Consider the following 52,818-nt stretch of genomic DNA (forward strand, 5'->3'; position numbering starts at 1 on the left):
GAAAAAATCGCCGGCGGCATCCATTGCCCGACCGACGAGACCGGCGACCCGGCGAAGTTCACCCGCGCGCTTGCCGCCAAGGTGGTCGAGCGCGGCGGCGAGATCCGCACCGGCACGACCATCACCGGCATCGAGACATCCGGCGACGGCGTAGTCCAGGTGACGACCGACAAGGGCGCGGTCAAGGGCGACGCCTATGTGCTGGCACTCGGCTCCTACAGCCCGCTGATCGCCAAGACCGTCGGCATCAGCCTGCCGATCTATCCGATCAAGGGCTATTCGCTGACCATTCCGGTCGGCAACCGGCCGGCGCCGCCGACCATCGCCGCGATCGACGAGCACAACCTGGTCGCCGTGTCGCGGTTCGACGACCGGCTGCGCGTCACCGCCACCGCCGAGTTCGCCGGCTACGACACCAGCCACAAGCCTGCCGATTTCGCCTTCATGAAAGGTGTGACCGAGGAGCTTTATCCGGAAGGCGCCGATTACGACCGCGCCGAGATGTGGGCAGGCCTGCGGCCCATGACGCCCAACAATTTGCCCGAATTCGGCCAGCGGCGCCTGCGCAACCTCTATCTCAACACCGGGCACGGCCATATCGGCTGGACCATGTCGCATGGCTCGGCCCGCATCACCGCCGACCTGATCGCCGGCCGCAAGCCGGCCATTTCGATGGATGGACTTTTGAACTGAGAGCGGGATCGATCCCGCTCCGACAAGAAAGGGAACGCCATGTCCGCCGATCTCGCCGCCGCGCCGCTTGCCGCTTCAGGGCCTGTCGGTCCCATGCCAGTCGATCTGGGTGTGCTGCCATCGGAGATCGACGGCGGCCTCGCCTCGCGCGCGGCGATCGGGCTGGCGATCCTCGCCACCGATCAGACGCTGGAGCATGAGTTCCGCGCGCTGGTGCGCATTCCGGGCGTCGCCTTCTACGAGGCGCGTCTGTTCAACGACAACGACATCACGCCGGAAACGCTGCGCGCCATGGGCCCGCGCATCGCGCCCACCGTCGACCTCATCCTGCCCAGCATCCCGCTCGACGTCGTCGGCTTCGGCTGCACCTCGGCCACCATGACGCTCGGCGAGGAAGCCGTCTTCGCCGAGATCAGGAAGGCGCGGTCGGGCGTCGCCTGCACCACGCCGGTCACCGGCGCCTTGGCCGCCTTCAAGGCATTGGGTGCCAAGGGCATCGGCCTGCTGACCCCTTACGCGCCCGAGATCAACCAGGGCCTCGTCCGCTATTTCACCGGACGCGGCCTCGACATCGCGGCCGTCGCCACCTTCGACCGCCGCGACGACCGCGAGGCGGCCCGCATCTCGCTCGCCTCGATCGAGGCGGCGGCCGAACGCATGGCGCAAGTGCCGAGCGTCGAAGCGATCTTCATCTCCTGCACCAGCCTGCGCGTCGCCGAGGCGGTCGCCGATCTGGAGCGCCGCATCGGCATTCCCGTCACCTCCTCCAATCACGCCATGGCCTGGCATTGCCTACGGCTTGCCGGCATCGACGACGTCGTGCCGGCCGGCGGCCGGTTGTTTGCGCTGAAAGCCGTTTGAGTGTTGGTTTTCTCGACAGAGGAATTGGTGCAAACGCTGGGCATTAGCTGAAGCCCTCAGCCTCGTCATTCCAGGGCGGAGCAGCCGCGAAGCGGCGTCGCGCAGACCCTGGAATCCATTCCGTGACCTTGATCGAAGAACGCAGCGGAGCAGAAGTCTGCACCGCTGCGGCGCTCGGAAGTCACGGAATGGATCCTCGGGTCTGCGCGTCCGCTTCGCTCCCGCTTCGCCCGTGGATGACGATCGCGATGGGCGTTTCGGCCAATCTCCAACGCATGCCGAAGCCGCGACCCTTCGCAAGCTAGGGTTCCTCGCCCCCGCCAAAGGCGGGGGAGAGGTGGCTCGGCGCGTAGCGCCGAGACGGAGCGGGGGCCAGCGCTACCCTTCGCGATTCCAGCAGATCGTCCCGCATTAACCGAATCGGAAGGAGATGTTTAACGCTTCGTCTCTATGTCCCCTCGCCGGGAGGCACCACAGAGCGAGCATGATGAACGACGAAAAGCGAAATGAATGGCGCGCCATCTTTTACGTGCAGGCGCGCGTCGCCATCCTGTTTGTGCCGGTCGTGCTCAGCCTGCTCCTCATCGGCATCTTCGCCGGCAACGATCGCAAATCCGTGCCCGACGCCATCGATCAGACCGTGACGGGTTCGGTGCGTTAAAAGCGTACCCTCAAACAAACTTCGGGATCGGCCCATTCTGCGGCGTCGTATCGCCCTCGAGGTCGACAAAAACCTCGTCGACGAAGCACCAGCCCCAGCCTTCCGGCGGGTCGTAGCCTTCGATGATCGGATGCTGCGTGGCATGGAAATGCTTTGTCGCGTGGCGGTTGGGCGAGTCGTCGCAGCAGCCGACATGACCGCAGGTCCGGCAGAGTCTCAGATGCACCCACCACGAGCCGCTCTTCAGGCATTCATCGCAGCCCAGCGCGCTCGGCGTGACCTTTTCGATGTCCTTCGTATGCCGGCATTCATCCATCACGCTCTCCTCGCCAATTCGCCGTTCCGCGCCAGATAGGCATGCAATGCCGCCACCACCTGCGCGCCTTCGCCGACGGCGGCGGCGACCCGCTTGGTCGAGCCGCAGCGCACGTCGCCGATGGCGAACACGCCGCTTCGGCTGGTCTCCATCAGCCCGTGCCCGGGTGTCGTCTCCGGTCCGGTGCGCACGAAACCCTTGGCATCCAGCGCCACATTGCAATTCGCCAGCCAGTCGGTGTTCGGATCGGCGCCGATGAACAGGAAGAGGTGGTGGATGGCGCGCGTCGTCTCTTCGCCGCTCGCCCGGTTGCGCCAGCGCAGCGCTTCGAGATTGCCGTCACGGCCCTCCAGCGCCGTAGTCTCGGTCTCGGGCAGCACCTCGATGTTGGGCTGCGCCGCGATGCGCTCGACGAGATAGCGCGACATGGTGGCGTCGAGGCTGTCGCGGCGCGCCAAGAGCGTCACCTTGCGCACCTGGCTCGCCAGATAGACAGCCGCCTGTCCTGCCGAATTGCCGGCGCCGACCAGCGCCACTTCCTGGTCGCGGCAAAGCCTGGCCTCGATCGGCGAGGCCCAGTAATGCACCGAGGCCCCCTCGAACTGCGCCAGATTGGCGATATCGAGGCGGCGGTAGCGCGCGCCGCTGGCGATCACCACGGCGCGCGTGCGCACGCTCTCGCCATCGCCGATGGCAAGCCTGTAGCGGGCGCCGTCGCCGGCGTCGTCGAGCAGCTTCGCCTCGTCGGGGATCACCATCTCGACGCCGAATTTCTGCGCCTGGTTATAGGCGCGCGCCATCAGCGCCATGCCGGTGATCCCGGTCGGGAAGCCGAGATAGTTTTCGATCCGCGCCGAAGCGCCCGCCTGTCCGCCGAAGGCGCGGCAATCGAGCACGATGGTCGACAGCCCTTCCGAGGCGGCATAGACCGCCGCCGCCAGCCCCGCCGGCCCGGCGCCGACGATCGCCACGTCATAGACCTTGCCGGCATCGATCGGCCGCAGCAGGCCGACGCAGCGGGCGAGCTCGGTCTCGCCCGGATTGTGCATGAGCTTGCCGTTGGGGCAGAGCACGATCGGCAGATGGTGCGGGTCGACATGGAACCGCTCGATCAGCGTTTTCGCGCAAGGGTCGGTGTCGGAATCGAGAGCGCGATGGGGAAGTCCGCTGCGGCGCAGGAAACCTTGTAGCCGCAGCACGTCGCCATTACCGGGCGGGCCGATCACGACCGGTCCGCTGGCGCCGCTTTCGAGCAGGCCGACGCGGCGCAGGATCAGCGCCCGCATGACGCGCTCGCCGAGATTGGCCTCCTGCACCATCAGGTCGCGCAGCCGCTGCGAGGGGATGACGAGCGCCTCGACCGGTCCGTTCGCCTCTGCGTTGACCAGCGACGGCCGGTTCGACAGCTGCGCCAGCTCGCCGACGAAGCTGCCGGGGCCGTAGGTGATGATCGGCTCGCGCGGCCCGATCCCGCCGGCCTGGGTGATGTCGACCTTGCCCGACAGGATGAGGATCAACCCGGGCGAGACCGTGCCGGCCGTCACGATGTGCTCGCCGGCGGCATAGGCCGTGGCCTCGCCGAAGCGGCGCATGCGCTCGATATCCGCATCGGTGAGCACGGGAAACATCTGGTCGCGGCGCGCGGCGATGGTCGGGCTGACGGAAGGGGCCATGGGCGGACCGTAGCGCCCGAGGCGGCGGGTTTGAAGCGGTTTGTTGGGGGACTGGCCGGAAGGGGCGGTTGGCTCTAGGAGTTCGTTACGCCCGGGCTTGACCCGCGGAACTAGCCTCGACTGATCGCCCGGTGCTATAGATTTCGCGTTTCACCCCGGCAGGCGGCCCATGGCGAATTTTTTATGGCATAACCTGTTTCTCATCCTCGCCTTTGGTTTCGGACTTGCGGGTTCGGCGTATTACACATTGGGGCCATTGAGCGACATGAAGGTTCTATCTCCCATTGAGGAACGACATCGCGCGCCCTATGGCCTTGCTGTGGTTTTTGTCCTTCTGGCGATCGGCTTCATGGCTCTTCACATGTATAGCGTCAGCAAGTCAGCTTAAAAACCAAACCGGTCGCCGGGTTTGGAGCGGCTTGTTCGGAGACGGACCGGAAGGGGAGATTGGGCCAACGGCCACATGTCGTCATTCTCGGGCTTGACCCGAGAATCCATGCCGTGACGCGGGTCATATAGTGCAACGGAGCGGAATTCTGTAACCACTGCAACGCCTCGACGTCACGGCATGGATTCCAGGGTCTGCGCGCCTCGCTTCGCTCCTTGCTCCGCCCTGGAATGACGAAGTTTGGAAGCTTACGGCTGATCGCGAACGTTGAGACTTGCATCCCGTTGGCAGTCGGGATGAATGGCGCCCCCTTCGCTCTTGGAACTCCGGGATGGCCTGCCATCCGAAGCTCGAAGAGCGAAGGATGGTGCCCAGAAGAGGACTCGAACCTCCACTCCTTGCGGAACACGGACCTGAACCGTGCGCGTCTACCAATTCCGCCATCTGGGCTGGTGGGCGCTCTAGTAAGCGGGCAAACGGTGTGTGTCAACGCGGTTTTTTTTCGTCAGCGCCGGCCCTCTTTCTTCCCAGCGTAGGCGCTGCCCCTCATTGCCCTGCCGGGCATTTCTCCCCGTATAGTGACGGGGAGAAAGGGCTGGCGTCGGCGCCAGCGCCCTTCTTGCAACGCCTCACCCCTCCAGCACGTCCTTCGACGCCACGGTGGAATCGGCGTTGAGCTTGTAGATGATCGGCACGCCGGTGCCGAGCTCGAGCTTGACGATCTCCTCGCCTGACTTGCCGTCCAGCGCCATGATCAGCGCGCGCAGCGAGTTGCCATGCGCGGCGACCAGCACTGTCTCGCCGCGCAGCACATGCGGCTGCACGTCGTGCAGATAATAGGGCCAGACGCGCGCGCCGGTGTCCTTCAGGCTTTCGCCGCCGGGCGGCGCGATGTCGTAGGAGCGACGCCAGATATGCACCTGCTCCTCCCCCCACTTCTTGCGCGCATCGTCCTTGTTGAGGCCGGAGAGGTCGCCATAGTCGCGCTCGTTGAGCGCCTGGTCGCGGATCGTCTTCAGGTCGCTCTGGCCGACGATGTCGAGGATGTGCTGGCAGGTCACCTGCGCCCGCTTCAAGGCAGAGGTGTAGGCGATGTCGAATTTCAGGCCGCGCGCCTTGAGCTTCTCGCCGGCGGCAAGCGCCTCGGCTGTGCCCTGCTCGGTCAGCCCGACGTCGCGCCAGCCGGTGAACAGGTTCTTCAGGTTCCATTCGCTCTGGCCGTGGCGCACGAGCACGAGAGTTCCCGACATGTCAGCTCCTATAGAATGTTTGGATAGGGATCAGCTCAGGCCGAGCACGTCCCGCATGGAATAAAGTCCGGGCTTCTTCGCGCGGGCCCACAGCGCTGCCTTGACGGCGCCGCGGGCGAAGATCGCCCGGTCCTCGGCATGGTGGGAAAGCGTGATGCGCTCGCCGGTGCCGGCAAGGATCACGCTGTGGTCGCCGACGACGGAGCCGCCGCGCAGCGTGGCAAAGCCGATCGAGCCCGTCTTGCGCACCCCGGTATGGCCGTCGCGCACCCGCACGCTGTTGTCGGCAAGATCGATGCCGCGCCCCTTCGCCGCCGCTTCGCCGAGCAGCAGCGCCGTGCCGGACGGCGCGTCGACCTTGTGCCGGTGGTGCATTTCCAGGATCTCGATGTCGAAATCGTCAGGGTCGAGCGCCTTCGCCGCCTGCTCGACCAGCGCCGCCAGAAGATTGACGCCGAGGCTCATATTGCCGGATTTGACGATCGTGGCATGGCGCGCGGCGGCGGCGATCCTGGCATTGTCGTCGGCCGAGCAGCCGGTGGTGCCGATGACATGGACGATGCGCGCCTGCGCGGCATAGCCGGCGAATTCGACGCTCGCGCTTGGAGCCGTGAAATCGAGCACGCCATCGGCCTTGGCGAAGGCCGGCAGCGGATCGTCGGCGATCGGCACGTTGATGATGCCGATGCCGGCGAGCTCGCCGGCATCCTTGCCGAGATGCGCCGAGTCCGGCCGCTCGATCGCGGCGGCGACGCGCGCGCCGGGCATGGTGTGGATGGCGCGGATCAGCGTCTGGCCCATGCGGCCGGCGGCGCCCACCACAACCAGGCTCATATCGCCGGCTTCGCTCATGCGCTTCTCCTGACGGTCTTCTTGGCGCGGCTGCGCGGCGCCGGAGTTTGGCCCGAAGTCTGGCTTGCCTTGACGTCGTCGACAAGCCCCAGCCCCTTCTTGCCCTGGATCCGGTGGAAACGGGCATAGATGCTGTGCGGGTCGGCCATCAGCGTCGCATGCGTGCCTTCCTCGACCAGCCGCCCCTCTTCCAGCACGATGATGTGGTCGGCATTGACCACGGTCGACAGCCGGTGCGCGATCACGATCGTCGTGCGCCCTTCCATGACATGGGTCAGCGCTTCCTGCACGCGCGCCTCCGCCTCGTTGTCGAGCGCCGAGGTCGCCTCGTCGAGCAAGAGGATCGGCGCCTGGCGAACGATGGCGCGCGCGATCGACACGCGCTGGCGCTGGCCGCCGGAAAGGGTCGAGCCGCCTTCGCCGACCGGCGTGTCGTAGCCTTCCGGCTGCTGGCGGATGAACTCGTCGGCCGCCGCTTGTTTCGCCGCCTGCTCGATCTCGGCGTCGGTGGCCGAGAGCCGGCCGTAGCGGATGTTGTCGCGGATCGTGCCTTCGAAGAGATAAGGCGCCTGCGCCACATAGGCGATCGATTGGCGCAGCGAATGCTTGGTCACCTTGGCAATATCCTGGCCGTCGACCTCGATCGAGCCCTCGTCGACGTCGTAGAAGCGCTGCAGCAGCGCCACCATCGTCGACTTGCCGGCGCCCGATGCGCCGACGACGGCCGTCACCTTGCCGGCCGCGGCGGTAAAGCTCAAATCCCTGAGCACCGGCATGTCGGCGTTGTAGCCGAATGTCACATGGTTGAAGCGCACCTCGCCGGTAGTGACCTTCGCCTCGACCGCGTCGGGCGCGTCACCCTGCTTCGGCTCGAGGTCGAGCAGTTCGTAGATCATGCGCGCGTTGACCAGGGCACGTTCCATGCCGACCTGTGTCCGGGCCAGGCGTCTTGCCGGGTCATAGGCCAGGATCAGCGCGGTGATGAAGGAAAACACGGCGCCCGGCGGCTGTCCGAGCACCAGCGCCCGATAGCCGGAATAGGCAAGCACGGCGGTAATGGCGAGGCCGCCCAGGATTTCGGAAATCGGCGACAGCCGCTCCGCGACGCGGGCGATCTTGTTGTTACGCTGCTCGGCCGTGTCGGCCATCATGCCGATGCGGCGCGCCAGCTCGTCCTCCAGGGTGAAGGCCTTGACGATGGCGATGCCTTGGGTGGCCTCCTGCACCGATCCGTTCAGCCGCGAGTTGATCAGCACGGATTCCCGGTTGATCTTGCGCAGGCGGCGGGTGATGTAGACGACGGCCCAGATCAACGGCGGCCCGATCAGCAGCGAGCTGAGCGACAGCACCGGATCCTGGTAGATCATCACGCCGAGGAGGGCGACGAGCGAGACCGCGTCGCGGCTGATGGAAGTTAGCGTCAGCGACAGCAGGTCTCGGATGCCGCCGACATTCTCGTTGACCTGTGCCGCCAGCCGGCCGGAACGGGTCTCGTTGAAGAAGTTGACGCCGAGCTTCATCAGATGGTCGAAGCTGCGCTTCTGGTAGCGGGCGACCAGATTGTTGCCGATCGTCGCCAGCGCCACTGCCTGGCCATAGCCGGCGAAGCCGCGCAGCAGGGAGGCGCCCATGAAACCGGCGCAGATCCAGACGATCATGTCGCTGCGCCGTTCGTAGAAGATCTGGTTGATCATCGGGGCCATGATCCACGCCGTGAAGGCGGTGGTGCCGGAAACGATCAGCAGGCAGGCGACGGCGACGACATAAGTCCAGCGATATTCCTTGCCGTTTTCGGCCAGGATGCGGCGCAGCACCGCGCTGACCTCGGTGGGCTGGACTTTCAGTTTGAGGGAAGTTTGAACAGTCAAATCAGGGCGCTTCGTGGTTTTCCGCGTGTCGGATGGGCCGCATTTCGGCATCCTCTTAGCGCCCCGGCTACGGCTTGCCTATGGCGAAACTTCGTCGCGCCGGCCGATCGCCAGCCCTAACGCTGGCGCGATCAAGCCCGCCAGTGCCGGCCCGCCGTCTGCACGCCGAACAGCGAAGGCGTCCTGGCATAGGCGGCGAGCCCGAGCAGCGCCGCCAGCGGATGGGTGATCACATAGACCGGCATTTCGCGCATCAGCGCGCTGTGCGGCGCCTTGTCCTCGAACGCGGCGCGGAAATTGCCGGCTTTCAGCGCCGGCACGATCTTCTGCGCGATGCCGCCGGTCAGGAACACGCCGCCGCGGCCCATGAACACCAGCGCGAGATCCCCCGCGGTGCGGCCGAGGCAGGTGACGAACAGCGCCAGCGCCTCCTCTGCCACCGGATCGGATTTGGCAAGCGCGGCCGCCGTGACCTCGGCCGGCGTCGTGAAAGGCGTCGGCTTGCCGTCCGTCCTGGCGACGGCGCGATAGACGTTGACCAGCCCGCGTCCGCACAGGATCTGCTCGCCGGAGATGCGGCCTTCGAGCTTGTCGATATGCGGGAACACCTCGAAGTCGCGCGGCGTGCGCGGGCCGATATCCATATGCCCGCCCTCGCCCGGTACCGGGATCCAGTGGTTGAGCGCATGGATCAGCCCGGCGACGCCAAGGCCGGTGCCGGGGCCAAGCACGACCCGGCTCGCATTGGGTTCCGGCGTGCCGCCGCCGATCTTTTCCATATGCTCTTCGCCGAGCGCCACCACGGCCAGCGCCTGCGCCTCGAAATCGTTGAGCACGACGACCTCGCTCAGGCCCAGATGGGCGAACATCTGCCGGGGCTTCACCACCCAGGGGCAGTTGGTGAGCGGGATCTCGTCGCCGTCGACCGGCCCGGCGATCGCCAGCACCGCCGAGTTCGGCTGGATGGACGAGCGGTCGAGCACCGCCGCCTGGATCGCCTCGTCGATGGTCTTGAAATTAGCCGTCTGGACGATCTGCGGCTCGGTCGCTTCCGAATTGGCGTCGAGCACGATCGAGAAGCGCGCATTGGTGCCGCCAATATCGCCGATCAGGACCGGAAACCGCAGCCCTGTCTCGTTCTCGCCTGCCATGCTCTTGATCGTCCTCGTTGCGGCGCCGCTGTGCCGTTTCCATCGCCCATTTCAATCGATTGACTAGCGCATGAGCCCGCAAAGGGGAAGCCCGCTTGCGCCTTGGAGCAATTCCAGGAAAAGTGTGAGCGGTTAAGCTCGGCGCCTTCGCCGTAACCTTCCGTCCGGAATTGCGTCAAAGCAAAGAAATAGGGCGTTTCGCCGCTTCCGTGAACGGTGAGACCGCGCTAGTTCCCCGACACAGGGATTTTGAAAGGTTGCCGTTTGTCTTGGTGCAGGACTTTCCATTCATTTCCGTGAATCAGCGCAAACGCCGGGGATTGGTTGAAGCCGCCCCAACCTCGTCATTCTATGGCGGAGCAAGGAGCGAAGCGACGCGCGCAGACCATAGAATCAATTCCGTGACTTGGAAGCGTTGCCACGGTGAAGAATTTTGCTCCGTCGCACTCCTTGGCGAAGGTAACGGCATGGATTCCAGGGTCTTCGCGACGGAGCTTCGCTCCTGCTCTGCCCTAGAATGACGATCGCGATGGGCGTTTCGGCCAATCTCCAACGCATGCCACCTGCCAACGCAAACAGAGCCGACCGGTCAAAATCCCTGTGCTGGGAAACTAGTTCCCCGGCCGTGGGCGCGGCAACGGGATGCCGATCTTGGGCGTCGGCGCGAAGGCGCTTGCCGCCGACGGAACCGAGGTGTTGCCGCTGGAGATCATCTCCGCCGGCTCGGTCGGCTGCGGCTCGGCCACGGCGACCGCTGCGCCGACGCCATGATAGGTCACCGCCTCCAGCGAAGGCGCGTCCGGCGCATTGACCACGTCCTGGCATTGCTTCGGCAGATTGGCCATCGTCATCACGTCGCGCGCCTTGGGTGCGTCCGGGTTTTTGTTCGGCCGCCACGGCTCCTCGGTGAACCACCATGCCAGCGGCTTGCCGCAGCCATCGTCCTCCAGCGTCGTCTCCTGCGCCTTGCAGAAAGGCGAGCCCGGCTGGCAGCCGATGCGCATGTGGAAATGATAGTCATGGCCCCAGAATGGCCGAATCTTGCGCAGCCAGGAGCGATCGCCGGTGACGGTGTCGCAGAGCTTCTTCTTGATACCGGCATTGACCAGGATGCGCTCGACCTCCGGATAGCTCGCCGCGCGCTTCAAAAGCCGCGTATGCGCCGGCGTCCACAGCGCGTCCTTCACCAGATGAGTCTTGTCGTCGACCATCAGCGTCGCGCTCATCGATTCGCGCTGCGCCATGGTCAGCGGCCGCGTTGGCATCGGCGTCAGCCATATGTCGGCGTCGAGACCGATCTGGTGCGAGGCATGGCCAGTCATCATCGGTCCGCCGCGCGGTTGCGAGACGTCGCCGACCAGAAGCCCCGGCCAGCCATCGGCTACCGCGTCGCGCGAAAGCTTCTCGATCAGCGCGATCATCGCCGGATGGCCCCAGCGGCGGTTGCGCGACGGGCGCATCACTTCCCAGGTCGGCCCGTCCATCGGCAGCGCCACGCCGCCGGTGAAGCAGCCCTTGGAGTAGAAGCCGAAGGATTGCGCGGGTGCCACGGCCGGCAGTTTCCGGGCGCCGAACAGGTCCTTCGCGCGGGGTTCGGCTGAAATGGCGGCAGCCGCCAGCGCCGCCAGCGTCACCAGCGCCAGCGCCGCGGTCAGGAACGGTTTGCGGTCAGGCAGCGATCGCAAATTCATCCGGCTGGGTCCCTCTCCAGTCTATCGATTTGCCGCCCGGTCAGGCGAACCCGATCAGGAACGAATCGTACCACGTCGCGCGTCCCGCATCGATCATGCGGCTCTGAATCAAAGAAGGATGAATGTCGTGCGAAAACCCGTTTCACACTTTCGGCATCCTCACAATCAGGATGACGTTCGTTGAATCGTCATCCTGATCTAACTCTTTGTTGGAGCATGATCTTTTCCGAAAACCGCTTCCCACTTTTCGGGATCATGCTCTGATCGGGCTGCGCGGCGCTCCGTTCCGCCAGTTGCCCTCGGCCCACATCCGCTCCAGCGCCATCCGATAGTTCGGAAACCGGAAGCGATAGCCGGCCGCCTTGATCGCCTGATTCGCGACGCGCTTGTTCTCGCCATAGAAAGACCGCGCCATGGGCGAAAGTTGGGCGGTCTCGAAGGGAATTTCCGGCGGCGGCGTGACGCCCATCAGCCTGGCGGCATAGGCGACGACATCCTGCGGCGGCGCCGGCTCGTCATCAGTGACGTTGAAGATGCCGCCGAGATTGTTTTCAGCCAGAAGCCAAAGCGCGCCGGCGATGTCGTCGCAATGGATGCGGTTGAACACCTGGTCCGGCTTGACCAGCCGCCGCGCCGTGCCGTCCTCGAGATTGGCCAGCGCGTTGCGGCCCGGTCCGTAGATGCCGGAAAGCCGCAGGATCGCCACCGGTTTGCCGATCTCCCGGCCAAGCGTCAGCCATTCCTGTTCGGCCGCCACCCGCATCACCGAGCGCCTCGACACCGGGCGGCAAGCGCTGGTCTCGTCGACCCAGGCGCCGCCATGGTCACCATAGACGCCGACGGTCGAGAGATAGCCGATCCATTCGAGCGCCGGCATCTTTGCCCGGATCGTCTCGCCGGTGGCGTTGAGCACCGGGTCGCCGGCGTCGTCGGGGGCGACCGAGACGATGAGATGCGTGGTCTGTGCAAGCGCATCGCTGAGCTCGGGCGACAGCGCGCCGTCGAACCGCAGCGGCTCGATGCCGGCCGACCGCAGCGCCTCGAACTTTTCCGGCGCCCGGGTCGTACCAAAGACCGGCGCGCGGTGCGCGTTGGCCAGCGCGAAAGCCTTGGCCGAATAGCCGGCGCCGAAGATGAAGAAGCGTCTTTCGCCCATCGATGAACCCCCTTCAATCGGCCTTCGCCGGATTCGCCGGCGCCGCCAGCCATTCCTCGCGGACCGTCGCCTCCGTTTCGGTCTTCGATGCCGTGGCGGCGAGGTCGCCAAATTCGCGATCCGACAGCAATCGCGACAGGGCCCAGATTGCCGCACCCCGCACCAGCGGCGAGGCATCGTCGAGCAGGCGGCGCACAATGGGCGTTAGCGATGCATCGCCCGAATTGCCGGCGGCGATCAGCACGTTGCGGATGAAACGGTCGCGGCCGATGCGCTTGACCGGCGAGCCCGAGAAGAATGACCGGAAGCCCGCGTCGTCGAGAAGCAACATTTCCGACAGCTTCGGCTCGCGCAGATCGGCGCGCGCCGCAAGCTTCGCCTCCGAAGCCATGCTGGCGAATTTGTTCCACGGACAGGCGGCCAGGCAGTCGTCGCAGCCATAGATGCGGTTGCCGATCTTGTCGCGGAACTCGCGCGGGATCGGCCCCTTGTTCTCGATGGTCAGGTAGGAGATGCAGCGCCGCGCGTCGAGACGATAAGGCGCCGGGAACGCGTCGGTCGGGCAGGCGTCGAGGCAGGCGCGGCAGGAGCCGCAATGGTCTATCTCGGCCTGGTCCGGTTCAAGCTCTGCGGTGGTGAAGATGGTGCCGAGGAACAGCCACGAGCCATGCGCGCGGCTGACCAGATTGGTGTGCTTGCCCTGCCAGCCGAGCCCGGCGGCTTCCGCCAGCGGTTTTTCCATGACAGGCGCGGTATCGACGAACACTTTTACGTCGCCGCCGGCGCGCGCGACGATCTTGCCGGCGATCTCCTTCAGCCGGCCCTTCATCACATCGTGGTAGTCCCGGTTTTGCGCATAGACCGAGATCGCGCCGCGGTCGGACTTCGCGAGGATATCGCGCGGATCGCGGTCCGGGCCGTAATTCATCGCCAGCACGATGATCGAACGCACCTCCGGCCACAGCGTCGAGGGCTCGGCCCGCCGCTGAACCGTCTCGGCGATCCACTCCATCGAGCCGTGGAAACCGTCGGATACGAATTCGGCGAGTCTCGCCGGCGCCAGCGGGATCGCGTCCGGCCGGGTCACGGCGACTGCCTCGAAGCCGGCGCGGCGCGCCTCGGCGTCGATCAGCGCGCGCAGGTTCTCAGAAATCGAGGTCCGCATAATGCGACACCGGCGACAGGCCGCGCACCCGGTCGGAAAGCAGCGGCCGGAACGACGGCCGCGATTTCACCCGCGTGTACCATTCGCGCGCGGCGGCATGCTCGCGCCAGTCGATCTCGCCGAGATAATCGAGCACCGAAAGCGTCGCCGCCGCCGCGAGGTCGGCATAGGTCACCTTGTTGCCGGCCAGCCAATGGCGCGTGCCGGCCAGCCAGTTGGTGTATTTCATGTGCTGGCGGATGTTGGCGCGCGCGGCGCGGATCGCCGCCGAGTCCGGCGAGCCGCCGCCGGCGGTCTCCGGCATGACCGGCTTCAGCACCCGCTCGCGCACCAGATGCCGCGTCACTTCGCTTTCGGCCTTGCTCAGATACCAATCGGTCAGCCGGCGGATCTCGGCGCGCTGCATCGGGTCCTCGGCGAACAGCCGCTTGTCGCGCTTCAAGACCCCTCGCGTCTCGTCGAGATATTCGGCGATCACCATGGCGCCGACGATCGGCACGTCGCCTTCGGCAAGCAGGATCGGCAGCGTGCCGGCCGGGTTCAGCGCCAAAAACTCCTTGCGCCGCGTCCACGGCTTTTCCTCGATCAGCGCCAGTTCCTCGCCATACTCGCCGAAGGCGAGGCGCGCGAAGCGGCAGGTGGCGAACATGGGATGATGGAAAAGCGTCAGCATGGTTCCGCGATGAAAAGGCGCACTGGCAATTGGCCGACCGCGCCGGTAAGTCTTGGCCGCCCGATTCCTGGGGCTGTCATGGGTGTTGCGACCTATAGGGACACTTCCGCCCCATGACAAGCAAGCCCTTCCCTTGGAGCATGATGTCGTCCGAAAACCGCTTCACACTTTTAGGCGTCGTGCTCTAGCCGTCATCCGAGATCAGAGGTTGCCATGGAAAGCCAGACCATCGTCGAAGCGCTGCTGCTTGGGCTTTTGGAGGGCCTGACCGAGTTCATTCCGGTGTCGTCGACCGGCCACATCCTGCTTGCCGGCCATTTCCTCGGCTTCCATTCCACCGGCAAGGCCTTCGAGATCCTGATCCAGCTCGGCGCGATCCTGGCGATCCTCAGCGTCTATTTCAGCAAGCTCTGGCAGATGCTGATCAAACTGCCCAGCGATCCGCAGACCCGGCATTTCGTCATCGGCATCCTGATCGCCTTCCTGCCGGCGGCGGTCATCGGCGCGCTGGCGCATGATTTCATCAAGACCATATTGTTCGAATCGCCGCAGCTGATCTGCATCATGCTGATCATCGGCGGCGTCGTGCTGCTCGTCGTCGACCGCATCAACTTCAAGCCGGTCCATCACGACGTCGAGCTCTTTCCGACCAGCCTTTATCTGAAGATCGGCCTGTTCCAGTGCCTGTCGCTGATCCCCGGCACCTCGCGCTCCGGCTCGACCATCGTCGGCGCGCTGCTGATGGGCGTCGACAAGCGAGCGGCGGCCGAATTCTCCTTCTTCCTCGCCATGCCCACCATGGTCGGCGCCTTCGCCTTCGACCTTTTCAAGAACCGCAATGTGCTGACCTCGTCCGACCTGCCGATCATCGCCGTCGGCTTCATCGCCGCCTTCGTCACCGCGCTGATCGTGGTGCGCTTCCTGCTCGATTACGTCTCGCGCAACGGCTATTCGCTGTTCGGCTGGTGGCGGCTGGTGGTGGGCGGGCTCGGCCTGGTGGCCCTGATGGTCTGGGGATGATTACACTAAGGCGGCGCACCAAACGCCTTCGTCATCCACGGGCGGAGCAAGGAGCGAAGCGACGCGCGCAGACCCGAGGATCCATGCCGTGACGCGGACCGTAGAACGCGGCGGTCGCGAATAGCTTTCGTTAGACGCGACGCTCTTTGATCCAGATTCTGCACGGTGGCAGCGCGTCTAGGTCACGGCATGGATCCTAGGGTTTCCGCGACGTCGCTTCGCGACTGCTCCACCCTAGGATGACGAACGAAGGGGATCAATTCCTCCCATAAAACGCGTTCTCGACATGTACCGGCCAGCGCCAGGGCAGCACCGCAACCATGTCGAAACGCATCGAAAGCCTGCCATAATCCGGCTGGCGCGACAGCCACAAATCCGCGGCGCCCTCGATCCGGCGCTCCGATTCGCGGCCGATCGCTTCCATCGCCTCGATCAGCGTGCGGCGCGCCTTGACCTCGACGAACAGCACGAGGTCGCCGCGCCTGGCGATCAGGTCGATCTCGCCGAGCCTGGTGCGGTGGCGGCGGGCAAGGATGCGGTAGCCTTTCAGCATCAGCGCCAGCGCCGCCAGCCATTCGCCGCGATGCCCGCGCCGATAGGCTTTTCGGCGGTGGCCGGCCGTGCGCTCAGGCATCTCTTTGTTTGACCATGATCTTTTCCAAAAACCGGGTTCCACTTTTTGGGATCATGGTCTGTCCCTCAGCTCCAGCAGCCGCCGGTAAAGCGCCTGCTTCTGCCCGCCGGTCATTTTCGCCGCTTCGGCCGCGGCCTTCGAGGCCGGCATTTCGGCGGCAAGCGAGAGCAGGAGCCGGTCGATGTCGGCCGGCTGATCCACCGCCGCCTCCGGCGGGCCGACGCAGATGACGATCTCGCCCTTCGGCGTGTCGGCCGCGGCATAATGGTCGGCCAGCTCGGCAAGCGTGCCGGTGCGCATCTCCTCGAACGTCTTGGTCAGCTCGCGGCCGATGGCGGCTTTGCGGTCGCCGCCGAGCGCCTCCACCATGGCGCCAAGCGTCTCCGCCAGCCGTCGCGGCGATTCGAAGAAGATCAGCGTCGCCGGCACCGCCTTGAACGTTTCGAGCTTGGTCAGCCGCTGCCCGGTCTTCACCGGCAGGAACCCGGCGAACAGGAAGGCGTCGGACGGCAGGCCGGAAGCGGTCAGGGCCGCGAGCGCCGCCGAAGGCCCGGGGATCGGCACCACACGAATACCTTGTTCCAGCGCTTCGCCGACCAGCCGGTAGCCCGGATCGGAGACCAGCGGCGTGCCGGCGTCCGAGATCAGCGCCACGCTCTGCCCGGCCGCCAGCGCCTCGATCAGCTTCGGCCCCGCCTCGCTCGCATTGTGCTCGTGATAGGCGGTGGTGCGGCGACGGATGCCGTAGCGCTCCAGCAGCACGCGCGAGACGCGCGTGTCCTCGCAGGCGACGATATCGGCGGCGGCCAGCGTCTCCAGCGCGCGCAGCGTGATGTCGGCCAGGTTGCCGATCGGCGTCGCCACCAGATAGAGCGCCGGCTGAAGCGCCCGCGCCGCGATCTCGCTCTGTCCGATCAGATAGCTGCGTTTGTCGCCGATCACCGCATGCCCCTCATTCCGAGCAATTCCAGGAAAAGTGCGTCGCGGTTTTCCGTCCGGAATTGCGAAAGAACCAAGTCTGTTTGGCATGGCTGGCGCCCCGTTGCAAAACGTGAGGTCGGCGTGAGGAAATCGCCATGCCTTTGCCACAGTGCGGAACGAAACCCACATCGGCGAATTTAACCCCTGATTCCCCGGGAGGAGGCAGGACCGAACGATGCCCAATCGCTTCGATATTTTTATCAGCCGACTTGAAAGCAAGACCGCCCGCGAGGGCATCCCTCCACACCCCATCGCCGCCGAGTCCGGCGCGCGCCGCGACAAGGCCGACCAGAAGCCTGTCCGCCACGGCGAGGCGCATGGCGAGAAGCACCGTGGCAAGCACCGCCAGAAGCACGACGCTTGAACTAACGGCAACCTTTGCGACCTCGCGCCTCGTCATTCCAGGGCGGAGCAAGGAGCGAAGCGACGCGTGCAGACCCTGGACTCCATGCCGTTACATCGACGTTCTGCCAGCGGTGCAGAATTCTGCACCGCCGTGCCCTTCGCACCGGTCACGGCATGGATTCTCGGGTCAAGCCCGAGAATGACGAACGCGCGGGAAGCGCCACATCTTCAGAGGTACCTGCTGACCCTCTCTTCCAGCAACCGCACCAGCTCCGGGTCCATGAAGTCGTAATCGTCCGGAATGTCGAGGCAGATCACCCTGGCGCCCTTCAGACTCGACCGGAATTTCTTCTGCAGCTTGGCGCGGTGCGCCTTCTCCATCACGAAGATGATGTCGGCCCAGGCGACCATCTCATGCGTCAGCGGGTTGTCGGCGTCGTGATTGGTGCCGGCCGATTCGACCTCGATGTCGCGGCGTTTGGAAAACACCTGCTCGGCGGTGGGGCTACGCAGGCGGTTCTGGGTGCAGACGAAGAGGACGTTCTTCAAGACCTGCCACTCTTGATTCGCCGCAGTTATTCATCCCACATATCTCGGATCGTCTTGGTCAGAGGTATGTACTGATCGAGAGTGAGTCCGTTTAGGTCGAATTCTATCGAATCGTCTTTTGCGACCGCCCTCAAATTTATCCCAACATAGGTCATGAAGTTGCGCACAACATCAAACTCGCTCAAGCCCGATGTTTTATGCTTTTTCGATTTTTGGTTCCTTGCGAACACGATCACTGCTTCATAGAGATCTGGATACTCACGGGACTTCGAAATCTCGGTCAATCCAAACTCAAAAACGTCATCCGTGTTTAAAGTTCGCAGCGTCTCATGGATCAGGAACTTCATTGCACGTCCCATTGGATGCGTGGCATTCGGCTAGGCAATCCGAATATCTAGCATCATCGTACAGACTGACAAATCCGTTGGCCGCTGCTCTACCGCGCCAGATCCGCCACCACCGCATCGAGCACGATCATGCCGGCGGTCGTGGCACGCAGCCGGGCGTTGCCGACCGGCGCCACCAGTCCCTCCTCCTGCAGCACCGAGAGCCGCGCGCTCGAAAGACCGCGCCCGGCGAGCGCCTCGTAGCGCTGCAGGTCGATGCCTTCGGCCAGTCGCAGGCCCATCAGCAGGAACTCGTCCGCCTCTTCGGAACGCGTCAAAATCTCGCCGCCGGTGACGCCGTGCCCTCTGGCCTCGACCAGATTGGCCCAGGTTTCCGGCATTCTTTCCGCTATCGTCACCGTGCGGCGGCCGTTCTCGACGAAGCGGCCATGCGCGCCCGGCCCGACGCCGACATATTCGCCGTAGCGCCAATAGGTCAGATTGTGCCGGCTCTCGGCGCCGGGTTGGGCGTGGTTGGAAATCTCGTAAGCCGGCAGCCCATGCGCCGCCGTCACCTCCTGCGTCAGCGCATAGAGGTCGGCGGCGTGGTCGTTGTCGGGCAGCGTGAATTTCCGCGCCGCGTAGAGCGCGTGGAAGGGCGTGCCCTCCTCGATGGTCAGCTGGTACAGCGACAGGTGGTCGACGGCGTAGCCGATCGCCTGCTCCAGCTCCGCTCGCCACGCCTCGGGCGCCTGGCCGGGCCGCGCATAGATCAGGTCGAAGGACAGACGCGGAAAAATCTCACGCGCCAGGCCGATGGCGTGCAGCGCCTCCTCGACATTGTGCAGCCGGCCAAGGAAGCGCAGATCCTTGTCGTTGAGCGCCTGCACGCCTAGCGACACGCGGTTGACGCCGGCGGCGCGGTAGCCGCGGAAACGCTCGGCCTCGACCGAGGACGGGTTGGCCTCCAGCGTCACCTCGATGCCGGCTGGCACCGTCCAGTTCTTCGCAACGGCGTCGAGCACCGCCGCCACGGTTTGCGGCTTCATCAGCGACGGCGTGCCGCCGCCGAGGAAGATGCTGGTCACCTCGCGCGGCCCGGTGCGGTCGCGCATGGTCGCAAGCTCGGTCTCGAAGGCGCGGGCAAAGCGTTCCTGGTCGACCGGCTGGTGGCGGACATGGCTGTTGAAGTCGCAGTAAGGGCACTTGGCCGCGCAGAACGGCCAGTGGATGTAGACGCCGAAGCCGGGGCTCCGGTCGAGCGGTATGGTGACCGCGCTCATGCCGATCCTGGTCGCGCCAGATCCAGGCGTGCCAAATCCAGACGTGCCAAATCCAGGCGCGCTTGCGCGAATTTCTGGAAGGCGCGGGCGCGGTGCGACAGCGCCGTCGCCTGGCCGGGCTTCCAGCCATGCTTTTCTTCCGCGCTCATCTCGCCGAAAGTCTTGTCGAAACCGTTGGGCAGGAACACCGGATCGTAGCCGAAGCCGAGCGTGCCGCGCGGCGGCCACACGAGCGTGCCTTCCGCTTCGCCGCGATAATATTCGGCTTCGCCGTCCGGAAATGCCAGGCAGATGACGGCGACGAAGCGGCCGGTGCGCTGGACGGGCTCGGTCGCGCGGGCTTCCTGCAGTGCCGTTTCCGTCTTTTGCATGGCCATGCCGAAATCCCTGCTGCCATCGGGCTTCTCGGCCCAGTTGGCGGTGTAGACCCCCGGCGCGCCGTCGAGCGCGTCGACGCAGAGGCCTGAATCGTCCGACAGCGCCGGCAGGCCGGTGGCCTTGGCGGCTGCGTATGCTTTGATATAGGCGTTCTCCTCGAAGGTGGTGCCGGTCTCGTCGGGTTCGGACAGGCCGTATTCCTTGGCCGATTTCGCCTCGAAGCCGAACGGCGCCATCAGGTCGGCGAATTCGCGCAGCTTGCCTTCATTGTGGCTGGCGACGACGATCTTCTGTCCATTCAGGGAATGCATCAAAAACCCCAGATCCTTGGCTCGGCGAACTCGATCGAATTGCCCGACGGGTCGCGGATATAGATCGAATGCCCGCCCTGCGGCCACTCGAAATCGCTTTCGATGGCGATGTTCCTGGCCGCGAGATGCCTGCGCCATGCGGCGATCTCATCGGCGGTCGCGGCGAAGCAGAGGTGCCCTTCGCCGGCCGTGCCGTGCGGCGGCACCTTCAGCCTGGCGTCGGGCGCCGGCGGGATTTTCGTCGCCTCCGCGTTGAAGAGAAGCAATACGCCGTTGCCGCAGCGGAAAAAGACGTGGCGGCCTTCGATCTTGCCCAAGGCTTCGAGGCCGATGATGTCGCGGTAGAAGGCTTCGGCGGCATTGAGATCCATCACATAGAGCGCCGATTCCAAAATTGCCGAGGGAGTCACGAGGCACCCCCCTCTGGCCTGCCGGCCATCTCCCCCGCAAGGGGGGAGATCAGCAGCTTCGGCGCCGCCGCAAACCTTTCAGCGCTGGAGATTGGCGAAGGCCGAGACAACACCTGATCTCCCCCCTTGCGGGGGAGATGGCCGGCAGGCCAGAGGGGGGTGTGAAGGATCGCCGACCTCATCGCATTCAACGTCAGGCCACCGCCATCTGCTGCAAGCTCACCAACCGCGAGATACCCTTCTTCGCCAGCCCCATCAGCGCCGCGAACTGCTCCTCGGAAAAGGGCTCGCCTTCCGCCGTACCCTGGATCTCGACGATGCCGCCTTTGCCCGTCATGACGAAATTGGCGTCGGTGCCGGCCGAGGAATCCTCGAGGTAATCGAGATCGATGACCGGCTGGCCGTCATGGATGCCGCAGGAAATCGCCGCGACATGGTCCTTCAGCACCTTGGAGACGCTCACCATCTGGCGCGCTTCCATCCAGCGCAGGCAATCGTAGAGCGCCACCCAGCCGCCGGTGATCGAGGCGGTGCGGGTGCCGCCATCGGCCTGGATGACGTCGCAATCGACGGTGATCTGCTGCTCGCCCAGCGCCTGCAGGTCGACCACGGCGCGCAGCGAACGGCCGATCAGCCGCTGGATCTCCAGCGTGCGGCCGCCCTGCTTGCCGGCGGAGGCCTCGCGCCGCATGCGCTCGCCGGTCGAGCGCGGCAGCATGCCGTATTCCGCCGTCACCCAGCCCTTGCCGGAATTGCGCATCCAGGACGGCACTTTTTCCTCCAGGCTCGCCGTGCACAAGACATGCGTGTCGCCGAACTTCACCAGGCACGAGCCTTCGGCATGCTTGGAGACGCCACGCTCGAAGGAGATGGCGCGCATTTCGTCGGCTTGGCGTTTGGAGGGGCGCATTCGGCCTTCTTTCTTGTCGTTTTGCGGAATCGTGGCCGGCTTGTAGACGCATGCGGGGCAAGTCGCAAAGGAAAAGGATGCCGCGCAGGAAAACGGGCCGAGCGACCGCAAACGCGGTGCCGTGACCGCAAACGCGGCACCGGGTTGCGCCGCTGTGGCTTAAGTCTATATCTTTCGGAAGGAGGTTTCTCGCCGGAATGAACAAACCAGTCGATCCGACGTCGCAGTCGCCGGTACTTCAATCACTCGACATGCGCTCGCGCGATATCTTCCGGCGGATTGTCGATTCCTATCTGCGCGACGGCGAGCCGGTCGGCTCGCGCAGCCTGTCGCGCATCCTGCCCTCCTCGCTGTCGCCCGCCACCATCCGCAACGTGATGAGCGATCTCGAGCATCTGGGCCTGATCTACGCGCCGCATATTTCCGCCGGCCGCCTGCCGACCCAGACCGGCCTGCGCTTTTTCGTCGACGCCTTCATGGAGCTCGGCGACCTTTCCGACGACGAGCGCCGCGTCATCGAGGCGCAGGTGCGCGCCTCCGGCTCTGGCGCGACGCTGGAGCATATGCTGACCGAGGCCAGCCAGATGCTGTCCGGCATGTCGCGCGGCGCCGGCCTCGTGCTCGCCTCCAAGAACGAGGTGGCGCTGAAGCACATCGAATTCATCCAGCTCGAGCCCACCAAGGCGCTTGCCGTGCTGGTGTCGCAGAACGGCGATGTCGAGAACCGCGTCGTCGACCTGCCGGCCGGCATCACCGTCTCGCAGCTGCACGAGGCCTCGAACTTCCTCAACGCCCATATCAGGGGCCGCACGCTTGCCGAGGCGCGCATCGAGATCGCCCGTATCAAGGACGAGACCAGAACGGCGCTCGACACGCTGTCGCAGGATCTGGTCGAGAAGGGGCTGGCGGTATGGGCCGGCGCCGAGAGCGGCCTGCCGGCGCGCCTCATCGTGCGCGGCCGCGCCAACCTCCTGGAAAACGTCACCGCCCAGGCCGATCTCGAGCTCCTGCGTCATCTGTTCGAGGATCTGGAGACGCAGGACGGGCTGCTGCAGCTGCTCGACCTCGCCGAGGAAGGACCTGGCGTGCGCATCTTCATCGGCTCGGAGAACAAGCTATTTTCGCTGTCCGGCTCGTCGCTGGTCGTTGCGCCCTATCGCGACAAGGACGCCCGCGTCATCGGCGCGCTTGGCGTCATCGGCCCGACCCGCCTGAACTACGCCCGCATCGTGCCGATGGTCGATTACACCGCGCAGCTGATTTCACGAATGCTGCGCTAGGTGTATCGGTATACAGGTGATGTCGGCCCGACCTGAATCTCGACACACCTGAGGGTGCAAAGGAGAAAAACATGGCGCTGGAATCGCTCAAGGCCCAGATCAGCCTGCTGCTTGAGGAGATGGTGAACCAGCCCGAGGACGAGCACGAGATCCAGGAGCAGCTGCGCGAGAAATTGCGGGAGATGCGCGCAATGGGTCTTCCCTTGCCGGCGGACCTCGTCGAGTTGGAAAAGCGCCTCGACGACGATCTGGATGCCGAAGAGGCCTGAGCCCGAGGCCCGTCAAATCCGCGTGCGCAAGCTTCTCTTTTCGATCGTTTGCCCAATATGTCCTGGCTCTGGGCGCCTGATCGATTGAGGCGCGCTGGCAGACGACGGAGGACAGCAATGATGCGGATCGCCGGCCTTGCGGGCCTCGCGCTGGTCTTTGCCACCGGCGCCTTTGCGCAGCAGGCCGATCAACCCCTGCTCAGCGGTGAAAAGGCCTTCGGCGATTGGAAGGTCGACCGCCCCGGCGTGCGCCGGCTGCTGAAACCTGAGGATTTGCCGAAACCCGATGTGACGGAGTCCGCCTCGAACGGCGGCGGCGTCACCGATCGCCCCGAAGGTGCCAAGCCAAAACTTCCGCCCGGCTTTTCCGCCGAGCTGATCGCATCCGGCGTCGACAGTCCGCGCGTCGTGCGCGTGGCGCCGAACGGCGACCTCTTCGTTGCCGACAGCCGGGCGAACCAGGTCCGCGTCTATCGCCTTGCGGAAGGCGGCGCGAAGCCCGCGCAGAAGTCGGTCTTCGCCAAGGGCCTAACCCGGCCCTACGGCATCGCCTTCTATCCGCCGGGCAACAAGCCGCAATGGGTCTATGTCGCCAACAGCAACAGCGTCGTCCGCTTTGCCTATCGCGACGGCGACCTCGAGGCGTCCGGCAAGCCGGAGACCATCGTCGCAAAGATCCCCGCCAGTCATCACTGGACGCGCGACATCGCCTTCTCGCCCGACGGCAAGACGCTCTATCTGTCGGTCGGCTCGGGCTCCAACATCGCCGAGGACATGGGCGCAAAGCCGAAGGGCGGTGTCGAGGCGTGGGCGAAATCGCAGCCGCTGGGCGAGGCCTGGGGTCCTGAACAGGGCCGCGCCGACGTGCTGGCCTTCGATCCCGACGGCAACAACCGCAGGACCGTCGCCACCGGCCTGCGCAACTGCTCCGGCATGACCGTGCAGCCGGCGACGGGCGCGCTCTGGTGCGTCGTTAACGAGAGCGACGAGCTTGGCGACAACATCCCCTTCGAATACGCGACCGCCGTGAAGGACGGGGCCTTCTATGGCTGGCCATGGTATTACATCGGTGACAACGAGGACCCGCGCCACAAGGGCGCGCGCCCCGACCTCGCCGGCAAGGTCACGGTTCCGGATGTGCTGATCCAGGCGCATTCGGCGCCGCTCAACATCGCCTTCTACGACGGCGGCAATTTCCCGGCTGACTACAAGGGCGATGCCTTCGTCGCGCTGCACGGCTCGTGGAACCGCAACGTCCGCACCGGCTACAAGGTGGTGCGGCTGAGATTCAAGGACGGCAAGCCGACCGGCGAATACGAGGATTTCGCAACCGGCTTCGTCATTTCCGACGACGCGGTCTGGGGGCGGCCGGTCGGTGTCGCCGTAGCCAGGGACGGCGCGCTGATCCTCACCGAGGACGGCAACGGCACCATCTGGCGCATTACGCATGGCGGGTAGCTCCCCCAACCTCGTCATTCCAGGGTCTGCGCGCGTCGCTCCGCTCCTTGCTCCGCCCTGGAATGACGACAGGACTGATCGTTTCGACTGATCTCCAAGGTATGCGGCGTCCCACAAAGGAACCAGCTCCCAGTCGAACTGGCGCAACGAATCCCATTGTGAGGGAATTACCGTCGAACTGGCTTCATGATAAAAGCCCGGCTCTCGACAGCGGTCCCCGCAGGACTATACGCCAGGCCAGAACCATGACACTCACCGGATTCCTCGCTTACAGCGCCGCCCTCGGCGTCGCCGCCGCCATTCCCGGCCCGGGCGTCACGGCGCTTGTCGCCCGCGCGCTCGGCTCCGGCTTCCGGTCCTCGCTTGCCATGTCGTTCGGCCTGATGCTCGGCGACCTCACCTATCTCACCGCCGTGGTGCTCGGGCTTGCTTTCGTCGCCCAGACCTTCGGCATGGTCTTCCTCGCCATCAAATGGGCCGGCGTCGCTTATCTCGCCTTCCTCGCCTGGCGCTTCTGGACCAGCGGCATCACGCCCGAGACCGTCGAGGCGCGGAAGGCCAAGGGCGGTCTCGTGTCGAGCTTCATCGCCGGGCTGACCGTGACGCTCGGCAATCCCAAGACGATGATCTTCTATCTCGCCATCACGCCGACCATCATCGACCTGAAAACGATCACGCTCGCCGACTACGCCATCCTTGCGACGCTCACCGTGGCGGTGCTGTTTGTGGTGCTGGTGCCTTACCTGGCGTTGGCCGCCAAGGCGCGCTGGTTCCTGAAATCGCCGCGCGCGCTGAAGGTTCTGAACCGCACCGCCGCCGGTTTCATGATGGGCGCGGCCGCGGCTATCGCGGCGAGGCAGTAGGCTCCAATCTCAACCCGTCCCGGATTCAGCCAAACCATTCCTGAAACCCGCCGCGGCGGAAAATGCTTTTCCGGTCGTGGGCGCTTTTGAGCAACCGCCCCACTCGGATATTTTCGGTCGCCGGCCTATCTTGCGCGTCTGAAAGCCCTATTCTGTTTTTGCCTATGCCATTGCCTTGGGAGCGAACCAATGAACAAGCCCGTCACCTCCGCGCGCGTGCCCGGCCGCGGCCGCGTCTTCAATTCGATCACGGAGACGATTGGCGACACGCCGCTGGTCAGGCTGGACAAGTTCGCCAGGGAGAAGGGCATCGTCGCCAATCTCATGGCCAAGCTCGAATTCTTCAACCCGATCGCTTCGGTCAAGGACCGCATCGGCGTCGCCATGATCGAGGCGCTGGAGGAGGCCGGCAAGATCGCGCCCGGCAAGACCACGCTGATCGAGCCGACCTCCGGCAACACCGGCATCGCGCTCGCCTTCGCCGCCGCCGCCAAAGGCTACAAGCTGATCCTGACCATGCCGGAGACCATGTCGGTCGAGCGCCGCAAGATGCTGGCGCTGCTCGGCGCGGAGCTGGTGCTGACCGAAGGCCCGAAAGGCATGAAGGGCGCCATCGCCAAGGCCGACGAGCTCGCCGCCACACTGCCCAACGCCATCATCCCGCAGCAATTCGAGAATCCGGCCAATCCTGAAATCCACCGCCGCACCACGGCCGAGGAAATCTGGAACGACACCAATGGCGAAGTCGACATTTTCGTTTCCGCCATCGGCACCGGCGGCACCATCACCGGTGTCGGCCAGGTGCTGAAGAAGCGCAAGCCTTCGCTGCAGGTCGTGGCGGTCGAGCCGGAGGCCTCGCCGGTGCTGTCGGGCGGCCAGCCCGGTCCGCACAAGATCCAGGGCATCGGCGCCGGCTTCGCCCCGAAAATCCTCGACACGTCGATCTATGACGAGGTCGTCAGGGTTTCGAACGAGGATTCGGTCGCCAATGCCCGTCTCGTCGCCCGCCTCGAAGGCGTGCCGGTCGGCATCTCGTCGGGCGCAGCGCTCCAGGCGGCCATCGTCGTCGGCTCGCGGCCGGAGAACAAGGGCAAGAACCTCGTCGTCGTCATTCCCTCTTTCGCCGAGCGCTATCTCTCGACCATCCTGTTCGACGGGCTGGGCGCTTAGGCGCGCTCGGAGGTTGGCTTCAGCCGCCCTCACGGTCGTCATCCACGGGCGGAGCAAGGAGCGAAGCGACGCGCGCAGACCCGAGGATCCATGCCGTGACTTACGAGCGTTGCCGCGGTGCAGAATTCTGCTCCGCTGTACCCTTCGATCAAGATCACGGAATGGTTCCAGGGTCTCCGCGACGCCGCTTCGCGGCTGCTCCGCCCTGGAATGACGAGGTTGGAAGGCTTCGGCAAATGCCCGGCGTTTGTGCCGATTTCACGGAACTGGAAGAATTAGAGCATGATCCCGAAAAGTGGGAACCGGTTTTCGGAGAAAGATCATGGTCCAACAAAAAGTTAGATCGTGACGGCGATTCAACGAAACGCCATCACGATCTAGAGCATTCCAGTAATTGCTCTAGTTCCCAACAAGCTTCGCCTTCTCGCCCTGCAGGAAACGCCGCAGCGCCGGGTCGCGCTCGAGGCCGATCGCCCGGTCGTAGGACTGGGCCGCCTGCTTGATGTTGCCGAGCCTGGCCAACAGCCCGGCGCGAGCGGCCCAATAGGGCTGGTAGTCCTGTAGCCGCTTGTCCTCGCCAAGCACGTAAAGCGCCGCCAATCCAGCCGTTGCACCCTCGGTTTCGGCGATGGCCACCGCGCGGTTGATCGCCACCACCGGCGAGCCGGCCACGGCCTGCAGCGCTTCGTAAAGCTGGCGGATCGCCGTCCAGTCCGTGCCGCCGCCGCGCCGGCGCGCCGTATGGGCGGACTGCACGGCGGCCTCGAGCTGGTAGCGGCCGATGATGCTCCTTTGCGCGGCGCGCACCAGCAAGGCTTCCGCCTCATCGATCAGGCCGTCGTCCCAGAGCGCCATATCCTGCTCGGCCAAAGGCACGAAATCGCCTTGCGGGCCGCGCCTCGCCGAGCGGCGCGCCTCGGCGAACAGCATCAGCGCCAGCAGCCCGAGCGCCTCCGGCTCGTCCGGCATCAGCGAGGCGACCAGCCGTCCAAGCCAGATGCCTTCGGTGGCGAGGTTGCGCCGCCGGCTGTCGGTGCCGGTCGGGTCCGACCAGCCTTCGGCGAAAGTGGCGTAGATCGCCTCCAGCACGGCGCCCAGCCGCTCGCCCAGCTCCGCCTGCTCCGGCACACGGAACGGAATCCCGGTTTCGCGGATGCGCGCCTTGGCCCGCACCAGCCGCTGTCCCATCGTCGCCGGCGAAACCAGGAAGGCCGAGGCGATCGTCGCGGCGTCGAAACCGAGGATCGCCTGCAGGATCAGCGGCGCGCGCACGCTCGATTCGATCGCCGGATGGGCGCAGGCAAACATCAGCCGCAGCCGGTCGTCGGGCAGCTCCTCGCCGCGCATGCGCGCCTCCATTTCCTCGGCCATCAGCTGCAGATGATCGCGGGCCGCCTCGCCGGTCAGCCGCCGCCGCACCGCGTCCACGTCGCGCCGGCGCGCCACCGCGAGCAGCCAGGCTTCCGGCTCCGCCGGGACGCCGGTTCGCGGCCAGCGTTCGAGCGCGGCCGCGAAGGCGTCGGCCAGCGCGTCCTCGGCGCCGGCGACGTCGCGCGTGCGGGCCGCGAGCCAGGCCACCAGCTTGCCGTAGCTGCGCCGGGCCGCCGCCTCGGCCGCCGCCCGCGCGATCTCGGAGCGATCATCCATCACAGGGTTCGCTATGCGGCGGCTATGTACTCGGCCATTTCCCAGATCGGCCGCACCTCGACCGTGCCGCTGCTGGACGCGGGACAACGCGCGCCCCATTCGATGGCCGTGTCGATGTCGGCCGCCTCGATCATGTAGAAACCCGCCAACTGCTCCTTGGTGTCGGCATAGGGGCCGTCGAGCACGTTGGTCTTGCCGCCGGCCAACCGCACCGCGGTGGCCGCCTGGGTCGGGCGCAGCCGCTCGCCGGCGATATAAGCGCCGGATTTCTTCAGCGCCTCGGTATAGGCGCCGTAGGCGGCGAGGGTCTGCTGGGTCTGCTCTTTTGGCGCATTCGCCATCGCGGTTTCGTCATTGTAGATCAAAAGCATGTATCGCATGGTCTTCTCCCGTTTTGTTGAAGGCCGCATCGTCGCGTGCCGACCTATGTCGTGCGGCCGCGGCCGATTTCGACAGGCGCCTCGAAAATCTTTTCGTCCCCAAAGCAAGCGAGCGCAAGCCGGCGCTTTTCGCCGCCACTCAACCATTCGTCCAGACCATGATTCCAAAAAGTGGATCCGGTTTTGGAAAAGGTCATGGTCAAGCAGAAAGGTCTGCAATTGCGGGTTGGCATTTGGCTCCTCCCGTTTAAACTCACGAGCTTCGCGCCGGGGAGGCGACGCGGCCGTTTCAGGAGGAGGAAACCATATGCTCGATTTCAGGACGAAATTTGTTGCCGCCGGCGCGCTGGCGCTGTCGCTTGGTCTCGGTGTCGCGACGGCCGGGGCGCAGGAATTCATCAATGTGCTCACCGGCGGCACGTCGGGCGTCTACTATCCGCTCGGGGTCGCGCTGTCGGAGATCTACGGCAAGGGCATCGAGGGCGCGCGCACCCAGGTTCAGGCGACCAAGGCATCGGTCGAGAACCTGAACCTGCTGCAGCAGGGCAAGGGCGAGATCGCCTTTGCGCTCGGCGATTCCGTCAAGATGGCCGCCGAGGGCAACACGGAGGCCGGCTTCCCGGGCAAGCTCGACAAGCTGCGCGGCATTGCCGCGATCTATCCCAATTACATCCAGATCGTCGCCAGCCAGGAATCCGGCATCAAGACGCTCGCCGACCTCAAGGGCAAGAGCCTGTCGGTCGGCGCGCCTGCCTCCGGCACCGAGCTCAACGCGCGCGCCATCTTCGCCGCCGCCGGTCTCAAATACGAGGATCTCGGGCGAGTCGAACATCTGCCCTTCGCCGAGTCGGTCGAGCTGATCAAGAACCGCCAGCTCGACGCCACCTTGCAGTCGGCCGGCCTCGGCGTCGCCTCCATCCGCGATCTCGCGACCTCGCTTCCCATCAACGTCGTCGCCGTGCCGGCCGAGGACGTCGCCAAGATCGGGGCGCCCTATCTTTCCGTGGTTATCCCGAAAGGCACCTATGAGGGCCAGACGGAAGATGTCGCGACCGCCGCGGTCGGCAATTTCCTCATTACCCGCGCCGACGTCTCCGACGAGACCGCCTACCAGATGACCAAGCTGCTGTTCGAACATCTCGACCAGCTGGCTGCCGCGCATGCCGCCGCCAAGGCGATCGATCCGGCCAAGGCGCTGGACGGCATGCCCGTGGCGCTGCATCCCGGCGCGGAGAAATATTACAGGGAAAAAGGGTTGCTGAAATAGGAGGGGCCGCGCGGCAATCCGACATGTCTTCACCAAGCGCCCCCTCTCTTCCAATGCTCATCCTGGAGCGCATGGGATGAGCGATCCAGCGTCTCGAACGGCAGCCGACGGCAGCCGGCCCACTTTCCATCTCCCGGTCGCCGAAGAGCAGGTCGAAGGCCTGCCGCCCGGTTTTGGCGAAGGCCTCGCCGGCAAGGCGGCCTTCCTGATTGCGGTCGCTTTTTCCGTCTTCCAGATCTACATCGCCGCCTATGGCAGCTTGCCGAGCCAGGTGGTGCGGGCCATGCATGTCGGCTTCCTGCTGCTGCTCGGTTTCGGCCTGATAGCCAACCTGCGCGCCAGCAGCGCCGCGGCGAAGGTTGGCTTCTGGGTTCTCGGCCTGCTCGGCTTCGGCACCGGCCTCTACAACTGGGTCTTCTACGCCGACCTCATCCGCCGCTCCGGCTTCCTCACCACGCCGGACCTGATCGTCGGCACGCTGCTGGTGGTGCTCGTCTTCGAAGCCGCCAGACGGCTGATGGGCCTGCCGCTGGCGGTCATCGCCTTCATCTTCCTCGCCTATTGCTTCGTCGGCAACCACCTGCCGCCGCCCTTCATCCATCGCGGCTATGATTTCGCGCAGCTGGTCGACACCTTCGCCTATGGCACCGAAGGCATATACGGAACGCCGGTCTATGTCTCGGCCGCCTACATTTTCATCTTCGTCGTCTTTGCCGCCTTCCTCGAACGGGCCGGCATGATCGCGCTGTTCAACGACTTCGCGCTCGGCCTCGTCGGCTCGTGGCGCGGCGGCCCGGCCCAGGTCTGCGTGCTGTCCTCCGCGCTGATGGGCACCATCTCCGGTTCGGGCGTCGCCAATGTCGTCGCCAGCGGCCAGTTCACCATCCCGCTGATGAAGCGCTTCGGCTTCCGCTCCGCCTTTGCCGGCGCGGTCGAGGCGACCTCCTCGATGGGCGGCCAGATCATGCCGCCGGTGATGGGCGCCGTCGCCTTCATCATGGCCGAGACGCTGAACATCCCTTATGCCGAGGTGGTCAAGGCGGCGATCATCCCGGCGCTGCTCTATTTCGGCGCCTGCTTCTGGCAGGTGCATCTGGAGGCCGGCAAGGCCGGCCTGCACGGCATGGCCAAGGCGGAATTGCCCAATCCGTGGGAAGCGGTCAGGAAGCACTGGCCGCTGGTGCTGCCGCTCGCCGTGCTGGTCTATCTGCTGTTTGCCGGCTACACGCCGATCTTCGCCGGCACGATGGGCCTGGCGCTGACCATCGTGCTCATCCTCGGCACGCCACTGGCAGCCTTGATCGGGCCGCTCGCCTTCCGCTTCGTCTTCTGGCTGGCGCTCGGGCTGGCTGCGGCGTCGTTCATGCGCTTCGGCGTCAATGTGCTGAGCCTCGTCATCGCGGTGCTCGTCATCGCCTGCTTCGCCTTCAGAGGCGGGCGCGAGACGCTGCGCATTTGCGTCGACTCGCTTGCCGAAGGAGCGAAGAACGCCCTGCCCGTTGGCATCGCCTGTGCCATCGTCGGCATCGTCATCGGCACGCTGACGCTCACCGGCATCGCTTCCACCTTCATCGGCTGGATCATCTCCATCGGCGAGAACAATTTGTTCCTGTCGCTGGTGTTGACCATGCTCACCTGCCTGGTTCTCGGCATGGGCATTCCGACCATCCCCAACTACATCATCACCTCCTCGCTCGCCGGCCCGGCGCTGCTGTCGCTCGGCGTGCCGCTGGTGGTCAGCCACATGTTCGTCTTCTATTTCGGCATCATGGCGGATCTCACCCCGCCGGTGGCGCTCGCCGCCTTTGCCGCAGCACCCATGGCCAAGGAAAGCGGCCTCAAAATCGGCATCCAGGCCACCAAGCTCGCCATTGCCGGCTTCGTCGTGCCGTTCATGGCGGTCTACACGCCGGCGCTGATGCTGCAGGACGCGGGCCCGATCGCGGCTTCGTTCGGCTATCCCGTCGAGGTCGCCTACATCGTCGTCAAGGCCTGCATGGGCATCGTGCTCTGGGGCGCCGCCGCCGTCGGCTTCCTCGCCCGCCGCATGGCTTGGTGGGAGCGTCTCGTCGCGTTCTGCGCCGGCCTGCTCCTGGTGGCGGCATTGCCGCTCACCGACGAGACCGGCTGGGTGCTGGCGCTGGCCTGGATCGGCTGGCACTGCTGGCGCGCCCGCCGGCTGTCCGTCGCCGACACTCCATGAGCCTGTGTATCCTCGCCGCCGGCAAGACGGTGACGCTCGCCGTCGCCGCCTTCACGCTGTCCTGGACGCATTCGGTGGAACGGACGCGCTGGCAGGAGGACTGGACGGTGACGCCGGCCGGGCTGCGGGTTGTCGAGGCACGGGTCAAGGGCTCCGGCGCCGGCATGGAGCCGCCGGAGGGCTCGGTGCTGCGGAGCGGCTGGTGGGTCTATGCGCCACGGATCGGACCCCAGCCGCGCCTGGTGCTCGCGGCGTCCGGCGCCACCGGGGAAGGCTGGACGCTGTGCACGGCCGCCGGCTGCCGGGAACTGGGCGAGATAGCCGGCGAACCCACCGTGCTCGAACCGTGCGCCGGCTCGAGCCAGCCACGGTAGCGCACGATCAGCCCGACGACCGGGTGCGATATCCCGACATGGAAGCGGAAGCGGCCGTCCTCGACGGTTTCGTATGCGTTCGACCGCGGGCAAAGCCACATCGGCAATGGCAGGCCGAGAAAGCTCCAGCGGCGCAGCACGAGCGACAGGCGGTCCTTGCCGGCCACCAGCGCCATGGCGAAGGTGAGGGGGCCGAAGCGCTCGCAAAGCAGCCGCTCCGAGCGGCCACGTCCGGCAAATTGCCGGCTCGAAAAACCGTGAGTTCCGAAAGTCCGCGTCCAGGTCTCGCCTTGCCCGTCGGTAACGAAACGCACCTTGACGGGGACATCGGCTGCAGCAGGCGGGAAGCCGGCCATGCGCGCGGCAAGCCGGCTAAGAATACCGTCGCCGCGCTCCACGCTCGCACTTCCTTCCGCCATAGCCGCTCCCTCATGCATGGCGCGGATTTCAGCTGGAAGGCTTTTCCACGCATCGCCGAGCAGGTCGGCATAGAGAGCCTTTCCCTTGTCGGTGTCGTCCCTGAAGCCGGTGTGGATCGTCTTGCCGGCAAACAGCGCTTCATAGTCCGCGAGCTCGACGTCGCGCACCGCCGTCCGGGCGCCTGGTGCTGGCATGCGGCCGTCGAGCGCCTTGCGGACGATCGCCGCGACCGCCATGGACGGGATCAGCGGCCCGTCATCGCCCTCGGCCAACAGGTGCCAGGACCGCTTGCTTGGTCTGCCCTCTGCATCCACGCCGTCGACCTCGACGAACATGCCGCCACGATGCTCGCCCCATGACAGCCGGTTGGTCGCCCAGCGCATCAGCGGCGCCAGCGGCGACAGCGATCGCGCCAGGCCGGCGCGGACCAGCCAGGCCAGGCCGATCAGCGCGCGGTGCAGCACCTCGGGCACCGGCCCGGCGCCCATCCAGATCGTGCTCGCTTCCGGCCACAGCGCCTGCAGCGCGCGCAGGTCCGGCACGTCGACCAGCGAGAACAAGGTGTTCCTCACCGGCACGCGCCCGGGCGGCGCAATCGTGTACCGCATCTGCTCCGTGAGCGGGTAACCCTCGGCCGGCCTGCCGCCGCGCTGCAGCCGCACCGCCCGGCCGGCATAGCTCGCGATGGCGCGGATGACGTTCTCGCCGACGCCGGCGAAAGGCGACGGCGCGATGCCGCCACGGATGGTGTCGACGCGCGCCATGCCGGTCGAAAGATGCCGCACCACGGCGGCCGTCAGCACCGGGAAGCTCGACACCCCGGACAGCACGACGACGCCGGCCGCCCTGGCTGCCGCGTCGAAAGCGGATACCTCGGCGACGAAGTCCGAACCGTCGGCAAGGTCGAAATAATGGATGCCCGCGGCGATACAGGTCTCGACCAGCCGGTAGCGCCCCTCGCCATAGGCCTGAAACGGACCGCTGGCGTCGACGACGATGTCGGGCAGCATGCCGGCAAATTGCGCGCCAAGGTCGCCGTCGCGGTCGAACGTCGCCGGCACCAGCCGAGCCTTGGTGTTGCCTCGATCCCCGCAATAGGCCGCTGCCTTGGCGAGCGACCGGCCGGCGATGATGAGCTCGAGGCGCGGCTCGCTCTCCAGCAATTGGACGATGCGTCCGCCGAAGGTGCCGTAGCCGCCGACGATGAGAAGCTTCATGCCATGCCCCCAAGCCAATCGCCGTCAGCCGATCAACCGCTCCCGCAACTCGGCCGAAGGAATGTCGCAACTGTCCTTGCGGCCGAACAGCGCGTAGCGGTTCTTGGCGACGCGGTCGTAGAGCCAGTCGCGCAGCGGCCGCGGCAGGATGAGCAGCGCCTTCGCAATGCGCCATGGCCAGCCGAGCGCGGCCATGACGGCGATGAAGCTGTCGAGCTTCGTGAAGGCCGCGCCGTCGATGATGGCGAGGTTGCTGTCATAGTCGTCGGTCGGCAGGCCGTGCTCACGAAACAGCGCCTCGCCCAGCGGCGATTGCGCCGTTGCGAAACGGAAGCGTTTTTTCCGGTCGAGCTTGAGGATGAGCTGGACGAAGCCCGAGCAGAACACGCAGACGCCGTCGAAGACGATCAGCGGCTGGCTGGCGTCATAGGATTGGCGCGGTAAGGTGGGACGTTCGGGCAGGTCGGTCATGGCGGCCCCGGCTGCTTGTGGCCCCCTTACGCTATGCCAAGGGGACACTGAGCTGGGGAGACACTAAGCCAGCCGGCGGCGGCGTCAAAGTCGCGGCGTTGTCGCACGCCATGTGGCGGCGAGCGCAAGGCGTTCGGCGCGATAGGTGGTGGTGCGCTGGTCGGCGGCCGGCCGGCAGATGCGACTGTGGTGGGCGCGTTCGCGGGTCATGATCAGTTCGCGCTGACGCCCAGCGAATTGCCGCGGCGCGCGCAGGCAGGGCCCGGGCCGCGCATGTAATAGCGCTCCGGCCGATAGGTCGGCGCGACGAATTCGCGAATGGCGGCGGCGTAGCCGGCGATGTGGTTCCAAAAGTTCATTTTACGTGGTCCCTGTCCCGCTTTCGGATGTCCGTCCGAATTGTTCGGGAGCATAGCGTCGAGGCGTGAATAGTCGGTGAACGTGATGTTAATTTCTGGTCCGAAACACGTTGCATCGTGGCTGGATTGCGGCTGATTCGCGGTCTTTCGGTGCTTTTCGTCGCCTTTCCACGCCGTGTGACTTTTGCATCACATATGTTTCGTTCCGATGTCGCTTGCGCGCGCTTCTGTTTCACGCTCGGGTGGCGCCGGGAAATATCATTGCTTGCCGCAAGCGGCACCGGCCAGGTCCGTCTCGGAACCGAGCAAGCCTCCGCCCGTTGCGGTAAAGTTGCATCGCAGAAGTTCGCCGCAGGAGTTTCGCCATGGCGCCACGCCCGGCCTGGAAGGGCTATCTCAAACTGTCGCTGGTCACCTGCGCCATCGAGCTGACCAACGTCGTGACCCATGCCGAGAAAGTCTCTTTCCGCATCCTCAACCGCAAGACCGGCAACACCGTCAAACGCATCTATGTCGATGCCGGGACCGGCAAGCCGCTTGAAGAGGGCGACGAGATCAAGGGCTATGAGGTGAGCGACGGCGATTTCGTCCATATCGAGGAGGACGAGATCGAGGCAGTGCAGATCGAATCCTCGCACACGATGAGCCTCGACGGCTTCATCGAGAAATCCTCGATCGAGCAGATCTACCTCGACACGCCCTATTATGTCTCACCGGCCGACAAGGTCTCGGAAGAAGCCTTCGCCGTCATCCGCGACGCCATGGCGGCCCGGAAGATGGCCGGCCTGGCGCGCATCGTGCTTTATCAGCGAGAGCGCCCGGTGGTGATCGAGCCGCTCGGCAAGGGCATGGTGCTGACCACCTTGCGCTATGACGACACGGTGCGCCGGCCGGCGACGGTGTTCGAGGACATCGCGGCGGCCAGGACCGACAAGGAGATGATCGACCTCGCCCAGCACATCATCGACGGCAAGAAGACGAAGTTCGACCCGTCGAAATTCGACGATCGCTACGAGGATGCGCTGCTCGAGCTGATCCGCGCCAAGAAGGCGGGCAAGAAGGCGCCCAAGGCCAAGGCGCCCCCGAACCCGTCCAATGTGGTCAACCTGTTCGATGCGTTGAAGAAGAGCCTCAACGCGGAAGGCGGCGGCAAAGCGGGCAAGTCTTCAAAGACTTCGGCGCGGCGGCCGAAAGCCAAAGCGTCCGCGCCAAAACGCAAATCCGCATAGGAGGATGGCGGCATGGCCGGCCTCGAGCAGTATCACGCCAAGCGCGACTTCAAGAAGACCGCCGAGCCGGCCGGCAAGGTCGGCAGGCAAAAGCAAGGCGGCGGCATCTTCGTCGTCCAGAAGCATGCCGCGACGCGGCTCCACTATGATTTCCGGCTGGAGCATGACGGCGTGCTGTGGAGCTGGGCGGTGACGCGCGGCCCGAGCCTCGATCCGCATGAGAAGCGGCTGGCCGTGCATGTCGAGGATCATCCGATCGACTACGCGTCCTTCGAAGGCACCATTCCGAAGGGCCAATATGGCGGCGGCTCGGTCATCGTCTGGGACGAAGGCAAGTGGATGCCGGATGGCGATCCGGCCAAGGGCATGAAGAAGGGCCATATCGACTTCGAGCTCGAGGGCCACAAGCTCAACGGCCGCTGGCATCTGGTCAGGCTGCGGCCCCGCCCCGGCGAGAAGCGCGACAACTGGCTGCTGATCAAATCCGACGATGCCGCCGCCCGGCCCGGCGAGGATGTTCTCGAGGAAGAACCGAAATCGGTGAAGTCGGGCCTGACCATCGAGGAGGTGGGCGAAGGCAAGGCTGCCAGGGGCGAGAAGCCGAAGGTCTGGCAATCCAACAGGCCGGCCGCCGGCAAGGCCAAGGCCGGGCCTGGCAAGCGTCTCGACTTCATCGAGCCGCAGCTGGCGACGCTGGAAAGGGATGCGCCCGCCGGCGAGGATTGGCTGCACGAGGTGAAATTCGACGGTTACCGCATGCAGGCGCAGATCGCCGGCAGCGACGTCAGGCTGCTCACCCGTGCCGGCCTCGACTGGACGGAAAAATTCGACGGTCCGGTCACTGGTGCACTGGCGGGGCTGAAATGCCGCGACGCCATCATCGACGGCGAGATCGTGGTGTTGGCCGACAGCGGCGTGTCGTCCTTCCCCTTGCTGCAGGCGGATCTGTCGGCCCGACGCGCCGACCGCTTCGTCTACTATGTCTTCGACCTGATGCGGCTTGACGGCAAGGATCTGCGCCGCGAACCCTTGGTCGAACGCAAGCAGGCGCTGGCCGAACTGCTCGGCGAGCAGCCCGAACATTCGGGGCTGCGCTTCAGCGATCATTTCCACGAGCCGGGCAAGGTCATGCTGCAGCATGTCTGCCGCATGGGGTTGGAAGGCGTGGTGTCGAAACGCGCCGACGCGCCCTACCGCAGCGGGCGGGGGCTCTCCTGGATCAAGTCCAAATGCACGCTGCGCCAGGAATTCGTCATCGGCGGCTATCTGCCCTCGGATAAGACCGGACGCGGCCTGCGCTCGCTGCTGGTCGGGTTCAACGAAGGCGGCAAGCTGCACTATGCCGGCCGTGTCGGCACCGGCTTTTCCGGCAAGGTGATGACCGACTTGAAGAAGAAGCTCGACGGCCTCAAGGCGAAGGGCTCGCCGTTCTCGGCCGCCGTGCCCAAGGGCAAGGGCCTCACCTTCGTCAAGCCGGAACTTGTCGGCGAGGTGGAGTTCCGCAGCTGGACATCCGACCGTATAATCCGCCACGCCTCGTTCCAGGGGCTTCGCGAGGACAAGCCGGCGGAGGAAGTCGTGCAGGAAAAGCCGAAGAAGGCCGAAATCGGAGCGAGGCCGGGTACAAAGACCGCGCCGAAAGCCTCGGCCGGAACGGCGAAGACCTCGATAAAGCTCTCGCATCCCGACAAGCTGCTATGGCCGGACGAGAAGGTGTCCAAGCGGGACCTGCTCGATCACTACGCGCTGGTCTGGCCGCGCATGGCAGAATTCGTCGTCAACCGGCCGCTGAGCCTGGTGCGCGCGCCGGACGGCATCAACGGCCAGCGCTTTTTCCAGAAACACGCCTCGCCCGGCATGAGCGACAAGATCGCCAGGATGAAGGATCCGACTGACGGCGAGGAGATCCTGTTCATCAAGGATTTCGATGGGCTGGCCGCGCTTGTCCAGTACGGCGCGGTCGAGGTGCATATCTGGGGCTCGACGATCGATCAGCTGGAGAAACCGGACCAGATCATCTTCGATCTCGATCCGGACGAAGGCGTCGATGTCGGCAAAGTGCGCGAGGCGGCGCTCGACATCCACAAGCAGCTCGACGAGCTGTCGCTGCCCAACCTGGTCAAGACCTCCGGCGGCAAGGGCTATCATGTGCTGGTGCCGCTGAAACCCTCGGCGGAGTGGGACGCGGTCAAGGATTTCGCCCATGATTTCGCCCGCGCGCTGGAGCAGGCCGCGCCCGACCGCTACACGGCGACGCTGTCGAAGAAGGCGCGTACCGGCAAGATCTTCGTCGACTATCTGCGCAACGGCAGGGGCTCGACCACGGTCGCGCCCTATTCCTCCCGCGCCAAGAAGGGCGCAACCGTGTCGATGCCGGTGACCTGGCCTGAGATCGAAAAGGGCTTGGCGCCGAATGCTTTCCCGCTGGGGGACGAGACGACGCTGAAGCAATTGAAGAAGGCGGATCCGTGGGCGGAGTTCTTCAAGCTGGGGAAGCCGCTGAAGCGGGGGTGATCGCGGGCAAGACGCAAAGTAGCCTATGCCGAGATCCTTCGCCCTCCTCTCTGTCCTGCCGGACATCTCCCCCTCAAGGGGGGGATCGGCAGCTTTGGCGCGGGGCCTCTTCTGCAACGTTGATGATTGGCGAAAGAGAGCGTGACATCCGATCTCCCCCCTTGAGGGGGAGATGCCCGATAGGGCAGAGAGGGGGGCCTCGCGCCGACATTGCACGTTATCGGCACCAGGCTTTCAGTTATCGGCACCGGGGCCGTCGGCGAGAACACCACGGCGCGGCTGTCCTTTTCGCGCCGGGCCCATTTCTCGGCGATGATCTTGTCGAGGATGGCGGCGCCCAGCGTGCCGGCGAGATGCGAGCGCCGCACGCTCCAGTCGAGGCAGGCGCGGCACACCGGCCGCCGCGCCTTGGCATGGGTCTCGATGCCGAGCGTGGAAAAATGCGAGACGCCGGATGACGAGAGCCTGATCTCGTTGTCCTCGCGCAGCAAAAGTTTCCTGTCGAAGAGCCGGTCGAGCATCGTGACCGCCTGCTCGCCGGCGAGGTGATCGTAACAAACGCGCGCCACGCGCATGGCCGCGTCGCGCGGGCCGGGCCGCACACGCTTCGGGCCGACCGCCTCGGCGACGCCGATGATCGCCTCGATCATGCCGGCCACCTGCGCGCTGGCAAGGCCGTAATAGCGGTGGCGCCCCTGGCTGGCCAAGGTGAGCAGCCCGCCATCCATCAGCTTGGACAGATGCGAGGAAGCGGTGGGCAGCGATACGCCGGCCTCGAGCGCCAGTTCCGACGCCGTCAGCGCCGTGCCGCCCATCAACGCGTTCAGCATGTTGGCGCGGGCCGGATCGCCGACCAGGCTGGCGATGCGGGCGATGTCCGGTCCTTCACGCATGGTTCGATCCTTATCGAAGCATTCCCGTCAGGGAAGCACTATTGTCCAGTCAGCTCAAGCAGCCCGGCAAACTCTCCTGACAGGAAGATGCCTAGCACAATGACGCAAGCGATGTTTCGACCGGGATCGAACCGTCGTCGTCGAAGAACCAACCATACGAGGAGACCGACATGACCATCACCTGCTTCATCCGCTACGAGATCGATCCGTTCGGCAAGGCGGCGTTCGAGCAATATGCGCGCGCCTGGGGTCAGGCCATTCCGCGTTGCGGCGCCGACCTGATCGGCTACTACGCCCCGCACGAAGGCTCGGCCACTACGGCCTATGCCGCCTACAACGTCGAGAGCCTCGCGGACTATGAAGTCTATCGCGCGCGGCTTGCCGCCGACCCGGCCGGCAAGGCAAACTACGAATTCGCGCGGCGCGAGAAATTCATCCTCAAGGAGGACCGCGTCTTCCTGAAGCTGGTGTCCGGCCCGCATGGCCCGCGGCAGGTCTTTCGCACCGACGTGACGGTCAGGGAAGGGATGGAGGCATGATCGCAGTCATCTTCGAAGTGGAGCCGGCGGAAGGCAAGCGCGATGCCTATCTCGGCATCGCCGCGGAGCTTAAGCCCCTGCTCGACGGCATAGACGGTTTCATCTCGGTCGAGCGCTTCCAGAGCCTCGTCGATCCCAGGCGGGTGCTGTCGCTGTCCTTCTGGCGCGACGAGGAAGCGGTGAAAGCCTGGCGCAACACCGAGGAGCACCGGCAGGCGCAGAAGGCGGGGCGGGGCGGAATCTTTGCCGGCTACCGTTTGCGTATCGCCCATGTCGTGCGCGACTACGGGTTGACCGAAAGGGCGGAAGCGCCAAGGGATAGCCGCGCGGTGAATAGGTGAATCGCGCCTTCCCTTACCTTGCGGGAGAAGGGAAAACCTAATGCATGTCGCGCAAAAGTGTGCAGCGGTTTTGCGATAACGACATGCATGAAAACAAAGCCTTAAAGCGCGTCGCCTGGATCCACTTCAGCGCGACGCGCTTTAAGCGTTCCCGATCAGCACGCCCGCCCCGAACACCAGCGCGCCGCCCAGCACCACCTGGAAGGCGGCGCGCCAGAACGGGGTCTGCATGTAGCGGTTCTGGACGAAAGCGATCGCCCAGAGCTCGAAGAACACCACCACAGCCGCCACGGCGGTGGCCGTCCAGAAGTGCGGGATTAGATAGGGCAGCGCGTGGCCGAGGCCGCCCAGCGAAGTCATCAGGCCGACTGTCAGCCCACGCTTGATCGGCGAGCCGCGCCCCGACAGCTTGCCGTCGTCGGAGGCGACCTCGGTGAAACCCATCGAAATGCCGGCGCCGATCGAGGCGGCGAGGCCGACCAGAAGCGTCTGCCAGGTGTCGTGCGTGGCGAATGCCGCGGCGAAAATCGGCGCCAGCGTCGACACCGAGCCGTCCATCAGCCCGGCCAGCCCCGGCTGCACATAGGTGAGGATGAACTGGCGCTGCTCGGCGCTCGCCTCCTCGACCTTGACCGTGCCCGGCACATGCTCCTGCTCCAATTCATGCGCCGAGCTCTCATGGCCCTGCTCGGCCACGGCGAGATCGTCGAGCAGCTTTCGCGTCGAGGCGTCGGTGGTGCGCTTGGCCGCCTCTACATAGAAGCGATAGGCCTGCTGCTCCATGGCCTCCGCCTGGCGCCGCACATGCTCGATGCCGAGCGGCTTCACCAGCCAGTCGGGCTTGCGCTCGAAATAGCCTTTCACATGCTCGCGCCGGATCAGCGGGATGCGCTCGCCGAAGCGCTTGCGATAAAGCTCGATGAGCGAATCGCGATGGCCGTCCTCTTCCTCGGCCATCGCCTCGAACACTTTCGCCGATTGCGGAAAGTCCTGCGCCAGGCCATCGGCATAGGCCCGGTAGATGCGTCCGTCATCCTCCTCGGAAGAAATCGCCAGCGCCAGGATTTCCTGCTCCGACAGCGAATCGAACGAACGGCGGCCGAAGCCGAAAACACGAGAAAGCATGATGGGATCACTCTAGTTTAGAATTATTCTAAACTAGGATCTTGCTTGCCGGACGTCAATTGCGAACGGCACGGGCCGCGACGCGAATGGGTGATCCAGCGGAACCCGGCCCAACTCTTCATTATTGCCGAATGTTCGCCTATATAGCGTGCAACCACCAAAATTGAAGGAATCCCGGGCATGACGAACAAAAAGCCCCCGCACGCATTCGATGCCAAACCGGTTCTCGATCTCATCGCCAGCATCGAGGCCGACCTGCAGCGCCTGAAGGGCCTCGTCGAGGAGCAGCTCGAAAAATTCGACCCGGCCAACCCGCACAACAAGACGCCGGACGGCAAGCTGACCGAGGAAGGCGCCGAGTGCTGCTACCGCATGTTCGACGAAGGCAAGTCGCGCTACACGGTTTCCCAGCAGATGAAGATATCCTTCGCCGCCGCCACCCACCGCTTCAACTCCTGGCGCAAGCTCGGCGGCAGCAAAAGGACAAAGACGCTGCTGGGATGAGCGGTCGCCGACAGGGCGAAATGTCGGCGGGACAGCCTCCCTCTGACCTGCCGGCCATCTCCTCCGCGAGGGGAAAGATTAGTTGTTTCGGCGCCCCGCCCATTCTTGCGACCTAGGAGATTGGCGAAAGCCGGCGTGACGTCTGATCTCCGCCCTTGTGGGGGAGATGTCCAGTAGGACAGAGGGAGGCGCGAAGGAACGCCAACTTCCAAAATTGCCAAACCAACCTTGTCTCCGTCACATTTTTTCGTTGGCGCGCCGGGATGATTTCCGTGCACCATGGCGGGACTCATCCTGCGAGGCCCTCCATGACCACCCTCCCCGGCATCTCCGACATCCGCGCCGCCGCGGCGCGGCTTTCCGGCTTGACCGTCGAAACGCCGCTGATCGAGTCGCCCGAGCTCAACAAGCGCTATGGCGGCCGCATCCTGTTCAAGCCCGAGACGCTGCAGCGCACCGGCTCCTTCAAGATCCGCGGCGCCTACAACAAGCTGTCGAGCCTGAGCGAGGAGGAGCGCGGCCGTGGCGTCGTTGCCTTCTCTTCCGGCAACCATGCGCAAGGGGTGGCGGCCTCCGCCGCCATGTTCGGCGTCAAGGCTGTCATCGCCATGCCGGCCGATGCGCCGGCCATGAAGATCGGCAATGTCCGCAAGATGGGCGCCGAGGTGGTGCCGTTCGATCGCTTCAAGGATGACCGCATGGCCGTTGTCCGCCCCTACATCGAGAAGGGCATGGTGCTGGTGCCGCCCTTCGACGATCCGGCCATCATTGCCGGCCAGGGCACGATCGGCCTGGAGCTGATGAAGCAGGCGAAAGCGCTCGGCGCAGCGCTCGACGCCGTCGTCGTGCCTTGTGGCGGCGGCGGCCTGTCGAGCGGTATCTCGGTCGCCGTCAAGGACGCTTCGCCGCGAACCGCCGTCTGGGCGGTCGAGCCCGAGCATTTCGACGACACGCGCCGCTCGCTGGCCAAGGGCGAGCGGGTCGCGAACGATCCCGGCCATAGCTCGATCTGCGATGCGCTGCTGACCGCCGAGCCCGGCGCCATCACCTTCGAGATCAACCGCAGGAATCTCGCCGGCGGCATTGCCGTCTCCGAAGACGCGGTCAGACAGGCGATGCGCGACGCCATGGCCCATCTCAAGCTGGTGGTCGAGCCCGGCGGCTGCGTCGCGTTTGCCGCGCTCTCCTCCGGCGAGATCGACCTCGCCGGCAAATGCGTTGCCGTCGTGCTCTCCGGCGGCAATGTCGATCTCGTCACCTATGCCGGGATCATGGCGGCTGCATAAAGCGCCGCGCCGCGATCATCCGCTCGCCAGCGCCTGTTCGAGATAGTCGCTGAAGGCGCGCGCCTTTTGCGAAGGGCGCCGTCCAGCCGGGAACACGACGTAAGCCGCTACAGGGTCGAGACGGTAGTCTGCCAGGAGCTCCACCAGTGCACCGGAGACAAGCTCCTCCGCGCACATCCATGTCGAGGCGATTGCTATGCCGAGGCCCGCGTTCGCGCAGGCGAGGACGCCTACGGTCGAACGGGTCCGCACGCGGGGATTGACGGGTTGGATCTCGGCGATGCCGTCCCGATGCGCGTTCCAGTTCTGCTCGTTCATGTCGCTGGGCCCGCTGATGAGATGGTGCCGGCTGAGTTCGGCGAGGGTCTTCGGAATACCGCACCGGGCGAGGTAGGTGGGCGAGGCGACGAATAGCCGCCGGGCGGTGGCGAGCTTGCGCGCCACGAAGCTGGAATCCGGCTGTTCGCCAAGGCGAAGCGCCATGTCGGCGCCTTCCGCGATGAGGTTCTCGTAACGGTCGGACATCATGAGATCGATCTTCAGCAAGGGATGGTTGTCGAGGAAGGCAAGCAGCCGCGGCACTATCTGCCGCGCTCCGAAACCTTGCGACAGCGCCACGCGCAGTGTGCCGGACAGCCTGTCGGCGCTGCGGGCGGCGTTTTCCGCCTCTTCGACCCCGGCAAGCGCTTCTCGGGCGCGAGACAACAGAGCCTCGCCCGCGTCGGTAAGCGAGAGTTGGCGAGTGGTCCGGGTAAGCAGCTTGACGCCCAGCCGGTCCTCAAGCGCGGCCACTGTCCGCGAGACGGAAGGTTGCGACAGCCCGAACTCCCTGGCCACCTTGGAAAAACTGCCCGTCTCGACGGTGCGGACAAAGATCGCCAGTTGCTGAAATCGGTCATTCATACGAGAGACGTATATATCATATGAACCCGGCGGCGCTACTGGTCACACGACGCATGATTTACCTCCTCAGCAACACGCCGCGTGGCGGCGATGAGCGAAGGAGAAAGATCATGAACGAGCTGAAGGACAAGGTAGCGATCGTGACCGGCGCGTCAAAGGGCATCGGTGCGGCGATAGCGCGTCGGTTTGCCAAGGCGGGCGCCGCCGTGATGGTCAATTACGCTTCGAGCAAGGAGGATGCGGACCGGGTGGTCGCAGACATCCTGCGCGAAGGTGGCAAGGCCGTGGCGGTCCAGGCGGATGTCAGCAACAGCGCCGACGTGAAGCGACTCTTTGCCGAGACCAAGGCGACGTTCGGGACGCCCAGCATCCTCGTCAACAATGCCGGCGTGTACCGCTTCGGGCCGCTGGAGGACGTGACGGAAGCCGAGTTCCATCGTCAATTCAACACCAATGTGCTGAGCACGATCCTGACGACACAGGAAGCGGCAAGGGCCTTTGACGGCCATGGCGGCAGCGTCATCAATCTCAGCACCATTTCGAGCACCAATCCGGTGCCGAACTCCGTCGTCTATTCGGCCTCCAAGAGCGCCGTGGACACGATCACCAGGGCGCTCGCCAACGAGTTGGCCACCCGCAGGATCCGCGTCAACGCGATCGCACCGGGCATGACGGAAACCGAAGGCCTCGCAGTCGTGGGCATCGATGACGAAACCGCCAAGAACATCGGAGCGACCTTGCCGATGGGCCGGGTGGGGCAGCCCGACGACATCGCGCGCGTGGCCGTCTTCCTGGCTTCCGACCAGTCAGCCTGGCTGACGGGTGAGCGCATCACTGCCTCCGGCGGCCAGCGTTAGCCGTTCGTCCGGAATGAACTCGGCATCGATCTTGCAAAGTGTTGCGGCAATGGAATGGGCACATCCGCCTGCCTCGACATCTTCATTGTTGTTCCGGAATGCAGCGGAGAACGCTCATCGCCGGCACCTCTTGCAGAAGGTCGGCATCCGAAGCTCTCACGACAGCGGACGTGCCCATCCCGACGAACGATGCCGGCTTGTCAGCTGGAGCGGACATCCGCGGTCCTGAGACCATTCGAACTGCGCGGCGACCGTCCCGTCACCCGGCTGAACACGCGAGAGAAAGCGGCGCCGCTCTGGTAGCCGACCTGCAAGGCCACGCTCTTGACCGGCTTACCCCTGGCAAGAAGCTGACGTGCGACCGTCATGCGCCAGACCGTCAGATAGTCGATAGGCGTCTGGCCGATCCGTGTCCGGAAATGCTCGGCGAACCGCGTGCGTGACATGCCGGCGATCCCGGCGAGATCTTCCAGGGTCCATGGCTTCCCGGGCGCATCGTGCATTGCCGTCAGCACCCTGGCAAGGCGCGGATCGCCGAGTCCGGCGAGCACGCCGGTCGCTACCCGGCCGCTGTCGGTGACGTGTCGCACGATCAGGATCAGGAGGTAGTCCAACAGCTGGTCGAGCGCCACCTGGCGGCCACTCAGTTCGGAGAATGCTTCGCCGATCAGCAGATCGCAGACCGGCGCCAGCGCGGGATGCGACGCGAGCGGCAGGACCACGAGTTCGGGCAGGCCCTGTCCGATCGGGTTGCCCTCGGCGCCGCCGAGCTCGACGGTCGCGCAAACGAGATCGGCGCCGCGGTCCGGATCAACCGTGAAACTGTGGACGCGGCCACGGGGAAAAAACAGGAGGGATGGCTCATCAAGCTGAAGGTCGACCTGGCCGGCCCGGGCGAGCGTGAGCACGCCTCCCTTGAGAAGGTGCAAGTGGCCTTCATCGGTGAAGTGCCTCGTCTCGCAAAGGTTACCGGTGAAGAAGGTCCGGGCCCTCGGCGTGACGTGGGCGAACAGGGCAGCGAAGGGATCCATTGGGACGATCGGCAACGTATTTGGCACCAACCGTCACCTTTAATCCGACATATAGGGCAGTGCAAGCCCGCAATGTTACAGAAAAGGATCCCTCACATGCCCCGTATCGCTCCCATCGAAACTGCCCATGTCGATCCCGGCGTCAAGGCCACGTTGTCGGCCGTCAAGACCAAGATCGGCATGGTGCCGAACCTGTTCTCGACTTTTGCGCGATCGCCCGCGGTGCTCAACGGCTATCTTGCCTTCTCCGATGCGCTCGGCAAAGGCGTGCTGACCGCCAAGCAGCGGGAGATCGTTGCGCTCGCCATTGGGCAGGCGAACGAGTGCGAGTACTGCCTCTCGGCGCACACGCTGATGGGCAAGGGCGCCGGCCTGTCGCCGGAAGGCATCCGCAGGGCCCGCGAGGGCAAGGCGGAAACCGCCATCGACGCCGTCATCGCATCGTTCGCGCGCCGCGTGCTTGAGAAGCGCGGGCAGGTCACGGACGCCGAAGTTGCCGCCGTGCGTTCGGCTGGGCTTGACGACGCCCGCATCATCGAGGTGATCGCGAACGTCGCGATCAACGTGCTGACCAACTACACCAACAACGTGGCGCTGACCGATATCGACTTTCCCAAGGTCGATGTCGCGCTGCGACCTGCCGCCTGATCCCGAAGGGCGTGGCGCTCGATCCTTTGGGCGCCGCGCTCCCCGCAATCACACGGTCCACGGCCTGTGCAGGCCCTCCTCAATGGCAGCGTGTCATGAATATTCGTTTCGTCACCAACACCGCTCAGGCCTTGCTCGACTACCTCGTCGCGCTGAGCCTGGTTGCCATGCCGTTCCTCGTTGGGCTCCGCCATCCGGAACGCCACGGGATTGCAATCTTCGTCCTGCCCTGTTGGCTGCAGGTTGTCGTCGACCGCCTCGTCAGCGGCGTATTCATCGTTGTTCCGTTCGTGCTCGGCTTCCAGGGTCTCGAAGTCTGGTACTACTGGGCGAAAGTGAGATCCGGTCCGCGCTTGAGCCAGCCTGGGGATTGTGCCGGCCGAGGATCAAAGGGCGGCGCAGCTTGAATCCGTGGCGGCCGACGTCCCGCCGCAACCGGTTGCTATGTCCAGTGTCAATTTCCATAACTATAGCGGAGAACCCTCATGCCCCAACCAGAACATTTTGATTTTCTGATCCTCGGCAGCGGCCAGGGCGGCAAGGCGCTTGCCTGGCATCTGGGCCGATCCGGCCAGCGCGTCGCGGTCGTCGAGCGCCGCTGGGTCGGCGGCTCCTGTCCTGCGGTGGCCTGCATGCCCAGCAAGAATGAAGTGTGGAGCGCGCGGGTCGCCTACCTGTCCCACAACGCCGGCCAGTTCGGCACGTCGACCGGTCCCGTCTCGACCGACATGGCGAAGGTCCGCCGGCGCAAGCAGGAGATGGTCGATCGCGAGATCGCCTTCCACCTCGATGCCTATAAGACCAGCGGCGCGGAGCTGATCATGGGCAGCGGCCGCTTCGTTGGACAAAAGACGATCGAAGTTGCGCTGAACGAAGGCGGCACGCGGGTGCTCACCGGCGACAAGGTCGTCATCAATGTCGGCACGCATGCGGCGATCCCCGGTATTCCCGGTCTCGAGCAAGCCCAGCCGCTCACCCATATCAGCGCCCTCGAGCTCGACATCCTGCCGCCGCATCTCATCGTGCTCGGCGGCGGCTATGTCGGCCTCGAACTGGCGCAGGCTTATCGCCGCTTCGGCAGCCGGGTGACGGTGATCGAAGCCGGGCCTCAGCTTATCGGCAGGGAGGACCGCGACGTCGCCGACGAGATGCGGAAACTTCTTGAGGACGAAGGCATCGAGTTCTTTGTCGGCACCGAGCCGCTTGGGGTGCATGGCCGCTCCGGCGAACAGGTCAGCGTGACCATACGCACGGCTTCGGGCAAGCGGACGATCGAGGGCAGCCATCTGCTCGCTGCCGTCGGGCGCGTCCCGAACACCGCCGGCATCGGCCTCGAAGAGGCCGGCGTGGCGCTCGACGGCCGTGGCTTCATCCGCGTCAACGAGCGGCTGGAAACAAGCGCGCCCGATGTCTGGGCGCTCGGCGAAGGCGCCGGCAGTCCGCAATTCACGCATGTCTCGGTCGACGATTTCCGCATCGTCCGGGACAATCTGGCTGGCGGCCATCGCACGACGCGCGACCGGCTGGTGCCCTACACGATGTTCACCGATCCGCCGCTCGCCCGCGTCGGCTTGAGCGAGGGCGAAGCGCAGCGCCAGGGCGTCATCGTGCGCGTCGCCAATCTGCCGATGAGCGCCGTGCTGCGCACCGAAGCAACGGACGAAAAGCAGGGTTTTATGAAGGTGGTCGTGGCCGGCGATGACGACAATATCCTCGGCTTCACGATGATCGGCTCCGAGGCAGGCGAGGTGCTGGCGGCGGTGCAGACGGCGATGCTGGCGAACCTGCCTTATCCGAAGCTGCGCGACGCCGTCATCACGCATTTGACGATCGCGGAGGGACTTGGCCCCCTGCTGGCGAACGTGCCGCCGAGGTCCGGACAATAGGTTGGAAGCTTCATCCCGGGGAGCCACCGGAGAGACAAATGACCGAGAGGAAATTATCATGAAGGCAATCGTGGTGACGGACCAGGCCGCGGGAACGGCCGGGATGACGCTGGTGGAGCGGCCCGAGCCGCAGGCAGCGATAAACGACGTCGTGGTTCAGGTTCATGCGTCGGGATTCGTCCCGACCGAGCTGGCGTGGCCTTCGACCTGGACCGATCGCCGCGACCGTGACCGAACACCGTCGATCCCCGGGCACGAGTTGGCCGGTGTGGTCACCGCTCTCGGCTACGGCACGACGGGGCTGTCGGTGGGACAGCGGGTGTTCGGCCTCGCCGACTGGTATCGCGACGGCACCTTGGCGCAGTATATAGCCATCGAGGCGCGCAACCTCGCGCCGCTGCCGGGCGACGTCGACTTCACGGTGGGCGCGAGCCTCCCGATCTCGGGCCTGACCGCCTGGCAGGGACTGTTCGAGCACGGCCGCCTTCGGGCCGGGCAGAGCGTCCTCGCCCACGGCGCGGCCGGCGCCGTCGGGTCGATGGTGACGCAACTCGCGCGAGAGGCCGGCGCCTACGTCATCGGCACCGGCCGCGCCACCGACCGTCAGGCGGTGCTCGACTTCGGCGCGAGGGAGTTCATCGACCTCGACAACGACGCCCTGGAAGACGCCGGCAAAGTCGATCTGGTGTTCGACGTCATCGGCGGCGACATCGGCAAGCGGTCCGCAGGCATGGTTCGGGCCGGAGGAACGCTGGTGTCCGTCGTCGGGCCGGTAGAGGCGCGGCCCGCCGACGGCCTGGCGGTCGACTTCGTTGTCGAGTCCGATCGTGCCCAGCTGAGCGAGATCGTCCTGCGGGTGCGGGACGGACGGCTGCGGACGAACATCGGCAACGTCTCGACCCTCGACGATGCCGTCGCCGCCTTCAACCCGACCGAGCGGCGCAAGGGAAAGACGATCATCCGCGTTCGTCCGTGAGGACTTGCGGACGGCGAACGATTTCTGCCCTTCTCGTGGATAGAACGTGCCGTTCATCGATGTCCGGTTCTGGCCACAACAAGGACCGTCTCGACCCACTCTCGCTCGCCCCGCATTGTCCTCCGCCCCTAATCCAGCGGCGGCGAGGGGCTTTCAAGTTGTCGCGCGGTTGGACCCGCTTTGGGGCCGGAAGGGGACCGGCTTCTTTCGGACGAGTAATCGTAGCTGCGGACGTTCAGCTCCGCCTGAGGCTGTGAATTGCATGAAGCGGTTACATAAATCCGTTGCGACGGTCTCGTACATGATGGGGACGGCTTTGTTTTGAAGCCGTCCCTGGAAAAAAGGATGGAAAAATGTCCAAGCTCCCCGGCAAGACCGAAACGATCGAAGACGTCGAATCCCCCACCTTCGACCCGTCCAAAGCTACCGAGCAAGTTCGAGCTGTTGTCGACCAGGGCGTTGAGCAGTCGAAGCAAGCGTTTCCCAAACTGAGTTCGGACGCCGAAACAACACAAAAAGGCTCTTGAGTCGACCTTTGAGGTGGCCAAGACCACCGGCAACGAGGTGTCCCTGAAGATGATTACGGCTCTGAGGGACAATGCCGAAGCCGGCTTCACACACCTTGAGGCGCTGGTTGCCGCGAAGTCGCTGTCCGAGTGCATCGAATTGCAGACCGTTTTCCTTCACAAGCAGATCGAAAAATCCGCCGAGCAGGCCAGAGACCTCCAGGCCGTGATGATGAGGGTTAGCGAGGACATGTCCAAGCCGATCAAGAATGCCTTTGAGAAGGCTTTGAAGGAACGCAAGGCTGCCTGATTGCCTCAGACATCCGAGACCGAAGGTCGTGCCTAGTCTCTGGGCCCATTCCGCCGGTCTTCTTCCATTTGGTCGGACAGCTTTTGTCCGCCCGACCGCTTCGGCGTGCTATCGCTGGTTTCGAGGTTTCTCAGCCCGTGTCAGCAATAAGTTGCAGAGTGATCGGCAATCATTGGGACGCAAGGCTCGCCTCACTAAGCCTTGCCGCTCACTCGCCCTGCGATGGCGAATGCCTGTAGGTTTTTGACCTTTCCGTGGTCCTGGTCAGCGTTAGCGATAATCGAGAAGAACGCCGCGCGGACGATGTCTTTCTTTGACGCGTCCGGGTGTTCCTTCCTTGCCGCCTTCAACAGTTGTTTCGGCGTCATATCTGGCGTCACAATCCGCATCAGAGTGTCGCTGATCGACTGTAATTCCGTTGCATCCATTGGGAAACTCCGTCCCTGGCTCCCCACCAACAACTTTTGCAGAGCGCCATTGTTAGCTGAAACTAAATTCACGTTACAATGGGAGACGAGCCAGCGCGCGTCCCGGCTGCGTCGGCTGTCTCATAAGGGCGAAAGCGCTTCGCTGCAACAGCGTCAACCAGCCAGCGCGTCCCAGTGCCGCTTGGAAACGGGGAAGCCGTGCCGACAATTCAGTCTTCCTTCAAGTCTTCGGCTTCGTCCCTGAGCTTGGTCCAGTCGGCACCATGCTTTCGCAACAATGCGCGCGCCTGTTTCGGCGTGACGTCGGCAATTTCCGTCAGGTGCTCTACCTCCAGCTTTTGCCCCTTCGCCACGCGGCTCGCCTTCCTCTTTTTTTCTTTGGTAGCCATCTCCTATGTCCTTCTCTTGCATCATCGGATGAACGAGAACTGACAGGTGTGGTTCCGGCTCGCGTATTGTCGTCTGTCGACTTGAGGTCCGGCCACAGTTGGTCGAGGCGAGCGGTTGTTTGTGACAGCTTTATGACGCACCATGCGAGTTGGGGTTCCCTTCGATTGTCGTGAAGTTGCGCGGCGCCGAGGACATCATGCAGGAAACGGAACTGAAGCTCGAGCTTTCGCGAACGGGTGCGGGATCGCTCCTCAAGAAAAATCCGTTCGGATCCTCGCCTACCGTTCTCCAGCAAAGATCGATCTATTTCGACACCCCGGGATGGGACCTGTCCAAGCGCGGCCTGTCGCTTCGCATTCGGCAATCGGGAAATGAACGGATACAAACCGTCAAAGCCAGCGATGGCGCCGCCGCCGGATCGTTCACACGCGAGGAATGGGAGCGCCCGGTCGCGGGCGATATACCGATACTTGACGATCCGCAGATCCGAGATCTGCTTGCAGGGGCTGGCCCAAAGCTCGCGCCCCTGTTCGAGGTTCATCTCAAACGGCACTCTTGGAACGTGATGGATGGCGACGCCACGGTCGAAGTCGCTTTGGATCTTGGCAAGGTCGTTGCAGCCGATCGCGAGGCGCCGGTCTGCGAGATCGAGTTTGAAAAGAAGGCGGGCTCACCGAGAGCGCTGTTTGCACTCGCCCGGAAAGTCGACCTGATCACGCCGGCGCATGTCGGGGTGCTGAGCAAAGCTGAACGGGGCTATCACCTGCTTGGCAGGGCACCCGGTGCTGTGAAGGCGGCTTCGACACTGCTCACCTCCGAGATGAGCGCGGCAACGGCTTTCGCGCGTATCGCCGCTGCCTGTCTCAGACAGTTTCGTCTCAATGAAAAGGTGCTGGGGTGGTCCCGCGATGCCGAGGCCCTGCATCAGGCCCGCGTGTCGCTGCGGCGGCTGCGCTCCCTTTGCTCGATCTGCAAGTCGCTGTTCCATGACAGCCGTTTCGACCACCTGCGAGAAGAATTGAAATGGCTCGCCTCGGAATTTGGCGATGCGCGCAATATCGACGTGATGATCGACCGCGCTTCGAGCGAGGCTCTTTCAAGCCGTCTTCAAAACGCGCGAGACGACGCCTATACGGCGGTCGAAGCATCGCTCTCCTCGGTGCGCGCCCGCTCCTTGATGATCGATGCTACCGAGTGGATCTCCATCAGGGACTGGCCGACCGACCAATCGGACGAAACGTTGCGCGAGCAGTCGTCAAGGGATTTCGCCTCCGGTGTATTTGAGAAATTTTGGAAAAAAGTGGCGAAGGGCGGCAAGAATCTCATCGATGCCGATGACGAGACCCGCCACAAAGTGCGCATCGCCGCAAAGAAACTGCGCTACGCTGCGGAGTTCTTCGAGCCGCTTTACAACAGCAAGGCGGAAGCCAAACGCCATCGACGGTTCATCGACGCGATGAAGGGCCTGCAGGATCAGCTCGGTAACCTCAACGATATCGCCACCGCCCCCGATATGCTGGCAGCGCTGG

53 protein-coding genes, 1 tRNA gene and 3 pseudogenes (1 of these 57 only partly in view) are annotated in these 52,818 nt (G+C 64.9%); 27 read left to right on the plus strand and 30 right to left on the minus strand.

Going from position 1 to position 52,818, the window contains the following annotated elements; genetic code table 11:
* The 3 genes from FJ417_RS20135 to FJ417_RS20145 all read left to right on the plus strand — a co-directional run.
* Positions 1-693 carry the 3' portion of a D-amino acid dehydrogenase gene (locus FJ417_RS20135; RefSeq protein ID WP_140784706.1) on the plus strand. It extends 549 nt beyond the left edge of the window, so only the last 693 of its 1,242 coding nucleotides appear in the window; its start codon lies off the left edge, out of view; its stop codon occupies positions 691-693.
* A gap of 39 nt (positions 694-732) precedes the next feature.
* The gene (locus FJ417_RS20140) at positions 733-1,554 is read left to right on the plus strand and encodes an aspartate/glutamate racemase family protein (RefSeq protein WP_140784705.1); all 822 of its coding nucleotides are present in this window, start codon (positions 733-735) and stop codon (positions 1,552-1,554) included.
* A 484-nt stretch (positions 1,555-2,038) separates the two neighbouring features.
* Entirely contained in the window at positions 2,039-2,215 is a 177-nt protein-coding gene (locus tag FJ417_RS20145) for a hypothetical protein (protein ID WP_140645956.1), read from the plus strand.
* 10 nt (positions 2,216-2,225) lie between these two features.
* Here the strand turns inward: FJ417_RS20145 and FJ417_RS20150 are convergent, their stop codons facing one another.
* Together FJ417_RS20150 and FJ417_RS20155 are read right to left on the minus strand one after the other, a co-directional pair.
* Complete coding sequence (locus tag FJ417_RS20150) at positions 2,226-2,531, minus strand: UBP-type zinc finger domain-containing protein (protein WP_140784704.1); 306 nt, start codon at positions 2,529-2,531, stop codon at positions 2,226-2,228.
* Complete coding sequence (locus FJ417_RS20155; protein WP_140784703.1) at positions 2,531-4,204, minus strand: cyclic nucleotide-binding domain-containing thioredoxin-disulfide reductase; 1,674 nt, start codon at positions 4,202-4,204, stop codon at positions 2,531-2,533. Before FJ417_RS20155 ends, FJ417_RS20150 begins: the two co-directional genes overlap by 1 nt.
* A gap of 169 nt (positions 4,205-4,373) precedes the next feature.
* On the opposite strand from FJ417_RS20155, the gene FJ417_RS20160 reads away from it, so the two are divergent.
* The gene (locus FJ417_RS20160; protein WP_140784702.1) at positions 4,374-4,592 is read left to right on the plus strand and encodes a hypothetical protein; all 219 of its coding nucleotides are present in this window, start codon (positions 4,374-4,376) and stop codon (positions 4,590-4,592) included.
* Between the two features lie 365 nt (positions 4,593-4,957).
* Here the strand turns inward: FJ417_RS20160 and FJ417_RS20165 are convergent.
* The 9 genes from FJ417_RS20165 to FJ417_RS20210 all read right to left on the minus strand — a co-directional run bounded on the left by FJ417_RS20165 (position 4,958) and on the right by FJ417_RS20210 (position 14,398).
* Positions 4,958-5,042 (minus strand) — tRNA-Leu (locus FJ417_RS20165).
* A gap of 179 nt (positions 5,043-5,221) precedes the next feature.
* Positions 5,222-5,842, minus strand: coding sequence for a 2,3-bisphosphoglycerate-dependent phosphoglycerate mutase (locus tag FJ417_RS20175; protein WP_140784700.1), 621 nt, complete (start codon positions 5,840-5,842; stop codon positions 5,222-5,224).
* Between the two features lie 30 nt (positions 5,843-5,872).
* Complete coding sequence (gene dapB / locus FJ417_RS20180) at positions 5,873-6,694, minus strand: 4-hydroxy-tetrahydrodipicolinate reductase (protein WP_140784699.1); 822 nt, start codon at positions 6,692-6,694, stop codon at positions 5,873-5,875.
* On the minus strand, positions 6,691-8,613 hold the full coding sequence (locus FJ417_RS20185) for an ABC transporter ATP-binding protein (protein WP_246687500.1): 1,923 nt from the start codon (positions 8,611-8,613) through the stop codon (positions 6,691-6,693). Before FJ417_RS20185 ends, dapB begins: the two co-directional genes overlap by 4 nt.
* Before the next feature lie 80 nt (positions 8,614-8,693).
* Positions 8,694-9,713 carry a glucokinase gene (locus FJ417_RS20190; RefSeq protein WP_140784697.1) on the minus strand — a complete coding sequence of 340 codons (1,020 nt, stop codon included), beginning with the start codon at positions 9,711-9,713 and terminating at the stop codon, positions 8,694-8,696.
* A 611-nt stretch (positions 9,714-10,324) separates the two neighbouring features.
* Entirely contained in the window at positions 10,325-11,404 is a 1,080-nt protein-coding gene (gene mepA, locus FJ417_RS20195; protein ID WP_140784696.1) for a penicillin-insensitive murein endopeptidase, read from the minus strand.
* A gap of 253 nt (positions 11,405-11,657) precedes the next feature.
* Positions 11,658-12,560 carry an SDR family oxidoreductase gene (locus tag FJ417_RS20200; protein WP_140784695.1) on the minus strand — a complete coding sequence of 301 codons (903 nt, stop codon included), beginning with the start codon at positions 12,558-12,560 and terminating at the stop codon, positions 11,658-11,660.
* 13 nt (positions 12,561-12,573) lie between these two features.
* Positions 12,574-13,725 (minus strand): tRNA epoxyqueuosine(34) reductase QueG, encoded by a 1,152-nt coding sequence (gene queG, locus FJ417_RS20205; RefSeq protein ID WP_140784694.1) that lies wholly within the window; start codon positions 13,723-13,725, stop codon positions 12,574-12,576.
* A complete protein-coding gene (locus FJ417_RS20210; protein WP_140645947.1) occupies positions 13,706-14,398 on the minus strand; it encodes a glutathione S-transferase family protein in 693 nt (230 codons plus the stop codon). Before FJ417_RS20210 ends, queG begins: the two co-directional genes overlap by 20 nt.
* Positions 14,399-14,611: 213 nt before the next feature.
* Between FJ417_RS20210 and FJ417_RS20215 the strand changes: the two genes are divergently transcribed.
* Positions 14,612-15,418 (plus strand): undecaprenyl-diphosphate phosphatase, encoded by an 807-nt coding sequence (locus FJ417_RS20215; RefSeq protein WP_140784693.1) that lies wholly within the window; start codon positions 14,612-14,614, stop codon positions 15,416-15,418.
* Between the two features lie 256 nt (positions 15,419-15,674).
* On the opposite strand, the gene FJ417_RS20220 is transcribed toward FJ417_RS20215, so the two are convergent.
* Together FJ417_RS20220 and rsmI are read right to left on the minus strand one after the other, a co-directional pair.
* A complete protein-coding gene (locus tag FJ417_RS20220; protein ID WP_140784692.1) occupies positions 15,675-16,052 on the minus strand; it encodes a YraN family protein in 378 nt (125 codons plus the stop codon).
* A 51-nt stretch (positions 16,053-16,103) separates the two neighbouring features.
* The gene (rsmI, locus tag FJ417_RS20225; protein ID WP_140784691.1) at positions 16,104-16,994 is read right to left on the minus strand and encodes a 16S rRNA (cytidine(1402)-2'-O)-methyltransferase; all 891 of its coding nucleotides are present in this window, start codon (positions 16,992-16,994) and stop codon (positions 16,104-16,106) included.
* A 214-nt stretch (positions 16,995-17,208) separates the two neighbouring features.
* Between rsmI and FJ417_RS20230 the strand changes: the two genes are divergently transcribed.
* Positions 17,209-17,397 (plus strand): hypothetical protein, encoded by a 189-nt coding sequence (locus FJ417_RS20230; protein ID WP_095767932.1) that lies wholly within the window; start codon positions 17,209-17,211, stop codon positions 17,395-17,397.
* A gap of 209 nt (positions 17,398-17,606) precedes the next feature.
* Here FJ417_RS20230 and FJ417_RS20235 read toward each other — a convergent pair whose 3' ends face one another.
* The 6 genes from FJ417_RS20235 to rph all read right to left on the minus strand — a co-directional run bounded on the left by FJ417_RS20235 (position 17,607) and on the right by rph (position 21,545).
* On the minus strand, positions 17,607-17,927 hold the full coding sequence (locus FJ417_RS20235; RefSeq protein WP_140784690.1) for a low molecular weight protein tyrosine phosphatase family protein: 321 nt from the start codon (positions 17,925-17,927) through the stop codon (positions 17,607-17,609).
* Between the two features lie 26 nt (positions 17,928-17,953).
* Entirely contained in the window at positions 17,954-18,274 is a 321-nt protein-coding gene (locus FJ417_RS20240; RefSeq protein ID WP_140711216.1) for a hypothetical protein, read from the minus strand.
* Positions 18,275-18,363: 89 nt separating this feature from the next.
* The gene (hemW, locus tag FJ417_RS20245; RefSeq protein ID WP_140784689.1) at positions 18,364-19,536 is read right to left on the minus strand and encodes a radical SAM family heme chaperone HemW; all 1,173 of its coding nucleotides are present in this window, start codon (positions 19,534-19,536) and stop codon (positions 18,364-18,366) included.
* The gene (gene rdgB, locus FJ417_RS20250) at positions 19,533-20,225 is read right to left on the minus strand and encodes an RdgB/HAM1 family non-canonical purine NTP pyrophosphatase (RefSeq protein ID WP_140784688.1); all 693 of its coding nucleotides are present in this window, start codon (positions 20,223-20,225) and stop codon (positions 19,533-19,535) included. The genes hemW and rdgB overlap by 4 nt, the downstream gene beginning before the upstream one ends.
* Complete coding sequence (locus tag FJ417_RS20255; RefSeq protein ID WP_140784687.1) at positions 20,225-20,635, minus strand: VOC family protein; 411 nt, start codon at positions 20,633-20,635, stop codon at positions 20,225-20,227. Before FJ417_RS20255 ends, rdgB begins: the two co-directional genes overlap by 1 nt.
* Before the next feature lie 193 nt (positions 20,636-20,828).
* Positions 20,829-21,545 carry a ribonuclease PH gene (gene rph / locus FJ417_RS20265; RefSeq protein ID WP_140658214.1) on the minus strand — a complete coding sequence of 239 codons (717 nt, stop codon included), beginning with the start codon at positions 21,543-21,545 and terminating at the stop codon, positions 20,829-20,831.
* 197 nt (positions 21,546-21,742) lie between these two features.
* On the opposite strand from rph, the gene hrcA reads away from it, so the two are divergent.
* The 5 genes from hrcA (at position 21,743) to cysK (ending at position 26,585) form a co-directional block, all read left to right on the plus strand.
* Positions 21,743-22,825 carry a heat-inducible transcriptional repressor HrcA gene (hrcA, locus tag FJ417_RS20270; protein WP_140658212.1) on the plus strand — a complete coding sequence of 361 codons (1,083 nt, stop codon included), beginning with the start codon at positions 21,743-21,745 and terminating at the stop codon, positions 22,823-22,825.
* A gap of 71 nt (positions 22,826-22,896) precedes the next feature.
* On the plus strand, positions 22,897-23,094 hold the full coding sequence (locus FJ417_RS20275; RefSeq protein WP_095767926.1) for a hypothetical protein: 198 nt from the start codon (positions 22,897-22,899) through the stop codon (positions 23,092-23,094).
* Between the two features lie 117 nt (positions 23,095-23,211).
* A complete protein-coding gene (locus FJ417_RS20280) occupies positions 23,212-24,552 on the plus strand; it encodes a sorbosone dehydrogenase family protein (RefSeq protein ID WP_140784686.1) in 1,341 nt (446 codons plus the stop codon).
* Between the two features lie 245 nt (positions 24,553-24,797).
* Complete coding sequence (locus FJ417_RS20285) at positions 24,798-25,415, plus strand: LysE family translocator (protein WP_140784685.1); 618 nt, start codon at positions 24,798-24,800, stop codon at positions 25,413-25,415.
* Between the two features lie 189 nt (positions 25,416-25,604).
* On the plus strand, positions 25,605-26,585 hold the full coding sequence (gene cysK / locus FJ417_RS20290) for a cysteine synthase A (RefSeq protein ID WP_140645934.1): 981 nt from the start codon (positions 25,605-25,607) through the stop codon (positions 26,583-26,585).
* 399 nt (positions 26,586-26,984) lie between these two features.
* On the opposite strand, the gene FJ417_RS20295 is transcribed toward cysK, so the two are convergent.
* Complete coding sequence (locus FJ417_RS20295; RefSeq protein ID WP_140784684.1) at positions 26,985-28,232, minus strand: RNA polymerase sigma factor; 1,248 nt, start codon at positions 28,230-28,232, stop codon at positions 26,985-26,987.
* A gap of 11 nt (positions 28,233-28,243) precedes the next feature.
* Positions 28,244-28,612 (minus strand): YciI family protein, encoded by a 369-nt coding sequence (locus tag FJ417_RS20300; protein ID WP_140709420.1) that lies wholly within the window; start codon positions 28,610-28,612, stop codon positions 28,244-28,246.
* A gap of 307 nt (positions 28,613-28,919) precedes the next feature.
* Here FJ417_RS20300 and FJ417_RS20305 point away from each other — a divergent pair, with 307 nt between their 5' ends.
* The 3 genes from FJ417_RS20305 to FJ417_RS20315 all read left to right on the plus strand — a co-directional run bounded on the left by FJ417_RS20305 (position 28,920) and on the right by FJ417_RS20315 (position 32,456).
* Positions 28,920-29,879: a TAXI family TRAP transporter solute-binding subunit gene (locus FJ417_RS20305; protein ID WP_140784683.1), complete on the plus strand. Its 960-nt coding sequence runs from the start codon at positions 28,920-28,922 to the stop codon at positions 29,877-29,879.
* Between the two features lie 76 nt (positions 29,880-29,955).
* Entirely contained in the window at positions 29,956-32,082 is a 2,127-nt protein-coding gene (locus FJ417_RS20310) for a TRAP transporter permease (protein WP_140784682.1), read from the plus strand.
* Positions 32,079-32,456 carry a DUF1850 domain-containing protein gene (locus FJ417_RS20315; protein WP_140784681.1) on the plus strand — a complete coding sequence of 126 codons (378 nt, stop codon included), beginning with the start codon at positions 32,079-32,081 and terminating at the stop codon, positions 32,454-32,456. Before FJ417_RS20310 ends, FJ417_RS20315 begins: the two co-directional genes overlap by 4 nt.
* A gap of 44 nt (positions 32,457-32,500) precedes the next feature.
* Here FJ417_RS20315 and FJ417_RS20320 read toward each other — a convergent pair.
* The 3 genes and pseudogenes from FJ417_RS20320 to FJ417_RS20330 all read right to left on the minus strand — a co-directional run.
* Positions 32,501-34,093 (minus strand): annotated as a pseudogene (locus FJ417_RS20320) (DUF4166 domain-containing protein); the annotation flags it as partial.
* Between the two features lie 24 nt (positions 34,094-34,117).
* Complete coding sequence (locus FJ417_RS20325; protein WP_140784680.1) at positions 34,118-34,564, minus strand: thiol-disulfide oxidoreductase DCC family protein; 447 nt, start codon at positions 34,562-34,564, stop codon at positions 34,118-34,120.
* Positions 34,565-34,776: 212 nt separating this feature from the next.
* Complete coding sequence (locus FJ417_RS20330; protein WP_108702809.1) at positions 34,777-34,923, minus strand: hypothetical protein; 147 nt, start codon at positions 34,921-34,923, stop codon at positions 34,777-34,779.
* Between the two features lie 365 nt (positions 34,924-35,288).
* Here FJ417_RS20330 and FJ417_RS20335 point away from each other — a divergent pair, with 365 nt between their 5' ends.
* Entirely contained in the window at positions 35,289-36,152 is an 864-nt protein-coding gene (locus FJ417_RS20335; RefSeq protein ID WP_140784679.1) for a Ku protein, read from the plus strand.
* A gap of 12 nt (positions 36,153-36,164) precedes the next feature.
* Positions 36,165-38,666, plus strand: a complete 2,502-nt coding sequence (gene ligD / locus FJ417_RS20340) for a DNA ligase D (protein WP_140784678.1) — start codon at positions 36,165-36,167, stop codon at positions 38,664-38,666.
* A gap of 257 nt (positions 38,667-38,923) precedes the next feature.
* Here the strand turns inward: ligD and FJ417_RS20350 are convergent.
* Positions 38,924-39,559 (minus strand): annotated as a pseudogene (locus FJ417_RS20350) (winged helix-turn-helix domain-containing protein); the annotation flags it as partial.
* Between the two features lie 170 nt (positions 39,560-39,729).
* Here FJ417_RS20350 and FJ417_RS20355 point away from each other — a divergent pair.
* Positions 39,730-40,098, plus strand: coding sequence for an NIPSNAP family protein (locus FJ417_RS20355; protein ID WP_140645923.1), 369 nt, complete (start codon positions 39,730-39,732; stop codon positions 40,096-40,098).
* The gene (locus tag FJ417_RS20360; RefSeq protein WP_140784677.1) at positions 40,095-40,439 is read left to right on the plus strand and encodes an antibiotic biosynthesis monooxygenase; all 345 of its coding nucleotides are present in this window, start codon (positions 40,095-40,097) and stop codon (positions 40,437-40,439) included. Before FJ417_RS20355 ends, FJ417_RS20360 begins: the two co-directional genes overlap by 4 nt.
* A gap of 141 nt (positions 40,440-40,580) precedes the next feature.
* On the opposite strand, the gene mbfA is transcribed toward FJ417_RS20360, so the two are convergent.
* On the minus strand, positions 40,581-41,564 hold the full coding sequence (mbfA, locus tag FJ417_RS20365; RefSeq protein WP_140645921.1) for an iron exporter MbfA: 984 nt from the start codon (positions 41,562-41,564) through the stop codon (positions 40,581-40,583).
* Between the two features lie 180 nt (positions 41,565-41,744).
* Between mbfA and FJ417_RS20370 the strand changes: the two genes are divergently transcribed.
* Both FJ417_RS20370 and FJ417_RS20375 read left to right on the plus strand, forming a co-directional pair.
* Positions 41,745-42,068 carry a hypothetical protein gene (locus FJ417_RS20370; protein ID WP_140658183.1) on the plus strand — a complete coding sequence of 108 codons (324 nt, stop codon included), beginning with the start codon at positions 41,745-41,747 and terminating at the stop codon, positions 42,066-42,068.
* A 308-nt stretch (positions 42,069-42,376) separates the two neighbouring features.
* A complete protein-coding gene (locus FJ417_RS20375; RefSeq protein ID WP_140784676.1) occupies positions 42,377-43,354 on the plus strand; it encodes a threonine/serine dehydratase in 978 nt (325 codons plus the stop codon).
* A gap of 15 nt (positions 43,355-43,369) precedes the next feature.
* Here FJ417_RS20375 and FJ417_RS20380 read toward each other — a convergent pair whose 3' ends face one another.
* Positions 43,370-44,257, minus strand: coding sequence for a LysR family transcriptional regulator (locus FJ417_RS20380; RefSeq protein ID WP_140784675.1), 888 nt, complete (start codon positions 44,255-44,257; stop codon positions 43,370-43,372).
* Between the two features lie 110 nt (positions 44,258-44,367).
* Between FJ417_RS20380 and FJ417_RS20385 the strand changes: the two genes are divergently transcribed.
* On the plus strand, positions 44,368-45,114 hold the full coding sequence (locus FJ417_RS20385) for a glucose 1-dehydrogenase (RefSeq protein WP_140658177.1): 747 nt from the start codon (positions 44,368-44,370) through the stop codon (positions 45,112-45,114).
* 200 nt (positions 45,115-45,314) lie between these two features.
* On the opposite strand, the gene FJ417_RS20390 is transcribed toward FJ417_RS20385, so the two are convergent.
* Positions 45,315-46,145 (minus strand): AraC family transcriptional regulator, encoded by an 831-nt coding sequence (locus FJ417_RS20390; RefSeq protein WP_140784674.1) that lies wholly within the window; start codon positions 46,143-46,145, stop codon positions 45,315-45,317.
* A 96-nt stretch (positions 46,146-46,241) separates the two neighbouring features.
* Between FJ417_RS20390 and FJ417_RS20395 the strand changes: the two genes are divergently transcribed.
* The 5 genes and pseudogenes from FJ417_RS20395 (at position 46,242) to FJ417_RS20415 (ending at position 50,471) form a co-directional block, all read left to right on the plus strand.
* The gene (locus tag FJ417_RS20395; protein WP_140784673.1) at positions 46,242-46,793 is read left to right on the plus strand and encodes a carboxymuconolactone decarboxylase family protein; all 552 of its coding nucleotides are present in this window, start codon (positions 46,242-46,244) and stop codon (positions 46,791-46,793) included.
* A gap of 95 nt (positions 46,794-46,888) precedes the next feature.
* On the plus strand, positions 46,889-47,200 hold the full coding sequence (locus tag FJ417_RS20400; RefSeq protein WP_140784672.1) for a hypothetical protein: 312 nt from the start codon (positions 46,889-46,891) through the stop codon (positions 47,198-47,200).
* 78 nt (positions 47,201-47,278) lie between these two features.
* Complete coding sequence (locus tag FJ417_RS20405) at positions 47,279-48,679, plus strand: FAD-dependent oxidoreductase (RefSeq protein WP_140784671.1); 1,401 nt, start codon at positions 47,279-47,281, stop codon at positions 48,677-48,679.
* Positions 48,680-48,737: 58 nt separating this feature from the next.
* Positions 48,738-49,655, plus strand: coding sequence for an NADP-dependent oxidoreductase (locus FJ417_RS20410; protein ID WP_140784670.1), 918 nt, complete (start codon positions 48,738-48,740; stop codon positions 49,653-49,655).
* Positions 49,656-50,008: 353 nt separating this feature from the next.
* Positions 50,009-50,471, plus strand: a pseudogene (locus FJ417_RS20415) (phasin).
* Positions 50,472-50,665: 194 nt separating this feature from the next.
* On the opposite strand, the gene FJ417_RS20420 reads toward FJ417_RS20415, so the two are convergent.
* Together FJ417_RS20420 and FJ417_RS20425 are read right to left on the minus strand one after the other, a co-directional pair.
* Positions 50,666-50,899, minus strand: coding sequence for a hypothetical protein (locus FJ417_RS20420; protein WP_140784669.1), 234 nt, complete (start codon positions 50,897-50,899; stop codon positions 50,666-50,668).
* 209 nt (positions 50,900-51,108) lie between these two features.
* The gene (locus tag FJ417_RS20425) at positions 51,109-51,288 is read right to left on the minus strand and encodes a DUF3606 domain-containing protein (RefSeq protein WP_140784668.1); all 180 of its coding nucleotides are present in this window, start codon (positions 51,286-51,288) and stop codon (positions 51,109-51,111) included.
* Positions 51,289-51,485: 197 nt separating this feature from the next.
* On the opposite strand from FJ417_RS20425, the gene FJ417_RS20430 reads away from it, so the two are divergent.
* A partial coding sequence (locus FJ417_RS20430; RefSeq protein WP_140784667.1) for an inorganic triphosphatase occupies positions 51,486-52,818 on the plus strand: 1,333 nt, incomplete at its 3' end.

Source organism: Mesorhizobium sp. B3-1-7 (assembly GCF_006439385.1).
GTDB lineage: Bacteria > Pseudomonadota > Alphaproteobacteria > Rhizobiales > Rhizobiaceae > Mesorhizobium.

Excerpts from the sequence above, each read along its gene's own strand:
- FJ417_RS20220 (WP_140784692.1), bottom strand. The coding sequence starts at position 16,052 with ATGCCTGAGCGCACGGCCGGCCACCGCCGAAAAGCCTATCGGCGCGGG.
- FJ417_RS20200 (WP_140784695.1), bottom strand. The coding sequence starts at position 12,560 with ATGGGCGAAAGACGCTTCTTCATCTTCGGCGCCGGCTATTCGGCCAAG.
- queG (WP_140784694.1), bottom strand. The coding sequence starts at position 13,725 with ATGCGGACCTCGATTTCTGAGAACCTGCGCGCGCTGATCGACGCCGAG.
- FJ417_RS20310 (WP_140784682.1), top strand. The coding sequence starts at position 29,956 with ATGAGCGATCCAGCGTCTCGAACGGCAGCCGACGGCAGCCGGCCCACT.
- hrcA (WP_140658212.1), top strand. The coding sequence starts at position 21,743 with ATGAACAAACCAGTCGATCCGACGTCGCAGTCGCCGGTACTTCAATCA.
- FJ417_RS20335 (WP_140784679.1), top strand. The coding sequence starts at position 35,289 with ATGGCGCCACGCCCGGCCTGGAAGGGCTATCTCAAACTGTCGCTGGTC.
- FJ417_RS20370 (WP_140658183.1), top strand. The coding sequence starts at position 41,745 with ATGACGAACAAAAAGCCCCCGCACGCATTCGATGCCAAACCGGTTCTC.
- FJ417_RS20185 (WP_246687500.1), bottom strand. The coding sequence starts at position 8,613 with ATGCCGAAATGCGGCCCATCCGACACGCGGAAAACCACGAAGCGCCCT.
- FJ417_RS20395 (WP_140784673.1), top strand. The coding sequence starts at position 46,242 with ATGCCCCGTATCGCTCCCATCGAAACTGCCCATGTCGATCCCGGCGTC.
- FJ417_RS20390 (WP_140784674.1), bottom strand. The coding sequence starts at position 46,145 with ATGGATCCCTTCGCTGCCCTGTTCGCCCACGTCACGCCGAGGGCCCGG.
- FJ417_RS20275 (WP_095767926.1), top strand. The coding sequence starts at position 22,897 with ATGGCGCTGGAATCGCTCAAGGCCCAGATCAGCCTGCTGCTTGAGGAG.
- FJ417_RS20380 (WP_140784675.1), bottom strand. The coding sequence starts at position 44,257 with ATGAATGACCGATTTCAGCAACTGGCGATCTTTGTCCGCACCGTCGAG.
- FJ417_RS20425 (WP_140784668.1), bottom strand. The coding sequence starts at position 51,288 with ATGGCTACCAAAGAAAAAAAGAGGAAGGCGAGCCGCGTGGCGAAGGGG.
- FJ417_RS20410 (WP_140784670.1), top strand. The coding sequence starts at position 48,738 with ATGAAGGCAATCGTGGTGACGGACCAGGCCGCGGGAACGGCCGGGATG.
- cysK (WP_140645934.1), top strand. The coding sequence starts at position 25,605 with ATGAACAAGCCCGTCACCTCCGCGCGCGTGCCCGGCCGCGGCCGCGTC.
- FJ417_RS20190 (WP_140784697.1), bottom strand. The coding sequence starts at position 9,713 with ATGGCAGGCGAGAACGAGACAGGGCTGCGGTTTCCGGTCCTGATCGGC.
- FJ417_RS20355 (WP_140645923.1), top strand. The coding sequence starts at position 39,730 with ATGACCATCACCTGCTTCATCCGCTACGAGATCGATCCGTTCGGCAAG.
- FJ417_RS20215 (WP_140784693.1), top strand. The coding sequence starts at position 14,612 with ATGGAAAGCCAGACCATCGTCGAAGCGCTGCTGCTTGGGCTTTTGGAG.
- FJ417_RS20305 (WP_140784683.1), top strand. The coding sequence starts at position 28,920 with ATGCTCGATTTCAGGACGAAATTTGTTGCCGCCGGCGCGCTGGCGCTG.
- FJ417_RS20315 (WP_140784681.1), top strand. The coding sequence starts at position 32,079 with ATGAGCCTGTGTATCCTCGCCGCCGGCAAGACGGTGACGCTCGCCGTC.
- FJ417_RS20140 (WP_140784705.1), top strand. The coding sequence starts at position 733 with ATGTCCGCCGATCTCGCCGCCGCGCCGCTTGCCGCTTCAGGGCCTGTC.
- FJ417_RS20295 (WP_140784684.1), bottom strand. The coding sequence starts at position 28,232 with ATGGATGATCGCTCCGAGATCGCGCGGGCGGCGGCCGAGGCGGCGGCC.
- FJ417_RS20330 (WP_108702809.1), bottom strand. The coding sequence starts at position 34,923 with ATGAACTTTTGGAACCACATCGCCGGCTACGCCGCCGCCATTCGCGAA.
- hemW (WP_140784689.1), bottom strand. The coding sequence starts at position 19,536 with ATGAGCGCGGTCACCATACCGCTCGACCGGAGCCCCGGCTTCGGCGTC.
- dapB (WP_140784699.1), bottom strand. The coding sequence starts at position 6,694 with ATGAGCGAAGCCGGCGATATGAGCCTGGTTGTGGTGGGCGCCGCCGGC.
- FJ417_RS20280 (WP_140784686.1), top strand. The coding sequence starts at position 23,212 with ATGATGCGGATCGCCGGCCTTGCGGGCCTCGCGCTGGTCTTTGCCACC.
- ligD (WP_140784678.1), top strand. The coding sequence starts at position 36,165 with ATGGCCGGCCTCGAGCAGTATCACGCCAAGCGCGACTTCAAGAAGACC.
- rph (WP_140658214.1), bottom strand. The coding sequence starts at position 21,545 with ATGCGCCCCTCCAAACGCCAAGCCGACGAAATGCGCGCCATCTCCTTC.
- FJ417_RS20405 (WP_140784671.1), top strand. The coding sequence starts at position 47,279 with ATGCCCCAACCAGAACATTTTGATTTTCTGATCCTCGGCAGCGGCCAG.
- FJ417_RS20145 (WP_140645956.1), top strand. The coding sequence starts at position 2,039 with ATGATGAACGACGAAAAGCGAAATGAATGGCGCGCCATCTTTTACGTG.
- mepA (WP_140784696.1), bottom strand. The coding sequence starts at position 11,404 with ATGAATTTGCGATCGCTGCCTGACCGCAAACCGTTCCTGACCGCGGCG.
- FJ417_RS20325 (WP_140784680.1), bottom strand. The coding sequence starts at position 34,564 with ATGACCGACCTGCCCGAACGTCCCACCTTACCGCGCCAATCCTATGAC.
- rdgB (WP_140784688.1), bottom strand. The coding sequence starts at position 20,225 with ATGCATTCCCTGAATGGACAGAAGATCGTCGTCGCCAGCCACAATGAA.
- mbfA (WP_140645921.1), bottom strand. The coding sequence starts at position 41,564 with ATGCTTTCTCGTGTTTTCGGCTTCGGCCGCCGTTCGTTCGATTCGCTG.
- FJ417_RS20285 (WP_140784685.1), top strand. The coding sequence starts at position 24,798 with ATGACACTCACCGGATTCCTCGCTTACAGCGCCGCCCTCGGCGTCGCC.
- FJ417_RS20300 (WP_140709420.1), bottom strand. The coding sequence starts at position 28,612 with ATGCGATACATGCTTTTGATCTACAATGACGAAACCGCGATGGCGAAT.
- FJ417_RS20155 (WP_140784703.1), bottom strand. The coding sequence starts at position 4,204 with ATGGCCCCTTCCGTCAGCCCGACCATCGCCGCGCGCCGCGACCAGATG.
- FJ417_RS20420 (WP_140784669.1), bottom strand. The coding sequence starts at position 50,899 with ATGGATGCAACGGAATTACAGTCGATCAGCGACACTCTGATGCGGATT.
- FJ417_RS20385 (WP_140658177.1), top strand. The coding sequence starts at position 44,368 with ATGAACGAGCTGAAGGACAAGGTAGCGATCGTGACCGGCGCGTCAAAG.
- FJ417_RS20230 (WP_095767932.1), top strand. The coding sequence starts at position 17,209 with ATGCCCAATCGCTTCGATATTTTTATCAGCCGACTTGAAAGCAAGACC.
- FJ417_RS20210 (WP_140645947.1), bottom strand. The coding sequence starts at position 14,398 with ATGCTGACGCTTTTCCATCATCCCATGTTCGCCACCTGCCGCTTCGCG.
- FJ417_RS20240 (WP_140711216.1), bottom strand. The coding sequence starts at position 18,274 with ATGAAGTTCCTGATCCATGAGACGCTGCGAACTTTAAACACGGATGAC.
- FJ417_RS20375 (WP_140784676.1), top strand. The coding sequence starts at position 42,377 with ATGACCACCCTCCCCGGCATCTCCGACATCCGCGCCGCCGCGGCGCGG.
- FJ417_RS20400 (WP_140784672.1), top strand. The coding sequence starts at position 46,889 with ATGAATATTCGTTTCGTCACCAACACCGCTCAGGCCTTGCTCGACTAC.
- FJ417_RS20360 (WP_140784677.1), top strand. The coding sequence starts at position 40,095 with ATGATCGCAGTCATCTTCGAAGTGGAGCCGGCGGAAGGCAAGCGCGAT.
- FJ417_RS20160 (WP_140784702.1), top strand. The coding sequence starts at position 4,374 with ATGGCGAATTTTTTATGGCATAACCTGTTTCTCATCCTCGCCTTTGGT.
- FJ417_RS20175 (WP_140784700.1), bottom strand. The coding sequence starts at position 5,842 with ATGTCGGGAACTCTCGTGCTCGTGCGCCACGGCCAGAGCGAATGGAAC.
- FJ417_RS20150 (WP_140784704.1), bottom strand. The coding sequence starts at position 2,531 with ATGGATGAATGCCGGCATACGAAGGACATCGAAAAGGTCACGCCGAGC.